This is a genomic window from Amycolatopsis sp. NPDC005232 (genome assembly GCF_040607795.1).
GTDB lineage: Bacteria > Actinomycetota > Actinomycetes > Mycobacteriales > Pseudonocardiaceae > Amycolatopsis.
Window position 1 is genome coordinate 112,846 of the sequence record NZ_JBEXHL010000022.1, and the last position, 41,408, is coordinate 154,253.

At 72.1% G+C, this 41,408-nt stretch carries 38 protein-coding genes and 1 riboswitch (1 of these 39 running past the window's edge); of the genes, 15 read left to right on the forward strand and 23 right to left on the reverse strand.

Annotated elements, in window-relative coordinates; all coding sequences use genetic code 11:
* Positions 1-170, forward strand: the 3' portion of a protein-coding gene (locus ABZU76_RS34140) for a dihydrofolate reductase family protein (RefSeq protein ID WP_354876914.1). The gene continues 937 nt to the left of window position 1, outside the view; the window shows 170 of its 1,107 coding nt (coding positions 938-1,107); its start codon lies beyond the left edge, outside the window; it ends in the stop codon at positions 168-170.
* Positions 171-253: 83 nt separating this feature from the next.
* Here the strand turns inward: ABZU76_RS34140 and ABZU76_RS34145 are convergent, their stop codons facing one another.
* The 7 genes from ABZU76_RS34145 to ABZU76_RS34175 form a co-directional block, all read right to left on the reverse strand.
* A complete protein-coding gene (locus ABZU76_RS34145; RefSeq protein ID WP_354876916.1) occupies positions 254-1,462 on the reverse strand; it encodes a chitinase in 1,209 nt (402 codons plus the stop codon).
* 318 nt (positions 1,463-1,780) lie between these two features.
* Positions 1,781-2,572, reverse strand: coding sequence for an alpha/beta fold hydrolase (locus ABZU76_RS34150; RefSeq protein WP_354876919.1), 792 nt, complete (start codon positions 2,570-2,572; stop codon positions 1,781-1,783).
* 269 nt (positions 2,573-2,841) lie between these two features.
* Entirely contained in the window at positions 2,842-6,450 is a 3,609-nt protein-coding gene (gene cobN / locus ABZU76_RS34155; protein ID WP_354877021.1) for a cobaltochelatase subunit CobN, read from the reverse strand.
* A gap of 52 nt (positions 6,451-6,502) precedes the next feature.
* A riboswitch (cobalamin riboswitch) is annotated at positions 6,503-6,572 on the reverse strand.
* Positions 6,573-6,637: 65 nt separating this feature from the next.
* A complete protein-coding gene (locus tag ABZU76_RS34160; RefSeq protein WP_354876922.1) occupies positions 6,638-7,255 on the reverse strand; it encodes a hypothetical protein in 618 nt (205 codons plus the stop codon).
* 10 nt (positions 7,256-7,265) lie between these two features.
* Positions 7,266-7,499 (reverse strand): helix-turn-helix transcriptional regulator, encoded by a 234-nt coding sequence (locus tag ABZU76_RS34165; RefSeq protein WP_220243178.1) that lies wholly within the window; start codon positions 7,497-7,499, stop codon positions 7,266-7,268.
* Positions 7,500-7,505: 6 nt separating this feature from the next.
* The gene (locus ABZU76_RS34170; protein ID WP_354876925.1) at positions 7,506-8,372 is read right to left on the reverse strand and encodes an ABC transporter permease; all 867 of its coding nucleotides are present in this window, start codon (positions 8,370-8,372) and stop codon (positions 7,506-7,508) included.
* Positions 8,369-9,217 (reverse strand): ABC transporter ATP-binding protein, encoded by an 849-nt coding sequence (locus tag ABZU76_RS34175; RefSeq protein WP_354877024.1) that lies wholly within the window; start codon positions 9,215-9,217, stop codon positions 8,369-8,371. Before ABZU76_RS34175 ends, ABZU76_RS34170 begins: the two co-directional genes overlap by 4 nt.
* 143 nt (positions 9,218-9,360) lie before the next feature.
* Here ABZU76_RS34175 and ABZU76_RS34180 point away from each other — a divergent pair, with 143 nt between their 5' ends.
* Genes ABZU76_RS34180 through ABZU76_RS34190 form a run of 3 tightly spaced genes read left to right on the forward strand, consistent with a single transcriptional unit; the run spans position 9,361 to position 12,625 of the window.
* Complete coding sequence (locus ABZU76_RS34180) at positions 9,361-10,488, forward strand: precorrin-3B synthase (protein ID WP_354876928.1); 1,128 nt, start codon at positions 9,361-9,363, stop codon at positions 10,486-10,488.
* Positions 10,485-11,108 (forward strand): precorrin-8X methylmutase, encoded by a 624-nt coding sequence (locus tag ABZU76_RS34185; protein ID WP_354876931.1) that lies wholly within the window; start codon positions 10,485-10,487, stop codon positions 11,106-11,108. Before ABZU76_RS34180 ends, ABZU76_RS34185 begins: the two co-directional genes overlap by 4 nt.
* Entirely contained in the window at positions 11,105-12,625 is a 1,521-nt protein-coding gene (locus ABZU76_RS34190; RefSeq protein WP_354876934.1) for a precorrin-2 C(20)-methyltransferase, read from the forward strand. Before ABZU76_RS34185 ends, ABZU76_RS34190 begins: the two co-directional genes overlap by 4 nt.
* Here ABZU76_RS34190 and ABZU76_RS34195 read toward each other — a convergent pair.
* Together ABZU76_RS34195 and ABZU76_RS34200 are read right to left on the reverse strand one after the other, a co-directional pair.
* Entirely contained in the window at positions 12,616-13,041 is a 426-nt protein-coding gene (locus ABZU76_RS34195; RefSeq protein ID WP_354876937.1) for a heme-binding protein, read from the reverse strand. The genes ABZU76_RS34190 and ABZU76_RS34195 overlap by 10 nt on opposite strands.
* Positions 13,042-13,082: 41 nt before the next feature.
* On the reverse strand, positions 13,083-13,835 hold the full coding sequence (locus tag ABZU76_RS34200; RefSeq protein ID WP_354876940.1) for a helix-turn-helix transcriptional regulator: 753 nt from the start codon (positions 13,833-13,835) through the stop codon (positions 13,083-13,085).
* A 54-nt stretch (positions 13,836-13,889) separates the two neighbouring features.
* Between ABZU76_RS34200 and ABZU76_RS34205 the strand changes: the two genes are divergently transcribed.
* Positions 13,890-15,062, forward strand: a complete 1,173-nt coding sequence (locus tag ABZU76_RS34205) for an MFS transporter (RefSeq protein WP_354876942.1) — start codon at positions 13,890-13,892, stop codon at positions 15,060-15,062.
* A 3-nt stretch (positions 15,063-15,065) separates the two neighbouring features.
* On the opposite strand, the gene ABZU76_RS34210 is transcribed toward ABZU76_RS34205, so the two are convergent.
* The 6 genes from ABZU76_RS34210 to cbiE are packed head-to-tail and all read right to left on the reverse strand — an operon-like array spanning position 15,066 to position 22,456.
* The gene (locus tag ABZU76_RS34210; RefSeq protein WP_354876944.1) at positions 15,066-18,143 is read right to left on the reverse strand and encodes an arabinosyltransferase domain-containing protein; all 3,078 of its coding nucleotides are present in this window, start codon (positions 18,141-18,143) and stop codon (positions 15,066-15,068) included.
* A 30-nt stretch (positions 18,144-18,173) separates the two neighbouring features.
* Positions 18,174-18,818, reverse strand: coding sequence for a 5,6-dimethylbenzimidazole synthase (gene bluB / locus ABZU76_RS34215; protein WP_354876947.1), 645 nt, complete (start codon positions 18,816-18,818; stop codon positions 18,174-18,176).
* Entirely contained in the window at positions 18,815-19,543 is a 729-nt protein-coding gene (locus ABZU76_RS34220) for a cobalt-precorrin-6A reductase (RefSeq protein ID WP_354876950.1), read from the reverse strand. Before ABZU76_RS34220 ends, bluB begins: the two co-directional genes overlap by 4 nt.
* Positions 19,540-20,550 carry a Gfo/Idh/MocA family oxidoreductase gene (locus ABZU76_RS34225; protein ID WP_354876953.1) on the reverse strand — a complete coding sequence of 337 codons (1,011 nt, stop codon included), beginning with the start codon at positions 20,548-20,550 and terminating at the stop codon, positions 19,540-19,542. Before ABZU76_RS34225 ends, ABZU76_RS34220 begins: the two co-directional genes overlap by 4 nt.
* Complete coding sequence (locus ABZU76_RS34230; RefSeq protein ID WP_354876956.1) at positions 20,547-21,308, reverse strand: SAM-dependent methyltransferase; 762 nt, start codon at positions 21,306-21,308, stop codon at positions 20,547-20,549. The genes ABZU76_RS34225 and ABZU76_RS34230 overlap by 4 nt, the downstream gene beginning before the upstream one ends.
* Positions 21,305-22,456 carry a precorrin-6y C5,15-methyltransferase (decarboxylating) subunit CbiE gene (gene cbiE / locus ABZU76_RS34235; RefSeq protein ID WP_354876959.1) on the reverse strand — a complete coding sequence of 384 codons (1,152 nt, stop codon included), beginning with the start codon at positions 22,454-22,456 and terminating at the stop codon, positions 21,305-21,307. The genes ABZU76_RS34230 and cbiE overlap by 4 nt, the downstream gene beginning before the upstream one ends.
* 68 nt (positions 22,457-22,524) lie before the next feature.
* On the opposite strand from cbiE, the gene ABZU76_RS34240 reads away from it, so the two are divergent.
* Genes ABZU76_RS34240 through ABZU76_RS34265 form a run of 6 tightly spaced genes read left to right on the forward strand, consistent with a single transcriptional unit; the run spans position 22,525 to position 29,783 of the window.
* Positions 22,525-24,510, forward strand: coding sequence for a putative cobaltochelatase (locus tag ABZU76_RS34240; protein ID WP_354876961.1), 1,986 nt, complete (start codon positions 22,525-22,527; stop codon positions 24,508-24,510).
* Complete coding sequence (gene cobO, locus ABZU76_RS34245) at positions 24,510-25,124, forward strand: cob(I)yrinic acid a,c-diamide adenosyltransferase (protein ID WP_354876963.1); 615 nt, start codon at positions 24,510-24,512, stop codon at positions 25,122-25,124. Before ABZU76_RS34240 ends, cobO begins: the two co-directional genes overlap by 1 nt.
* Positions 25,125-25,129: 5 nt before the next feature.
* Positions 25,130-26,470: a cobyrinate a,c-diamide synthase gene (locus ABZU76_RS34250; protein WP_354876965.1), complete on the forward strand. Its 1,341-nt coding sequence runs from the start codon at positions 25,130-25,132 to the stop codon at positions 26,468-26,470.
* Positions 26,463-27,488, forward strand: coding sequence for an Rv2231c family pyridoxal phosphate-dependent protein CobC (gene cobC / locus ABZU76_RS34255; RefSeq protein WP_354876968.1), 1,026 nt, complete (start codon positions 26,463-26,465; stop codon positions 27,486-27,488). The genes ABZU76_RS34250 and cobC overlap by 8 nt, the downstream gene beginning before the upstream one ends.
* 54 nt (positions 27,489-27,542) lie before the next feature.
* Complete coding sequence (locus ABZU76_RS34260; RefSeq protein WP_354876970.1) at positions 27,543-28,832, forward strand: epoxide hydrolase family protein; 1,290 nt, start codon at positions 27,543-27,545, stop codon at positions 28,830-28,832.
* Complete coding sequence (locus ABZU76_RS34265) at positions 28,833-29,783, forward strand: redoxin family protein (protein WP_354876973.1); 951 nt, start codon at positions 28,833-28,835, stop codon at positions 29,781-29,783.
* 29 nt (positions 29,784-29,812) lie between these two features.
* Here the strand turns inward: ABZU76_RS34265 and ABZU76_RS34270 are convergent, their stop codons facing one another.
* The 3 genes from ABZU76_RS34270 to ABZU76_RS34280 form a co-directional block, all read right to left on the reverse strand.
* Positions 29,813-30,568, reverse strand: a complete 756-nt coding sequence (locus ABZU76_RS34270) for an adenosylcobinamide-GDP ribazoletransferase (RefSeq protein WP_354876976.1) — start codon at positions 30,566-30,568, stop codon at positions 29,813-29,815.
* A gap of 142 nt (positions 30,569-30,710) precedes the next feature.
* The gene (gene cobT, locus ABZU76_RS34275) at positions 30,711-31,730 is read right to left on the reverse strand and encodes a nicotinate-nucleotide--dimethylbenzimidazole phosphoribosyltransferase (RefSeq protein ID WP_255638320.1); all 1,020 of its coding nucleotides are present in this window, start codon (positions 31,728-31,730) and stop codon (positions 30,711-30,713) included.
* 10 nt (positions 31,731-31,740) lie between these two features.
* Positions 31,741-32,346 (reverse strand): bifunctional adenosylcobinamide kinase/adenosylcobinamide-phosphate guanylyltransferase, encoded by a 606-nt coding sequence (locus ABZU76_RS34280; RefSeq protein WP_354876980.1) that lies wholly within the window; start codon positions 32,344-32,346, stop codon positions 31,741-31,743.
* A 36-nt stretch (positions 32,347-32,382) separates the two neighbouring features.
* On the opposite strand from ABZU76_RS34280, the gene ABZU76_RS34285 reads away from it, so the two are divergent.
* Together ABZU76_RS34285 and ABZU76_RS34290 are read left to right on the forward strand one after the other, a co-directional pair.
* Positions 32,383-33,321: a cobalamin biosynthesis protein gene (locus ABZU76_RS34285; protein ID WP_354876983.1), complete on the forward strand. Its 939-nt coding sequence runs from the start codon at positions 32,383-32,385 to the stop codon at positions 33,319-33,321.
* Positions 33,318-34,799, forward strand: coding sequence for a cobyric acid synthase (locus tag ABZU76_RS34290; RefSeq protein ID WP_354876986.1), 1,482 nt, complete (start codon positions 33,318-33,320; stop codon positions 34,797-34,799). The genes ABZU76_RS34285 and ABZU76_RS34290 overlap by 4 nt, the downstream gene beginning before the upstream one ends.
* 4 nt (positions 34,800-34,803) lie before the next feature.
* Here ABZU76_RS34290 and ABZU76_RS34295 read toward each other — a convergent pair whose 3' ends face one another.
* The 3 genes from ABZU76_RS34295 to ABZU76_RS34305 all read right to left on the reverse strand — a co-directional run bounded on the left by ABZU76_RS34295 (position 34,804) and on the right by ABZU76_RS34305 (position 37,338).
* On the reverse strand, positions 34,804-35,493 hold the full coding sequence (locus ABZU76_RS34295) for a septum formation family protein (RefSeq protein WP_354876989.1): 690 nt from the start codon (positions 35,491-35,493) through the stop codon (positions 34,804-34,806).
* Positions 35,494-35,577: 84 nt separating this feature from the next.
* A complete protein-coding gene (locus tag ABZU76_RS34300; RefSeq protein WP_354876992.1) occupies positions 35,578-36,219 on the reverse strand; it encodes a response regulator transcription factor in 642 nt (213 codons plus the stop codon).
* An 18-nt stretch (positions 36,220-36,237) separates the two neighbouring features.
* Entirely contained in the window at positions 36,238-37,338 is a 1,101-nt protein-coding gene (locus ABZU76_RS34305; RefSeq protein ID WP_354876995.1) for a histidine kinase, read from the reverse strand.
* A 77-nt stretch (positions 37,339-37,415) separates the two neighbouring features.
* Between ABZU76_RS34305 and ABZU76_RS34310 the strand changes: the two genes are divergently transcribed.
* Positions 37,416-38,882: a M1 family metallopeptidase gene (locus tag ABZU76_RS34310; RefSeq protein ID WP_354876998.1), complete on the forward strand. Its 1,467-nt coding sequence runs from the start codon at positions 37,416-37,418 to the stop codon at positions 38,880-38,882.
* Between the two features lie 115 nt (positions 38,883-38,997).
* Here the strand turns inward: ABZU76_RS34310 and ABZU76_RS34315 are convergent, their stop codons facing one another.
* Together ABZU76_RS34315 and ABZU76_RS34320 are read right to left on the reverse strand one after the other, a co-directional pair.
* Entirely contained in the window at positions 38,998-39,786 is a 789-nt protein-coding gene (locus ABZU76_RS34315) for a CbtA family protein (RefSeq protein ID WP_354877001.1), read from the reverse strand.
* A 15-nt stretch (positions 39,787-39,801) separates the two neighbouring features.
* A complete protein-coding gene (locus ABZU76_RS34320) occupies positions 39,802-40,017 on the reverse strand; it encodes a CbtB-domain containing protein (RefSeq protein WP_354877004.1) in 216 nt (71 codons plus the stop codon).
* A 215-nt stretch (positions 40,018-40,232) separates the two neighbouring features.
* Between ABZU76_RS34320 and ABZU76_RS34325 the strand changes: the two genes are divergently transcribed.
* A complete protein-coding gene (locus ABZU76_RS34325) occupies positions 40,233-41,141 on the forward strand; it encodes an ROK family protein (RefSeq protein WP_354877007.1) in 909 nt (302 codons plus the stop codon).
* Positions 41,142-41,408: the final 267 nt, after the last annotated feature.

The window sequence follows — 41,408 nt, forward strand, 5'->3', positions numbered from 1 at the left end:
TCGAAACGCCTATCCCGCGCGTCATCATCGCCTGGCGCGAGCCGTCCCTGTTCGTCGAGGCCGAGGGCGTCGAACTGCTCGCCGCGGCGGGCCGGAAGGTCGTCGAGGTGCCCGCACTGGCCTCCGAGGTCCGCCGAGCCAACACTCACCTGCCCGGCATCCGCCCCTGAGCCTGCCGCCGAACGTGGAACACCGGGTGGTCCACAGTGGATTCACCGTGGACCACCCGGCAGCCGGGGGACCGGGAAAGCGATCAGCAGGGGCCGTTGTCCGACCAGACGCCGTCGGGGCCGCCCGCACCGGGTTCTTCGCCCTGGGTCCACCACTTGGCGGTCCACTTGTGGGCGTTGTGGGAGACGGAGTTGCCGCCGACGTAGACCGACGCCTTCTGCCACTCGGGTGCGGTGCAGGTGCCTGGCGGGTTGGTGGGCGGGGTCGTCGGCGGGCCGGTCTGGGGCGGCGTCGCGCCGGCGAAGCGGGTGGTGAACTTGGTGAAGTCCCAGTCGTTCTGGGTGACGTTGGAGCACACGGCGTTGTCGGTCGTGGTGGTGCAGGGGCGGTCGCGGTTGACGGCCCAGTACGTGAAGCGGCCGAGATGGTGGCTGGTCGCGTAGTCGTAGACGGTCTGGAAGTCGGCGAGGGTGAAGATCTCCGCGTTGTCGGAGCGGCCGTTCATGCCGGAGAAGCCCTCGTGCGAGTACGCGGTGGCGCTGTCCCAGCCGAGGTGGCTTTCCAGCAGGCCGTGGAAGTTCTCGAGCGCGGACACTTGCGCCGAGGAGCCGTTGAAGCCGCCGTCGAAGGGCATGATCGAGAAGTTGTTGGGTGTGAAGCCGATTGACTTGGCCTGGTCGAGCAGCTGCGTGCCGAACCAACCCGTGCCGGCCGAGGTGCCGGGCATCGTGACGGACACGAACAGGCCTGGGTTGTCGGCCTGCAGCTTCTTCGCGGCGCCGAGCTCGTTGGCGATCGCCGCGGTGTTCTCGTACTCGGGTTCTTCCAGGTCGAAGTCGATGGCCTTGAGGCCGTACTTCGTCACCACCTGCTGGTAGGCGGCGGCGGTCGCGTCGACGGTGCCGCACGTCTGGCCCAGCTTCGTGCCGCCGTAGCCGCCGACGGACACCGAGACGTCGCCGCCGTTGCCCCGGATGCGGTTCACGACCCCGGCGACCGCGGTGTCCGACGAGACCGCCGACTTGCCGTCCCACGTCGGGCTGCAGCCGCCGCCGTCGGGGGCGAGGATGAAGGCCAGCTGGAACGCCTTCTGGCCGGTCGCGTTCATCACCGTGACCGGGTCGGGCGGGTTGTTGCTCACGGGCATGAGGTACGGCGCCGAGGCGTACCAGTTGTTGCTCAAGGCCGCCGCGGCCGTGGGCTGGGCGTCGGCCGTGGCGGCCAGGGTCGCGGCTGTCCCGAGCACGGCGGCGGCGGCGAGCCCGACGGCGGCCAGTCTGCTTCGTTGCATCTGTCCTCCAGCTGACGAGCGGGGTGCGCTACAGCATTGGACTAGACCAATGCGAAGTCAACCCACCACCCGACGATCGGCGGGCCGCTACGGGCGAAATGCCGGTATCGGCCCCCGGTGTTCACCCTGGCGGCCCAACGCGCCCGCCCCCGACCGGACGCGGACCAGCCGCCCCGCTGGTCCACTGCGGACAGCGCGCCCTTCTGCGGGTGACTTGACTACGCGGGTGCGACGGAGGGGTTCCCGGCGAGCAAGGCGGACTTCGAAAGGTACGGCGCGGGGTTCGGTTGTGAGGCCCCGACGGAGGCGGTCCGCGGCCTAGGTCCGGACGCCGCCGGGACCAGGCGATCGGCCGGCGAGGAATGACGCGAGTGCTGTGGCGAACTCCGGGGTGCCGAGCGCGGTGATGTGATTGCCCGGCACAACGGTGAACTCGGCGTGGGGCAAGGCCGCGGCGAGGTCCTGCGCCGAGGTGCGGCGCGGGTCGTCGGCGCCGGCGGTGACCAGGGTCGGGGTGGGGATGTGCGGAAGGTCCGCGGCGGGGGTCGGGACGTGGGTGTCCAGAACGTGGAGGAGGGCCTGGGGGTCGTTGCCGAGGGCGGTGATCCAGCGGGCGGCTTGGGCATCCGGAGTGTCGGGCTCGAGAGTCTCGCCGTTCGCCAGAGCGTTGAGGATGTGGCGGCTCTGCTCGCCGGCCTCGGCGCGCGTGATGACGGACAGGCCTTGGGCCGCCACGATGGCCCGGCCCGGCCGGGCGCCGCGGGCGAGAAGGCGCACGACGATGCGGGCGCCGAGGGAGTATCCGCCGAGGTCGTAGTCGGTGAGGGAAAGCGCGTCGAGCAGGGCGAAGATGTCGTCGGCGAGGACGTCGGGCGGGTAGGCCGCCGGAGTGCGTGGGTGGGCGCTCCGGCCGTGGCCGCGGAGGTCGGGCAGCAGGACGCGGTGGCCGCGCGCGGCCAGTGAAGCCGCCGGGCCTTGGTTGAGCCACTGGGAACCCGTCGCCGTGAAGCCGTGCAGGAGCACCAGCGGACGGCCCTCACCCAGCGAGCGGCAGGCGAGGACAGCGCCGTCGCGGCCGGGGTAGTGGAAGACCTCTGCGGTATCAGTCATATGGCTTCGCCTCCGGGAAGTGCACAGGAGCGCAGCGGCCGCGGAGCATGGGTTCGTTCCTGCGACCGCGCCGCGGAGAAGGGAGAGTGCGGGAGGTGTCCGGAATCGGTCATGCGGGCACAATCTGGCGGGGGGTGCGCAGAACAGCGGAGTCGCCGAGGAGATTGTGCGGAGTGCAGGACACCCTGGAGAATCTAGCGCTCCTCAGTGGACCAGAGGTGGTCCGAGCCAACCGAGCGGTAGGCGCCGTCAGCGCCGGGGGTAGGTGGTCACTCGCCTTCGAGGTCGCCTTCCAAGGTCAGGTAGACGTCGCGCAGTTGGGCCATCAGGTCGGGGTCCGGGTCGGACCAGAGGCCGCGGTCGGCGGCTTCGGTGAGGCGCTCGATGATGCCGCGCAGGGCCCACGGGTTGGCCTGGCGCAGGAAGTCCTGGTTTTCGGCGTCCAGCACGTACGACTCGGACAGCTTCTCGTACATCCAGTCGCCCACGACGCCGGCGGTGGCGTCGAAGCCGAAGAGGTAATCGACCGTGGCGGCGAGTTCGAAGGCGCCCTTGTATCCGTGGCGGCGCATGGCCGAGAGCCAGCGCGGGTTGACCACGCGGGCGCGGAACACGCGCGCCGTTTCTTCGCCCAGGGTGCGGGTGCGGACGGCGTCCGGGGTGGTGCTGTCGCCGATGTACGACGCGGGTGCGGAGCCCGTCAGCGCGCGAACGGTGGCGATCATGCCGCCGTGGTACTGGAAGTAGTCGTCGGAGTCGGCGATGTCGTGTTCGCGCGTGTCGGTGTTCTTGGCGGCCACGACGATGCGCCGGTAGGACTGCTCCATGTCCTCGCGCGCGGGGCGGCCGTCGAGGTCGCGGCCGTAGGCGAAGCCGCCCCACACCGCATACACCTCGGCCAGGTCCTTGTCGTCGCGCCAGTTGCCGGAGTCCATCAGGGGCAGCAGGCCGGCACCGTAGGCGCCGGGTTTCGAGCCGAAGATGCGGGTGGTGGCGCGGCGGGCATCACCGTGCGTGGCCAAGTCCGCCGAGACGTGGGCGCGGACGAAGTTCTCCGAAGCAGGCTCGTCCAAGGCCGCCACCAGGCGGACGGCGTCGTCCAGCAAAGTGATCACGTGGGGGAAAGCGTCGCGGAAGAAGCCGCTGATGCGCACCGTGACGTCGATACGCGGGCGGCCCAGCTCGGCCAGCGGAATAGCCTCCAGGCCGGTGACGCGCCGCGAAGCCTCGTCCCACACCGGCTGCACGCCCAGCAGCGCCAGCACTTCCGCGGCGTCGTCGCCGGAGGTGCGCATCGCCGAGGTGCCCCAGACCGAGAGCCCCACCGACGTCGGCCACGAGCCGGTGTCCTCGCGGTAGCGGCGCAGCAGCGAGTCGGCCAGCGCCTGGCCGGTCTCCCACGCCAGGCGGCTCGGGATGGCCTTCGGGTCGACGGTGTAGAAGTTCCGCCCGGTCGGCAGCACGTTCACCAAGCCGCGCAACGGCGAACCGCTCGGCCCGGCCGGGATGTAACCGCCGTCGAGAGCGTGCAGCACCGCGGAGATCTCGCCCGAGGTACCCGCCAGGCGGGGGACGATCTCGGAAGCCGCGAACGTCAGCACCCGCGAGACTTCCGCGTCCGCAGTGGCCAGAACTTCGGAGACCACGGCGGGCACGGCCGACGCATCCCACGAATGCGTTTCCATCGCCACCACCAGCGACCGCGCCGTGGTCTCGATCGCGTCCACTTCGGACAGTGGGGCGTCGGAGTTCTCCTTCAGCCCCAACGCCGAACGTAGCCCCGGCACCGCCCCCTGCTTGCCGCCCCACATCTGCTGGGCCCGCAGCATCGCCAGCACGAGGTTCACCCGCGCCTCGCCGACGGGGGCCTCACCGAGGATGTGCAGGCCGTCGCGGATCTGCGCGTCCTTCACCTCGCAGAGCCAGCCGTCGATGTGCAGCAGGAAGTCGTCGAACTCCACGTCGTGCGGGCGCTCGGCGACGCCCAGGTCGTGGTCGAGCTTCGCCGCCTGGATGAGCGTCCAGATCTGGGCGCGGATGGCCGGCAGCTTGGCCGGGTCCATCGCGGCGATGTTCGCGTGCTCGTCCATCAGCTGCTCGAGCCGCGCGAGGTCGCCGTAGGACTCGGCGCGCGCCATCGGCGGGATCAGGTGGTCGACGATCGTGGCGTGTGCCCGCCGTTTCGCCTGTGCGCCCTCGCCCGGGTCGTTGATGAGGAACGGGTAGATCAGCGGCAGGTTGCCCAAAACGGCGTCGGGCGCGCAGGACGCCGACAGGCCCGCCGTCTTGCCCGGCAGCCACTCCAGCGAACCGTGTTTGCCCAGGTGCACCACGGCGTGCGCGCCGAACTCCTCCTCCAGCCAGCGGTACGCGGCGAGGTAGTGGTGGCTCGGCGGCAGGTCCGGGTTGTGGTAGATCGCCACGGGGTTCTCGCCGAACCCGCGCGGCGGCTGGATCATGATCACGACGTTGCCCGACTGGAGCGACGCCAGCACGATGTCGCCCTCGGGATTTGCCGATGTGTCGACATACAGCGAGCCCGGCGCGGGACCCCAGTGCTCCTCCATCGCCTCGCGCAGCTCCGCGGGCAACTCGGCGAACCATGCGCGGTACCGCGCCGCGGGGACACGGATCGGGTTGCCCGAGAGCTGTTCCTCCGTCAGCCACTCCGGGTCCTGCCCGCCGGCGGCGATCAGCGCGTGGATCAACGCGTCGCCGTCCGGCTGGTCGGTGCCCGTCGGCTCGACACCGGGGAACGCGTCGGCGCCCAGGTCGTAACCCTCCGAACGCATGAGCCGCAGCAGCTTGATCGCCGACGCCGGCGTGTCCAGCCCCACCGCGTTGCCCACCCGCGAGTGCTTCGTCGGGTACGCCGAGAGCATCAGCGCGATGCGCCGGGACGCGGGAGGCGTGTGGCGCAGCCGCGCGTGCGCCAGCGCGATCCCGGCCACCCGCGAAGCGCGCTCGGCGTCGGCGACATAGCGCGGCAGGCCGTCTTCGTCGAGCTCCTTGAAGGAGAACGGCACCGTGATCAGCCGACCGTCGAACTCCGGCACGGCCATCTGGTTGCCGGCGTCCAGCGGCGACAGGCCCTCGTCGCTCGCCGACCACGTCGCGCGGTCGCTGGTGAGGCACAGCGCCTGCAGGATCGGGATGTCGAGCCCCGCCATCTCGGCGACGTCCCACGCCTCGTCGTCGCCCCCCGCGCCGGCTTCCGAGGGTCGCGTGCCGCCCGCCGCCAACACCGTGACCAGCAGCGCGTCGGCACGGCCCAGTTCGGCCATCATCTCCGGCTCGCGGTTGCGCAGCGACGCGCAGTGGATCGGCAGCGCGCGCCCGCCCACGGCCTCGATCGCGTCGGCCAGCGCGTGGACGAACCCGGTGTTCCCGGACAGGTGGTGTGCGCGGTAGTAGAGGATCCCGACGACCGGGCCGTCCGCCGGATCCGAAGAAGCGCGCTCCAGCACCCCCCACGACGGCAGCTGCGCGGGCGCCTCGAAGCCGTCGCCGGTCAGCAGCAGCGTGTCGGACAGGAACCGGTGCAGCTGCGTGAGGTTCTCCGGCCCGCCCTGCGCGAGGTACGCGTGCGCCTCGGCCGCGATGCCCGCCGGCACGGTGGAGAGCTTCATCAGCTCCGCGTCCGGCGTCTGCTCACCGCCCAGCACCACCACGTGCGAGCCCGACGCGCGCAGCGTGTCCAGGCCCTCCTGCCACGACCGCGGCGTGCCCAGGATCCGGACCACGACGATCGGCGCGCCGTCCAGCAGCCCCGGCAGGTCCGCGACATCGATCCGGGCGGGGTTCGCGAGCCGGAACTCACCCTGTGAAGCCCGGGCGCTGAGCAGATCGGTGTCCGAAGTGGACAGCAACAGGATCACGGCGTTCCTCACTCGGGGTGTCCGCGCCCCGGGTCGTCGGTCGCGCCGGCGGGAGTTCCTGGCTCCCCGGATCACTCCGGGTCACAGTGGCGGGACCGTCCCGGACTCTCACCGGGTTCCTCCACCTGCCGACGCGTGGTTCGCCACTCACTCTCACGGGCGTGCGAGCCCGCGTCAAGGTGACGTCTCAGACCACGCGCACGGCCACGATCGGCCGCTCGGCCACGGGGTGGGACCGCTGGGCCGTGACGCTCCACGCGTAACCCGCGAACCTGCCTGTATCCGGCGAGGCGTGTAAGACCAGGTGCCCGTAGCCGGCGCCCTGACCTGTGGGGGAGCGGCTGTCGGGGAAGTCCGGCGATGTGCCGTGCGGGTCGGCGGTGCAATCGGCCACGGGCACGACGTATGACTTGGCCTCGTCCACGACGGGCGTGCCCCGCACCAGCGCGATGTGCCCGGTGTTCGTCGGCCGGCGGTGCCCGTAGTCGATCACCACGAGATCACCGGGGCGCAGGTCGGCGACGGTGTCCACGCGTGCGAAGTGTGGCACCTGCCGCTGTTCGAAGACCCACCGGTACGTGCGCGACGGAGGGCTCACCGAGCGGAAGTGGGTGGTGAAGAACTCGTCGTCGGCCCAGTCGTAGACGTGCTTGAGCAGCTGGGTCTGGAACGAGGCGCACTGCGTGTGGTTGCGCTGCGGCCGCGTCCAGCTCACGACGTCGGGCTCGCCGGAGGCCTTGTAGCGGTTGGCCTCCGGCGAGAGGTGGTCGATGAAGTCCTCGGCGGCGTGCAGATGGGCGGTCACCCCATCCGTTCTACGCCGACCGGTCGCCGATCCGCGGGAACGGCTCGGTGGAGAAGAGCACCTCCACGGCCACCTCGAAGAACTCCGCGATGCGCAGGGCCAGGTAGAGGCTCGGGCTGTACTCGCCGCGTTCCAGGTACCCGATCGTCTGGTAGTGCACGCCGAGCGCGTCGGCCAGCTGCCGGCGCGAGATCCCGCGCTCGGCGCGCAGCACCGCGATGCGGTTGTAGACGTTCTCGCTCACCGCGGATCACACACGCTGCAGTGCCCTCTCCCGTCGTTCGGCCACCGACGACCCGGATTCCCGCCGCGCCATGCGCCGCAGCAGCACCGGGGCCAGCGCCAATCCGATCACGGCCCACACGACCAGCACGCCGAGGGTCCACCAGGGCCGCCACGACTGCCCGATCTCCACCACCACGGCCGAGTCCGGCAGCAGCGCCGAGCGCATGCCGAGGCCGAGCCAGTACATCGGGAACACCTGGGCGATGCCCTGCACCCAGACCGGCAGGGCCGTGATCGGGTAGAAGATGCCGGAGATCGCCGCGAGGCCCGTCACCGGCAGCATGACCAGCGCCATCGAGCGCGGGTCGCGGATCAGCGAGCCGATCGCGGCACCGACCGGCAGGGTCGCCACCAGCCCGAGCGCGAGGACCCAGAGCAGGTCCAGCCACGACCACACGCCGCCGTCGGCCAGCCCGGGGAACAGGATCAGGCACGGCACCAGCGTCACCGCCATCGCGGAAACCTGCATCAGCGACAGCGACACGATCTTGCCGATCAGGTAGCCGAGCATGCCGTTGGGTGTGGCCTTGGCGCGCAGCAGTGTGCCGTCCTCGCGGTCGACGACCAGCTGGCCCGCCGCACCCGAGAGACCGTTGAACACCAGCCCGGCGCCGAGGACGCTCGGCACCGTCGCCGCGCCGAGCGAGAACGACGTGCCGGGCAGATGGATGCCCCGTAGGAAGAACAGTGTGACCAGGATGAGGACCAGCCAGATCACCTGGCCGAGCACGTCGTCGCGGTTGGTCCACTGCTGACGGAACTCGACCAGCCCGCGCCGCAGCCCGTTGCGTGCGGCGGCTCTGTTGCCGGCCGCCTTGAGCGCCATCGTCATCGCACACCCGCTTCCACGAGACCGGTCTCCGCCCGGTGAACCAGGGTCATGTAGGTGTCCTCGAGGGACGCGCGTCGTACTTCCAGATCGGCGATCGCCTCGCCGTACTGCTTGAACAGCTCGAACACGTACTTCGTGGCTTCGGTGGTCGAGTGCACGAAGCGCTGCCCGGAGACGGACCAGCGCACCTCGGCTTCGCCGGAGATTCGGCGGCTGAGCTCGTCGGCCGAGCCGTCGGCGACGATCCGGCCGCCGTTGAGGATGAGGATCCGGTCGGCCAGCTTCTCGGCCTCGTCGAGGTCGTGGGTGGTGAGCAGGATCGTGGTGTCGTCGTTGTCGGACAGGCGGTGCACGAGGTCGTGGAACTCGCGCCGGGCCTCCGGGTCGAAGCCCGCGGTGGGCTCGTCGAGGAACAGCAGTTCGGGCCGGCCGACGATGCCGATCGCGACGTCGAGCCGGCGTCGTTGTCCGCCGGAGAGCTGCTTGAGCTTCTTGTCCGCGTGGGGCGTGAGGCCGACGGCCTCGATCAGTTCCGTCGTGTCCCACGGGCGGTGGTAGGGCTCGTAGTACCCACCGAGGTGGGCGAGCAGCTCGCGCACGCGCCATTTCCCGTGGTCACGCCAGGACTGGAGCACGACCCCCAGGCGTGCCCGCCAGTCCTCACCGCCGCGTGCGGGATCGGTGCCGAGCACCTCGACGTCGCCCGCCGAGCGCATCCGGAAACCCTCGAGGATCTCGATCGTGGTTGTCTTGCCGGCGCCGTTGGGCCCGAGCAGGCAGAGCACTTCGCCCCGGTAGGCCTTGAAGTCGACGCCGTGGAGCACGTCGTTGGTGCCATATCTCATGCGCAGGTCCTCGACCCGCAGCACGACTTCCTCTGGATTCCTCAACCGAACCCACCCCCATCGTTTGTATGCGACGAAATGTAGCACACCTACTACATACGATCGCAAGTCTGCTTAATTCGCAGCCAGCTACAGTGAGCGGCATGTCCAGCCCTGCCCGCGTACGCGCCGACGCCTGCCCCGGGGTCTTCGCCACGCACGACGCGGCGGACGGACCGCTCGCCCGCGTGCGCCTGCCCGGCGGGGTCGCCTCCGCGGAGCGGTTGCGGGTCCTGGCTTCCTGCGCCGAAGATCATGGTGACGGCGACGTGCACCTCACCTCGCGGGGCAACGTCCAGCTGCGTGGGGTGACGCGGCCCGGTCTCGCGTCGAGGCTCATGGCTGCCGGGCTGTTGCCTTCGCCGACGCACGAGCGGGTGCGCAACGTGCTGGCCTCGCCGTTGAGCGGGGTGCACGGCGGGACCGCTGACGTCCGCGGGCTGGCGGGGGAGCTGGACGTGGCCTTGTGCGCCGAGCCGGAGCTGGCCGAGCTGCCGGGGCGGTTCCTGTTCGCGTTCGACGACGGCCGGGGTGACGTCGCGGGCGAAGGCGCCGATGTGTGCTGGCGCGCCGTGACGTCTGACGCGGGCACGGTGCTGCTCGCGGGCGTGGACACCGGCTGGTCCGTGCCGCGTGACGAAGCTGTGGCCGCGTTGCTGGCTGTCGCGCGTGAGTTCGCCGCACAGCGGGGGACGGCTTGGCGGATCGCGGAGCTCCCTGATCCCACTGTGTTGCTGCCCCGGGGATCGCGGGCGCAGCCGGTGGATCGCCCGGTGAGCGTGGACCCGACCGTCGGGCCGCTCGGCGACCACGGCGTCGGTGTCGCGCCCCGGTTCGGGCAGCTCACGGCCGCGCAGCTGCGGATTCTCGCGGACCTCGCCGACCTCGCCGTCGTCACACCGTGGCGGTCGATCGTGCTGCCGGACGCCGCACCGGACGCCGTCGCGCGCCTGCACGCGGCCGGTCTGAGCACCGACCCCGCCGCGCTGGAGATCACCGCCTGCATCGGCCGCCCCGGCTGCGCGAAGTCGCTGGCCGACGTGCGCGCCGACGCCGCGCGCTTGGTCCCGGCCGGGGTCCGTGCCCACGTGGCGGGCTGTGCACGGCGCTGCGGGCGGCCGTCGGGCCCCCACCTCGACGTGGTCGCCGAAGCCGGCGGCTACCGTGTCGGCGGACACCTGCTGGCGGCGTCCCGCCTGGCGGACTCCTTGGTGAGGAAGGAAAACCCGTGATCGACTACCTGGCCGACGGTGCCGAGATCTACCGGCACTCGTTCGCCACGATCCGCGAGGAGGCGGACCTGGCGATTCTGCCGGACGACGTCGCCGGCGTCGCGGTGCGGATGATCCACTCCTGCGGCATGGTCGACCTGGTCGACGACCTGCGCTACTCCCTCGACGTCGTCGAGGCCGGCCGGGCGGCGCTCGAGGCGGGCGCGCCGGTGCTGTGCGACGCGAAGATGATCGCCAGCGGCATCACCCGCAAGCGGCTGCCCGCGGCCAACGACATCGTCTGCACGCTCGACGACCCGAGCGTGCCGGGGCTGGCCGAGCGGATGGGCACGACGCGGTCGGCCGCGGCGCTGGAGCTGTGGCGCGACCGGCTGCCGGGTTCGGTGGTGGCGATCGGCAACGCGCCGACGGCGTTGTTCCGCTTGCTGGAGCTGCTCGAGGAAGGCGTCGGGGCGCCGGCCGCGATCATCGGCGTGCCGGTGGGTTTCGTCGGCGCGGCCGAGTCCAAAGTGGAACTGGCGAAGCGGGCTCCGGCGCCGTACCTGGTGGTGCAGGGGCGCCGGGGTGGCAGCGCGATGGCCGTGGCGGCCGTCAACGCGCTTGCGAGCGTGGTCGAATGACCGGCCGGCTCTACGGCGTCGGGCTCGGCCCCGGCGACCCGGAACTGATGACGGTGAAGGCCGCGCGGCTGATCGGCGAGGCCGACGTGATCGCCTATCACAGCGCGCGCCACGGCCGCAGCATCGCGCGTTCGGTGGCCGAGCCGTACCTGCGTGAGGGCCAGCTGGAGGAGCCGCTGGTCTACCCGGTCACCACGGAGACCACGGACCATCCCGGCGGCTACGAGGGCGCGATCGCCGATTTCTACGAGCTGAGCGCGAAAAAGCTGGCCGAGCACCTCGACGCCGGACGCGACGTGGTCGTGCTGTGCGAGGGCGATCCGTTCTTCTACGGCTCCTACATGTACATGCACGAGCGCCTCGCCGGTCGCTTCGAAGCCGAGGTCGTGCCGGGCGTGACGTCAGTGAGCGCGGCGTCGTCGGTACTCAGCCGTCCGCTGGTGCAGCGCGACGAGGTGCTCACGGTCCTGCCGGGCACGTTGCCGGCGCCCGAGCTGGCGCGCCGGCTGGCCGACACGCAGGCCGCGGCCGTGCTGAAGCTGGGGCGCACCTTCGGCGCCGTCCGCGAGGCGTTCGCGGAGGCGGGCAAGCTGGACGACGCGTGGTACGTCGAGCGCGCCACGTGGGGTGAGCAGCGGATCGAGCCGCTCGCCGACGTCGATCCGTCGACGGTGCCGTACTTCTCGCTGGCGTTGCTGCCGAGCCCGGCGTATGCGTCCCGGGTGGACGGTGAGCCGGCGGTGGTTCCTCCGGCGGCGAAGCCGGTTTCCGGCGCCGGCGAGGTCGTGGTCGTCGGCCTCGGCCCAGCGGGTCCGGAGTGGCTGACGCCCGAAGCGTCGGCCGAGCTGGCCGCGGCGGAGCACATCGTGGGCTACGGCCCGTACGTCGCCCGCGTGCCCCAGCGAGCCGGCCAGGAGCGGCACGCGTCGGGCAATCGCGTCGAGGCCGACCGTGCGGTGGAAGCGCTGGAGCTGGCGGCTTCCGGGGCGAGGGTTGCCGTGGTTTCGTCAGGCGACCCGGGCGTGTTCGCCATGGCATCCGCCGTGCTGGAACAGGTCGCCGCCGGTCGCGGTGCCGGCGTGCGCGTGCGCATCGTCCCCGGGGTGACGGCCGCGCAGGCCGCCGCTTCCCGCGTCGGCGCGCCGCTGGGGCACGACTACTGCGTGCTGTCCCTATCGGATCGCCTCAAGCCGTGGGACGTCATCGAACGCCGCCTCGACGCCGCGGGCGCGGCCGACCTGGTGCTGGCGCTGTACAACCCGGCATCGCGTACCCGCACGACCCAGCTGGCCACCACGCGGGAAGTCCTGCTGCGCCATCGCGAACCGGCCACCCCGGTCGTCGTGGCGCGCGACGTGGGCGGGCCGGAGGAGCGGATCACGGTGACCACGCTGGGCGAGCTGGACCCGTCCACTGTGGACATGCGGTGCCTGCTCATCGTCGGCTCGTCGAAAACGGTGGCGCAGCAGGGCCCGGACGGCGCGACCGTCGTCTGGACCCCGCGCAGCTACGCTTGAGCCTGCCACCGCTCGACAGCGATGCGCACGGCTTCCTCGTCCTCGACACCGCGGGCACCCGACGCACCCGCGGCGCCGAGGATGAGGTCGCCGTCGGTCACGAGCACGCCTCCCGGGCCCGCCACGAAGTCGCCGTCGTAGAGGTGCTGGATGGTGTCGACGATGGGCCCTGGCAGTGCGATCTCGCTGGTGGCCTTGAGCATGCGCAGCGCGGTGCGGGCCTTCGCGACGGCGACGCGGCTGGTGGCGGGCATGCCGCCGTCGGCGCGGCGCAGCACGATCACCTCACCGGTGAGGTCGACGACCGCGACAGCCAGCGGCGGGAGCCCCTGCTCGGCGCCGACGGCCAGCGCCGTCGTCACGAGATGATCGGCATCGGCCAACGTCAGCCCGGGCAGGCGGGGAGTGTCAGACATGAGGCAAACCTAGCCGTACGCGACTTCGAGCGTCCACCGCGTCAAAGGCCGTCGCGCAGGTAGTACCCCGGGGTGTGCCCGAGCGACCGCCGGAACACGTCGATGAACGCGCTCGCCGTCGCGAAGCCGCACTCGCGCGCGACGGTCGTCACGGGCGTGCCCTCGGCGAGCAGCCGCAGCGCGTGGTAGAGCCGCAGCTGGGTGCGCCACTGCGGGAACGTCATGCCCGTGTCCTGCCGGAACAGCCGCGTCAACGTGCGCCCGCTCGCCCCGGCCTCGCGGCCCAGCGCGTCGAGCCCGCGCGAGTCCGACGGGTCGGCCTCCAGCAGCCGGCAGACCGCGGCCAGTCGTGGATCCCGGGCTTCCGGCACGCGTACCGGCCGCTCTTCGGCGGCGGCGAGCTGATCCAGCAGCACCGCGCGCATCCGCCGCCCGGCCGGGCTGTCGCGATCGTCGCCGAGCACGGTGTAAGCGACGAGGAGTTCCCGCAGCAACGGGGAGACCGCCAGCGCGGTCGGCTCGACCAGGCCCAGCGGGTTGAACGCGCGGGCGAGGCCGACCAGGTGGATCCGTGTGACGCCGTACGCGCGGTGGGCGTGCACGGTGCCTGCCGGGACCCACAGCGCGCGGTGGGCCGGCGTGATCCACCGCGAGGTTTCCGTGTGTACCGCCAGCACGCCGCGGCTCGCGTAGACGACCTGGTTCTCGTCGTGCCAGTGCGCCGCGACCGGCTCGGCGGTCTCCAGCTCGCGGCTGGAGGTGGGCGCCGCGGGCAGATGGCGAGAAATCGACATAGGTCGGCAGAATAGCGGAATCGGGAACCACGGGTCCGGCGCAACGATCTCCGCATGACTTCAGCGAACTCCCGGTGGCCGATGGTGATGCTCGTCGTCGGCCACGCGGTCGACGACCTCTACCAGGGCGCCGTGCCGGCCCTCGTCCCGTTCCTCGTGGCCGAGCGCTCCTACGGTTACCTCGCCGCGGCCGGCATCACGCTGGCCGCCACGCTGCTGTCGTCGGTCGTGCAGCCCCTGTTCGGCGTGCTGACCGACCGGCGGGCGCTGCCCTGGCTCGTCCCGGCCGGCATGACGGTCGCCGGTGCCGGCATCGGGTTGTCCGGTCTCGGGAACTCGTACGCGCTCACGTGGCTGGCCATCGCGTTGTCCGGGCTCGGCGTCGCCGCCTACCACCCCGAATCGGCGCGGCTGGCCCGCCGGGTCGCGGGACGCGGGCACGTCGGCATGAGCTGGTTCTCCCTGGGCGGCAACGTCGGTTTCGCGCTCGGCCCGATCCTCGTCACGCCCGTGCTGCACCTCGGCGGGCTAGGCGCGACGCCGCTGCTGGCGATCCCGGCGCTCGCCGCGGGCGTGCTCACTGTCGCCGTGCTGCGGAAGCTGCAGGCTCCCGGCGCCGCCGCGAGCCACGCCGCTGCGGCCGGGCGCGACGACTGGCGCCAGTTCGCCCGGCTGACGATCGTGGTCGTCTCTCGCTCGATGGTGACGTTCGGGCTGAGCACGTTCCTCGCGATCTGGGTCGCGCAACGGGTCGGCGGTGGTCCGACGGCGGGTGAGGCCGCGCTGGTCGTGCTGTTCGGTGCCGGCGCCGCGAGCACCCTGCTCGGTGGAGTACTGGCCGAGCGCTGGGGCCGGATCCGCACCCTGCGCGTGGCGTACCTCGTCGCGATTCCCGCCGTCGCCGGCGTCGCGCTCGTGCCCGGACCCGCGGTGTACGGGCTGGTGGCGCTGACCGCCGTGGCCACCTACGTCCCGTTCTCCCTGCACGTCACTCTCGGCCAGGACTACCTGCCCCACCGCCACGGCACGGCCAGCGGCGTCACGCTCGGCCTGGCGGTGAGCGTCGGCGGGCTGGCCGCGCCCGCGGTCGGCGGGCTCGCGAACGCGGCGGGCCTGCAGTGGGGGCTGCTGTCGCTGACCGTGCTGCCGGTGCTCGCCGCGGTCGCGGCCCGCGGGCTGACCGAACCGCACCACGAGGACCGTCCACAGGAGACGGTCAAGGCGTGAGGGTCAGCGCGTCGGGTCTTTCCCGTTCGGCTGTGCCGGCCCCGGACCCGGAGACCACCAGCCCCACACCGTCTTCCGGCCGTGCTGCACCGTGGGCGCGATGCCTTCGCTGAACGGTTCCACCTGCAGCAGCTGGCCCCACGACTGGCTCGGCTGGCCGATCAGGTAGCTGGGCACCTCGGGTTCCTTCGCCACCTCCTCGAGCCAGCCGATCGGCCCGCCGTTGGTGGCCGACGCCCATTCCGCCTCGTCGGCCAGTGCGCCGGCCGTGATGCGGTAGTCGGGGACCTGCGAGATGCCGTCGCGGGAGGTCACGGGGTTCGCGCACGGGTAGACGAACGACGCGGGCCAGTCGATGTACACGGACTTGCCCACGAGCTTGTCCGTCAGCGTGGTGAAGGTCGGCACGCGCGGTGCGGAGGCGGCGATCCAGCCGTCTTCCGTGAGGTCGTTGTCGACGATGTCCACGCGCACTGACGTGGTCTGCGGCGGCAGGTCACGCAGATTGATGCGGGTGTCGTTCCAGCCGCCGGTGCCGGCGCCCGGCGGGAGGGCGAACTGGCTGCGCAGCACCTTGACGCCGTCGGCCGTCACCACGCCGTAGTCCAGGCTCACCGACGCGGGACGCCGCGGCTGGCCCGCCGTCGCGATCACGATCTGGCCGTCGGCGGGTTTGTCGGCCAGCGCGTACCACTCGCTGCGCAGCCGGCCCGCGCGGTTCTGCTCGAAGTAGCTGCTCCACATCGGCACGGTGTCGGGCGTGAAGCCGTGCGGGGGCTCGGAAAGCGGGTCGTCCTCTTCGGTGGGACGCGTGTGGAAGCCGGTCTGGACCTGGCCGTTGCCCTGGTCCGGGTTCGGCAGCGGCGACTCTTCCTGTTTCGCCGGCACGGTCCGTTGTTCGGGCTGCGGGTGCAGGACACTCTTGGCGGCGTCGGTCTCCACCATCACGTGGTCGGACAGGTTGCAGCTCTTGCCGAACAGGTGCCCGAAGTCGGCGGCGCCCAGGCTGTAGCTGCCGCGCTGGATGTAGATCGCCGCTGCCATCGTGTAGAACTCGCCGGCCGCGACCAAGCCGCACACGACCACGAGCGACAGCGAGCCCAGCCGCAGCGAACGGCCGCGTTTTTCCTGCGGCGCGGGCGCGCCCGGGCGGTGGGCGCGGATGTTCTCCACGAACGCGTAGATCCCCGCGATCGCCGCGGCCACCAGCAGGATCGTCGACAGCGAGATCCCGGCGATCGACGGCGCGAGCCCGGTCCACGGCACGCCCAGGCGCGAGACGAACCAGTACGTGTTGGGTCCCGTCGCGGCGAGCGCGCCGACCACGAGCAGGCCTGCCAGGAACGTCGCGCGGTTGCGGTTCGAGCGCAGCACGGTGGAACTCGTCGCCAACGCGGTCAACGCGGCCATCGACGCCCCGACAGCCGCGAACGCGCCGAAGTGGTGCGTCCACTTCGTCGGCGTGAGGGCCAGCAGCAGGAAGAACAACGCGGTGGTGCCGATCAGCCGCCGGCTCGGCCCGAGTGCCGCGCCCGGGATCCGGCCGCGCCGCAGCAGCACGACCAGGCACGTCACCGTGCACAGGACCACCAGCAGCACCGGGAACCGGCGTGGCGCGGACCCGTCGGGCAGGTTCTCGAACAGCAGCTGGTAGCGCGCGAGCTCCTGGAACCACGACAGGTTCGGCCCCACCTGCGTGCGAATGCGCGTGGCTTCCTGCACGGTCGCGAACGTCTGGTCCGCGAACACCACCACGAGCACCAGCAGCCCCGACGCGGCGATCGGCGCGAGGATCGGGAGCCAGCCACCGGCCGCGCGCTGGCGCACGAGTTTGAACAACGGCCGCGCGGCGACCAGGAACGGCGCCACCGCGATCAGCCCCGTCGGCGTCGCGGCGAGCGTGAACGCGGCCGCGGTGAGGCCGAGGCACAGCGGCAGCAGGCGGCGTGTCACCAACGCGCGTTCCACGGCGCAGATCGCGAGCAGCGAACCCAGCGCGGCCACGGGTTCCGGCCGCACGCCGTTGTTGTAGGGCATCCACCAGACGAGGAACACGGCCGCCGCGGCCCAGCCGGCCGCGCGGCTGCCGCGCACCTGCGTGCCCAGCCGAGGCATGACTTCGCGGCTGATGAGCAGCCAGCTGATCACGCCGACCAGGTACGAGGGCAGCCGGATCCACGGCGGCACCGTGCTGACGTGCGTCATCAGCTCGTAGAGGTGGTAGAACCAGCCGAACGGCGCCTCCGCGACGCCGAACCAGCGGTGGTAGTTGGTCAGGAAGCCCGTGGACTCCGTGACTCTGGCCATCGTGAGGATGTAGCCGTCGTCCGAGGTCACCGGTCCGATGAACACCCACGCGCCGAGCGCGAGGATCACCGTCGCGTCGCGGCCGGTCAGGCGCCACCAGCCCACGGGAGCCCACCGCGGCGCGCGACGGGCGAACCCGGAGTCCATGCGCCACACCGCGATCAGGCAGGCGATGAACGCGAGCGCGCCGAGGATGCCGATGCCGAGCTTCAGCGCCGTCGGCGAAGTCTGGTAGCGGGTGTCCGGCACGACCGTCACGTGCAGGCCCGAGATCGGGTCCTTCGCGGAGCTGATCGAGGAGTAGATGCCGACCACGCGCGGGCGGACGTCGCCGGTCGTGTGGAACACCGTCGTGCCCGCGACGGCGAGCGTCATCTGCGTGGCGTCCGACTTCAGCGTCACCGTGCAGCCGGCCGGCGGCAGTGGCTGCTGCGCGATCTGCTGGCCCTGGCTGGACGCGAGCAGCACGCCGTTGTCCACGCGCAGCTGCAATCCGACGCCGTTGCCGGCGCGCGGGTCGGTGCGCCCGTCCGGCACCGTCGCGAACAGCAGCGCCGGACCGTTCGTGCGCGCGTCGAGCGACTTGACCGTGGCGCACGGGATCTCGGCCTCGAGGTCCTGGGCCCAGTACCCGGTCAAGGGCGCGTTGACGGACCGGGTGTCGGAGCCGGTGGGCCAGCCGACCAACGCGGTGTCCTGCACGACGGGCAGGAACGGATAAGCCAGGGCGCACAGCGCCGAAAGCAACCCCAGCGCTACGGCAATCGGACGCATCCGGGAAAGCTATCCGGTCGGCTGAAGGGCCTACGCACACCCCTCGTCACGGGGCGTGAATCGCTCGTGGTGCACGGCGTTGGCCAACGGCGCGCGGGTGCGCCAGCCGTGGCGTTCGAGGTCCGGGACCTCGGCCAGCGCGGTCACGGGGCCGACGCAGAGCCAGGCCACGGGCCGGATGCCGGCCGGGATGCCGAGCAATGACGCGAGGAATGGCTCGCGGTAGAAGCTCACCCAGCCGACGCCGAGGCCCTCGGCGGTCGCGGCCAGCCACAGGTTCTGGATGGCGAGGCAGACCGAGTACAGCCCGGCGTCGGCGATGGCGTGCCGGCCCAGCACGGCGGGCGCGCCGCGTTCGGCGTCGTAGGTGACGACGATGCCGAGGGTCGATTCGCGGATGCCCTCGATCTTGATGCGGGAGAACGTGTCGGCGCGTTCGCCTGCCAGCTCGGCCGCGAACACATCACGTTCGTCGTGCACGTGCTGGGCGAACGACGCGCGCGTGGCGGAATCGCGCACGAGCACGAAGTCCCACGGCTGGCTCAGGCCCACGCTCGGCGCGGCGTGCGCGGCTTCGAGCACGCGAGTGAGCAGGGCGTCGTCGATCGGCTCGCCGGTGAACTCGCCTCGGACGTCGCGGCGGCGGCGAAGAACTTCGTAGAACTCGTCGATCATCGGTGCAGCACCCATTCCACGGCTTCGGCGACCCCCGCGACCTCGGCGGTGGCCGGGCGCGCCGGGCGGCGCGCGACGACCACCGGCAGGCCCAGCTCGCGGGCGGCGGTGAGCTTCGCGGCGGTCATCGGGCCGCCGCTGTCCTTGGTGACGAGGACGTCGATGCGGTGCTCGGTCAGCAGCGCGCGTTCTCCGTCCACTTCGTACGGTCCGCGGTTCAGCAGGACTTGGTGCTGCCTCGGCAACGGCGGCTCGGGCGGGTCGACGCAGCGGATGAGGAACCACAACGCGTCGAGCTCGGCGAACGCGGCGAGCCCCTGCCGTCCGCTGGTCAGGAAGACGCGGGAGCCGAGGCCGGGCAGCAGTTCGGCGGCGGTGCCGAGGTCATCGGCCCAGTGCCAGCGATCGCCTTCGGCGGGCTGCCAGCCGGGCCGGGCGAGCCGCAACAGCGGCACGCCGATGGCCGACGTGGCGGCGAAAGCGTTGGTACCAATGCGTTCCGCGAATGGATGGGTCGCGTCGACGACCGCCGCCACGTCGTGCTCACGCAGCCACGCGGCCAGCCCTTCGACACCACCGAAACCCCCGACCCGCACCTCGCCGACGGGCAGCCGCGGCCGGGCGACCCGCCCGGCGAGCGACGACACCACGGCGACCCCGCGCGAGTGCAGTTCGGCCGCGAGCGCCCGCGCCTCGGCCGTGCCGCCGAGGACCAGCACGGTCATCCGCCGTAGCCGACGGCCGCGCGCCAGCGGTCGAGCGTGCGCATGTTCGCGAGCGTCTCGGCCCAGGTCAGCTCGGGTGCCTGCCGGTTGTCCACATGGGCGGCGACGTGGTCGGCCTCGCGCGCGAACACACTCTGCGTCGCCTCGATCTCGATCACCTCGGGCTCGCCGCCCGCCGGCGTCAGCACGATCTGCGACGACGTCGCGCGGCGCATCTGCGGCAGCCAGGCGGGTTTCGGCACGTGGATCTGCCCGGTGGTGCCGTAGATCCGGATGTGGTCGTCCTGCGTGAGCCGGTAGCCGCAGGACAGCTGCGCGATGATGTCTCCCGGCAGCCGCAGCAGGGCCATCGCGAACTCGTCGACGCCGCGGTCGGTCAGCCGCGCCATCCCCGTGACGGTGGTGGGTTCCACGACGTCGATGCCGATCGCCGCCTGCGAAACGAGCCGCGCGAGCGACGTGCAGTAGCAGCCCACGTCGAGGATCCCGCCGCCGCCGAGCGCCGGGTCGGCCAGGCGAGGGGCGTCGTTGGCGCCGGTGTCGAAGCTGAACGAGACGTCGACGGCCCGGACCTCACCGATCGCGCCGCACGAGATCAGCTCGACGAGCCGGCGCGTCTGCGGGTGCAGGCGGTACATGAACGCCTCCATGAGGAAGACGTCGTGGCGGCGCGCCGCGTCGATCACCTTCTCGGCCTCGGCGGCGGTGACCGTGAGCGGTTTCTCGCACAGCACGTGCTTCCCGGCTTCGGCGGCGCGGACCGCCCACTCCGCGTGCATCGGGTGCGGCGTGGCGATGTAAACGGCGTCGACGTCCGGGTCGGCGAGCAGGTCGACGTAGGAGCCGTAGGCCTTCGGGATGTCGAAGCGGGTGGCGAACTCGCGTGCCCGGTCGGCCGAGCGCGCGGCGACCGCTTCCAGCGTGCCGTGCTTGCTGAGCTCGACGCCGGTCGCGAAGTCGGCGGCGATTCTTCCGGCGGCCAGCAGGCCCCAGCGTAGTTCTGTCACAGTGACTCCGGTTGGCTCGCACGGTCTCGGGTGCTCGAATACAGGAAACTGTCGGGGAATCCTCCGGCGGCGAGCACGTGGCCGACGAAGATGGTGGCCGCGCGCGTCATTCCGGCTTCGCGCGCCTGTGCGGCGATGTCGGTGAGCGTGCCGCGCACGACGGTCTCGCCCGGCTGGCTCGCCAGCGCCACGACGGCCGCGGGGCAGCCGGCGCCGTAGAACGGCACGAGCTCCTCGGTGACGCGCTCGATGTGGTTGATGGCCAGGTGCAACGCGAGTGTGGTGCCGCTGCGGGCGAAGTTCGCCAGCGTCTCGCCTTCGGGCAACGCCGTCGACCGCGCTTGCGCGCGCGTGATCACGAGGCTCTGCCCGATGCCGGGCACGGTCAGCTCACGGCCCAGCACGGCGGCCGACGCGGCGAACGCGGGCACGCCGGGGACGATGGCGTAGGGCACTCCGGCGGCGTCGAGGCGGCGCACGGTTTCCGCCACCGCGCTGTAGAGCGACGGGTCGCCGGACACCAGCCGCGCGACGTCGTGGCCCGCGCGGTGGGCCGTGATCAGGCGTTCGACGATCTCGTCGAGGCTCAGGTTCGCCGTGTCGACGCGCTCGGTCTCGGGCGCGCAGTACGCGAGCAGGTCGGTCGGCGTCATGCTGCCCGGGTACAGGCACACACCGCAGCACGCGAGCAGGTCGCGGCCACGGACGGTGATGAGGTCGGCCGCGCCGGGGCCGGCGCCGATGAAGTGAACGGTCATCTCGAACTCCAGGACGTCACGGTGCGCGACGGGGTCCACCCCGTGAACCCGCCGAGCGGCTGCGCGTGGTCGACGGTGATCCTCGTCAGCTCACCACCCCGGTTCGCGTAGGCGTTCGCCAGGATCTGTTCTGCTTCCAGCGTGACACCGTGAGCGACCACGCGGGCACCCATGGCCAGGCACGCGTCGAGCAGGCCGGGCACGGTGAGGCCGCCGCCGATGAAGACGGCGTCGGGCCGGGGCAGGGTCGCCAGTGCGTCGGGGGCCGGGCCGGTGACCACCCGCAGCTCGGGGACGCCGAGCGTGGCGGCGTTGCGAGTGATGCGCTCGGCGCGCGCGGGGTCGCGTTCGACGGCGATCGCGCGGTTGAGCGGGTGCGCGCGGGACCATTCGATGCCGATGCTGCCCGCGCCCGCGCCGACGTCCCAGAGCAGCTCGCCGGGGACGGGCGCGAGGTGGGCGAGGGCGGACGCGCGGACGTCGCGTTTGGTGAGCTGGCCGTCATGCTCGAACGCGCTGTCGGGCAGGCCGGTGAGCGGGAGCGCGGGGCCGGCGCAGACCAGGGCGAACACGGTGAGCGAGCCGGGTTCGTGCGTCCAGCCGTCTTCGATGTGCTCGTCTTCGGCGCCGAGGTTTTCGAGGCTGGTCAGGGTGGATTCGCCGTAGCCGCGGGTCCGGAGCAGTTCCCGCAGGTCGGCCGCGTTCGCGCCCAGCACGAGCACTTTCCGGCGCGGCGCGAGCACTCGGGCCACGCGGTCCACGGCGCGCCCGACCACGGTGACCACCTCGGTCTCCTCGAACGACCAGCCGAGCCGCGCGCGAGCCAGCGTCACCGACGAGAGCGCGGGCAGGACGTCGATCTCGTGGCCGCGGTCGCGCAGGGTCGTGCCGATGCCTGAGAGCAGGGGATCACCGCTGGCCAGCACGCAGATCCGGCGCCCGGCGAGCGCGGCCAGGACGTCGTCGAGCGCGGGGAGCAACGGGCTCGGCCACGGCTGCGTGCGGACGCTTTCCGGCAGCATCGCGAGCTGCCGTGGCGCACCCAGCACGACGTCGGCTTCGAGCACGGTGTTTCGCGCTTTTTCGCCCAGCCCCGCCCAGCCGTCGGCCCCGATCCCGACCACCGTCAGGCGTGATTTTTCGCGCACGTTCACCCACGCTAGACGACGCGTTTCCTGTGCGATGATCGGCCGGACGCCGACCACGAGGAGAGCTCTTGAAGCCGTACCCGTTCACCGCCGTCGTCGGGATGCCGGACCTGCGCCTGGCGCTGATCCTGTCCTCGATCTCACCCGCCGTGGGCGGCGTGCTGGTGCGGGGAGAGAAGGGCACGGCGAAGTCGACGATGGTGCGTGCGCTCGCCGGTCTGCTGCCCCAGCTCGACGTGGTGGACGTCTGCCGGTTCTCGTGCGATCCCGCCGCGCCCGACCCCGTCTGCCCGGACGGTCCGCACCCCGCGGGCGCGCCCGCGCACCGGCGGCCGGCGCGGCTGGTGGAGCTGCCCGTCGGCGCGGCGGAAGACCGGGTCGTCGGGTCGCTGAACCTGGAGAAGGCGCTGTCGGAGGGCGTCACGGACTACCAGCCGGGTCTGCTGGCCGCGGCGAACCGGGGCCTGCTCTACGTGGACGAGGTCAACCTGCTGCACGACCACCTCGTCGACACCCTGCTCGACGCCGCCGCGATGGGCCGCGCGACCGTGGAGCGCGAGGGAGTGTCCGTGTCGCACGCGGCTCGGTTCGTGCTGATCGGCACGATGAACCCCGAGGAAGGCGAGCTGCGGCCGCAGCTGCTGGACCGGTTCGGGCTGACCGTGGAGGTCGCGTCCAGCCGGGAGCCCGAGCAGCGCGTGGAGGTGGTCCGCCGGCGCCTCGCGTACGAGGCGGATCCCGACGGGTTCGCGGCCGCGTACGCCGCCGAAGATTCGGCGCTGGCCGCGGACATCGAGGCGGCACAACGGCTTCTGCCCGCGGTGAAGCTGCCCGACGACGCGCTGCGGCAGATCGCCGAGGTGTGCGCGTCGTTCGAGGTGGACGGGATGCGGGCCGACATCGTCACGGCGCGCACGGCCGTCGCGCACGCCGCGTGGGCCGGGCGCAACGAGGTGACCACCGAGGACGTGCGCGTGGCCGCGCGGCTCGCATTGCCGCACCGGCGCCGCCGCAACCCGTTCGACGCGCCGGGGATTTCCGAGGAGCAGCTGGAACAGGCGTTGCAGGACGCGCAGCCGCCCGAGGATCCCGGTCCTGGCCCGGAGGACGACGGGCCTGGCTCGGGTTCCGGGTCCCCGAGCGCGGAAGGTGAGCAGCCGCCGGGGGACCAGCCGGCGCAGCCCCAGCAGCAACCGCAGCAGCAACCCGGCGAGGGGACGGGTTCCGGACCGCAGAACACGGTCGGTTCCGGCGAGACGTTCCGGGCGCGCGTGTTCCGCGTGAAGGGAACCGGCGAAGGCGAGCGCGGCCGCCGGTCTCGGGCCATCACGGACACCGGGCGCACGATCGGGGTCCAGCCACCGAGCGTCCGCGATGGCCGGCCGCACCTCGTCGCCACCATGCGTGCCGCCGCGCCGCATCAGCGGTCCCGTGGCCGCAGCGGGCCCGGACTGCTGGTGCGTACGCAGGATCTGCGGTTCGCGTTGCGCGAAGGGCGCGAAGGCAACCTCGTGCTGTTCTGCGTGGACGCGTCGGGCTCCATGGGCGCGCGCACGCGGATGCGAGAAGTGAAGACGGCGGTGCTGTCGCTGCTGTTGGACGCCTACCAACGGCGTGACAAGGTCGGGCTCGTCACCGTCCGTGGTGACTCGGCCGAGCTCGCGCTGCCGCCGACGATCAGTGTCGAGGCCGCAGCCGCCCGACTGGAAGGACTGCCGACGGGCGGCCGCACGCCGCTCGCGGAAGGTCTGCTGGAAGCCGCGCGCGTGCTGCGCGTGGAGGCGATCCGCGATCCGCGCCGGCGTCCGCTGCTGGTGCTCGTCACGGACGGGCGGGCCACGAGCGGAGCCGACGCCGTCGCACGCTCGCAGGCCGCGGCGGGGTTGCTGGCCGGCGTCACCACCATCGTGATGGACTGCGAGAGCGGCCGGATGCGCCTCGGGCTGGCGGCGGAGCTGGCCGGGCACCTCGGCGCCGAGCACGTGCCGCTCGCCGAGGTCGCGGCCGAGACGCTGGCCTCGGCCGTCCGCGAACGCACCGGGAGGGCTGCCTGATGCCGCAAGGGAAACCGGCCGTCGTCCCGCAGGACGGGCTCACCACGCGCCAGCGGCGCAACCGCCCGCTGCTCGCCGTGCACACCGGCGAGATGAAGGGCAAGTCGACCGCCGCGTTCGGCATGGCGCTGCGCGCGTGGAACCAGGGCTGGTCGATCGGGGTGTTCCAGTTCGTGAAGTCGGCGAAGTGGCGCGTCGGTGAGGAAGCCGCGTTCCGCGCGCTCGGGAAGCTGCACGACGACACGGGCGAGGGCGGGCCCGTCGAGTGGCACAAGATGGGCGAGGGCTGGAGCTGGACGCGCAAGTCCGGGACCGACGAAGACCACGCCGCCAACGCGCGTGAGGGCTGGGCCGAGATCAAGCGCCGCCTCGCCGCCGAAACGCACGACTTCTACGTGCTCGACGAGTTCTCCTACCTGCTCAAGTGGGGCTGGCTCGAGGTCGACGACGTGGTGTCCACTTTGGTCTCCCGGCCCGGGCACCAGCACGTGGTGATCACCGGCCGGTACGCGCCGCCGGAGCTCGTCGAGGCCGCGGACCTGGTGACCGAGATGGCGAAGGTCAAGCACCCCATGGACGCGGGCCAGAAGGGGCAGCGGGGGATCGAGTGGTAGCGCGGGTGGTCATCGCCGCGCCCGGCTCGGGGCACGGCAAGACCACCATCGCCGCGGGGCTGATGGCGGCGTTGCGCGCGGCCGGGCACCGCGTGTCGGGCCACAAGGTCGGGCCCGACTTCATCGACCCGAGCTACCACGCGCTGGCCACGGGTCGTCCCGCGCGCAACCTCGACCCGTTCCTGCAGGGTGAGGACCGGCTGGTTCCCTTGCTGCGCCACGGTTCCGCCGACGCGGACATCGCTGTGATCGAAGGCGTGATGGGACTGTTCGACGGCGCGCTCGGCACGGAGGGTTACGCGTCGACCGCACACGTCGCCCGGGTCCTCGACGCGCCGGTGGTGCTGGTGGTCGACGCTTCGGCCGCTTCGCGCAGCGTCGCGGCGACCGTGCTCGGATTCGCGAACTACGACACGCGCGTGCGCCTCGCCGGGGTGATCCTGAACAAGCTGGGCTCGCAGCGCCACGAGGACGAGATCGCGTCCGCGTTGGAGGCCACGGGTGTTCCGCTGCTGGGTGCGTTGCGGCGCAACGAGAACGTGCACGCGCCGAGCCGCCACCTCGGCCTGGTGCCCGCGGCCGAGCGCACTGCCGACTCGCAGCGGGTGCTGCCGGAGCTGGCGTCGTGGGTGGCCGGCGGGGTGGATCTCGAAGCCGTGGTCCGGGTCGCGCGGGCGGCGCCGCCGTTGACCGGTCCCGTGTGGACACCGCCCGGTGACTTCGAGGGGCCGCGGACGGTGGTGGCCGCGGCGGCCGGGCCGGCGTTCACGTTCCGGTACACGGAGAACGTCGAGCTGCTGGCCTCGCTCGGCGTGGACGTCGTCGACGTGGATCCGCTGCGGGACGAGCAGCTGCCCGAGGGCTGCGCCGGGTTGTACTTCGGTGGCGGGTTCCCGGAGGTGCACGCGGCGGAGCTGTCGGCGAACAAGCCGTTGCTCACGGCGGTGGCGGACGCGGTCGGGCAGGGCATGCCGGTGAGCGCGGAGTGCGCGGGGCTGCTCTACCTGTGCCGTGAGCTGGACGGACTGCCGATGGCCGGTGTCGTGGACGCGACCGCGGTGATGACCAAACGCGGGAAGCTGGGATACCGGACCGCGGTTTCGCTGGCGGACAACGTGCTCGCAGTCGCCGGCCAGCGCGTGACCGGCCACGAGTTCCACCGGACGGAGCTGACGCCCGGGGCCGGTCCGTCGCCGGCGTGGGGCTGGGAGCGGACGGTGGACGGGTTCGCTTCGAGTTCGCTGCACGCGTCGTACCTGCATGTGCACTGGGCCGGGTATCCGGAGCTGGCGGAACGGTTCGCTACTCACGTGCACGCCTTTGCCCAGGTGGCTTCGCGTGGCTGACACCTCGGACTACGACCTGCACCACCACGGCGATCGCGAGGTCGGGCCGGGTCTGGTGGACCTCGCGGTGAACGTCCGGCTGCCGCGCCCGCCCGAGTGGTTGCGGCGGCAGCTGGTGTCCGCTGTGGACAGTCTGGCCGCGTACCCCGATCCTTCGGCGGCACAGGCAGCAGTTGCCGCGCGGCACGGCCGTCCGGTGGACGAAGTGCTGGTGACGGCCGGCGCGGCGGAGGCGTTCACCCTGCTGGCTTCGGCTTTGAAGCCGCGGCACGCGGTCGTCGTGCACCCGCAGTTCACGGAACCCGAGGCCGCCCTGCGCGCCGCGGGTCACGACGTCTCGCGTGTGGTCCTGTCGTCGTCGGACGGTTTCGTGCTGGACCCCGGCCTCGTCCCGGCGTCGGCCGACCTGGTGTTCGTCGGCAACCCGACGAACCCGACCTCGGTACTGCACCCCGCTCACGTACTTCGTGCCTTGGCGCAGCCCGGCCGCCTGCTCGTGGTGGACGAAGCCTTCCTCGACGCCATCCCCGGCGAAGCGGAGAGCCTGGCGGGTTCGTCGCTCGACGGTGTGGTCGTGCTGCGCAGCCTGACCAAGACGTGGGGGCTGGCGGGCTTGCGCGCGGGTTACGTCCTCGGCCCGCCCCAAGTCCTCGCGCGGCTGCGGGCCGTCCAACCACCGTGGTCCGTGTCGACGCCGGCCGCCGTCGCCACGGTCGCCTGCTGCCGTCCGACCGCGCTGGAAGAAGCGGAAAAGCTGGCCGCGGCCGCCGAATCCGACCGTGACTACCTCGTCTCCCGCCTGAGCGGACTGGGCATTCCGGTCCTGGGTGACCCGCGGGGTCCGTTCGTGCTGATCGAGGCTCCCGACGAAAGCCTGCGTTCCCGCCTGCGCTCCGCGGGGTACGCGGTCCGCCGCGGCGACACGTTCCCCGGCTTGGGCCCCCGGCACCTGCGCCTGGCGGTCCGTTCCCGCGAGGTGACCGACGGGTTCGTCGCCGCGCTGGCCCGCTCCCTCTAGCCGGCGAGCACGACGAAACCGTGCGTATCACTCGTTTCGGGTGAGGAACCGCCGGTGGTCCGGTGGCACAGTACCGAGTTTCGCGTCTGGTCCGGCAACGCGACATCGACCACCGCACCCATCCCACCGAGGAGACGCATGCCTGTCACGACTGAAGGAGCAGCGCACGATCAAGCGATCCGGCCGTTCACGGTCGAGACGCCCGATGCGGATCTTGATGATCTGCGTGCGCGCATTCTGGCCACTCGCTGGCCGGAAAAGGAACCCGTCTCGGACATCTCGCAGGGCGTGCCGCTCGAGACGATGCAGGCGCTCGCCCGCTATTGGGCGACGGAGTACGACTGGCGCAGATGCGAGGAGAGACTGAAGGCGCTACCGCACTTCATCACCGAGATCGACGGCCTCGACATCCACTTCATCCACGTTCGCTCGAAACACGAAGACGCGTTGCCGCTCCTCGTCGCGCACGGATGGCCCGGCTCGGTCATCGAGCAGCTGAAGATCATCGATCCGCTCACCAACCCCACTGCCCACGGCGCGAGCGAAGCGGACGCATTCCACCTGGTGATCCCGTCGATGCCCGGCTACGGGTTCTCGGGCAAGCCGGCCGTCACCGGTTGGGGCCCCGAGCACATCGCGCGCGCCTGGGCGCAGCTGATGAAGCGCCTGGGCTACGAGCGCTACGTCGCCTCGGGCGGCGACTGGGGCGGGCAGATCGTCGATCTGATGGGTGCACAGGCACCAGGAGGCCTGATCGGCATCCACACCAACTTCCCCGGCGCCGTTCGACCCGACGTCGCCCAGGCTGTGCAGTCCGGCGGCCCGGCACCGCCCGATCTGTCCGACGAGGGAACCCGCCTCTACGAAAAGTTGAAGGACTTCTTCGCGACCGATGTGGCCTACGCCCTCGAGATGGGGACCCACCCGCAGACGCTCTACGGGATCGCCGATTCACCCGTCGGCCTCGCCGCCTGGATGCTCGACCACGACTCGGCCAGTCTGGCGCTGATCGCCCGCGTCTTCGACGGGCAGGCCGAGGGCCTGACCCGAGACGACGTGCTCGACAACATCACCCACTACTGGTTGACGAACACGGGGGTTTCCTCAGGACGTCTCTACCGGGAGAACAAGCTCGGCTTCTTCGACCCGAAGGGCGTCTCGGTTCCGGTGGCGGTGAGCGTTTTCCCGGACGAGCTCTATCAGGTGCCGCGGAGCTGGGCGGAGGAGGCCTATCCCCGCCTCGTCCACTACAACCGCCTCGACAAGGGCGGGCACTTCGCCGCCTGGGAGCAGCCGAAGCTGTTCGCCTCCGAAGTCCGCGCCGGATTGCGTTCGGTTCGCTAGATGTCGGTATCCGCACGCGTGCAGATGCCCGCGCTCGGCGGGGCCGAGTGGCTCAATTCCGGGTCACTCGGCCCCGCCGAGCTGGAGGGCCACGTCGTCGTCGTCAACTTCTGGACGCTGACCTGCATCAACTGGCTGCGCCAGGACCCCTACGTCCGCGCTTGGTCGCGGGCCTATCGGGACGACGGGTTGGTCGTCGTCGGAGTCCACACGCCGGAGTTCTCGTTCGAGCACAAGATCGACCGCGTGCGGCAGGCGACGATGGAACGAGGAATCGACTACCCGGTCACGGTCGACAACGACTACGCCATCTGGAGCGCCTTCGACAACCACTACTGGCCGGCGCTCTACTTCGTGGACGCCGACGGCGTCATCCGCGACCACCACTTCGGTGAAGGACGCTACGAGCAGTCGGAGCGCGTCATCCAGCGGCTGCTCGGTGTCGAGCGCGAGCTCGTCTCCGTCGCCGGGCGCGGCGTGGAGGCCGAGGCCGACTGGGAGCACCTGCGGACGTCCGAGACGTATCTCGGCTACGGGCGTGGTGAGCACTTCGCGTCGCCGGGCCGCGTCGGGTTCGACGAACGCCGCACCTACGGGCTCCCACCGCGCCTGCACCTCGGCAACTGGGCCCTCACCGGCGATTGGACGATCGGGCCCGAAAACGTCGTGCTCGACCGAGCCGGCGGGAGCATCTCCTACCGGTTCCACGCGCGGGACGCGCATGTCGTGCTGTCTCGCGGTGCGGGAGAGCCGGTTCTCTTCCGCGTGTTCCTCGACGGCGCGGCTCCGGGCCCGGCACACGGTGTGGACGTCGACGAGGACGGGAACGGCCTGCTCAGGGACGCTCGCCTCTACCAGCTCGTGCGCCAGCACGACGAGGTCCGCGAGCGGACGCTGGAGATCACCTTCCTCGAACCTGGCGCCCAGGCGTACGTGTTCACGTTCGGCTAGCCCCGTCGCCGTCCGGAACCGGGTGCGGCTCAGACGGCGAGCGTGAGCAGCGTCGCCGCCACCGCCACTTCGACTCCGGCGCCGAGGACGTCACCGGTGATTCCGCCGAGGCGCCGGACGCACCGGGTCAGCAAGGCGGCCGCGACGAGGTACCCGGCGCCGACCGCGGCCGCCCCTTGCCACCATGGCAAGCCGGGCGCCAGCGCGGCCAGCGCGGCGGCCACCAGACCGACGGCCACCGCGACCACCCGCGGTACGGACCCCGCCACCGTCGCACCGAGCCCCTCCGGCCGGGCGGACGGCACGCCGCGCGCGCACGACATCGACAGCGTGCACCGGCCCGCCAGCACGGCGACCACGGCGGCCACGACGCCGTGGTCCGCCGACACGGCGCCGGTCAAAGCACCGACCTGCACCAGGAGCACGAAGACGAGCGTCGCCACCCCGGTCGGGCCCGAGTCGCCGCGGCGCATGACGTCGAGGGCTTTGGTGCGGTCGTACGACGCGCCGAGCCCGTCCGCGGTATCGGCCAGCCCGTCGAGGTGCAGACCGCGGCTGCCCAGCGCCACCACGCCCAGCGCGAGGGCGGCGACGGCGAGCGCGGGCAGTCCCACGGCCACGCCGCCGGCCACGACCAGGCCCGCGGCCGCCGCGAGGGGGACCGCCGCGACCGGGCCCAGCACCATCGCCGCCCCGGCCACCCCTCGATCGATGACGCGCGGGGCCGGCACGGGCACGGTGGTCAGTGTGCCGACGGCCAGCCGTAGCGCGTCGCCGAGCTTCACCGGCGCCCCACTCGCAGCCCTCCGGAATCGAGGCACCTGACAGCGGCCGCCGGCCGCCTCGCCGCGCCTCGCCGCGTCGCGGCAGGCCACCCGAATCCGTCGAGCCGTGCTCCGGTGGCCCTCACATCCTCGCGGGCAGCCTTCACGCGAGGTCCGCCAGCAACCCCATGTCCGCGATGATCGCCCGCGCCGCACGCAGCGTCGGAACGGCCTGGACGGCGCCGCTGCCCTCGCCGAGGCGCAGGCCCAGGTCGAGGATCGGCGTGAGCCCGAGCGCCTTCAACGCGAACGCCTGCGAAGGCTCCGTCGAGCGGTGCCCCGCGAGCCACCACTGCTCGGCACCCGGCGCGATGTCCCGGGCGACCAGGGCGGCCGCGCCGGAGAAGATGCCGTCGAGCAGCACGGGGATGCCCCGCACCGCGGCCTCCACGAGGAACCCCGCGGTGGCCGCGACGCAGGCGCTGCCCAACGCCGTCAGCCGCTCGAACGGATCGGCCACCCGTCCCGCGGCGCGCTGCACCGCGGCCTCGACCACGGCCGTCTTCGCGTCCAAAGCCGCCCCGGACACGCCGGTGCCTGTGCCGACGACCTCGGCCGCGGGCAGGCCCAGCGTGGCCGCGACCAGTGCCGCGCACATCGTGGTGTTGCCGATGCCCATGTCGCCCGGGATGAGCAGGTCCGCGTCCGCCTCCTCCGCCGCGATGGCGCGCCCCGCCTCGAACGCGGCGAGGGCCTCACCCGGGGCGAGCGCGTCCTCGACGTCGATGGCGCCCGAGCCGCGGCGGATCTTGTGCGCGGTCACGGAAGCCGGAACATCCGAAGCGTCCCAATCGACGGCGATGTCCGCCACGCGCACGCGAGCGCCGACCTGCGCGGCGAGCACCGTGACGCCACTGCGCCCGGCGAGGAACACCCGCACCATCGCCGCCGTGACCTCACGCGGGTAGGCCGACTGCGCCGACACCCCGTGATCGCCCGCGAAGACGACCACGCGCACGTCGTCCAGCGGGCGCGGCGGCACCACGCCGTGGGCGGCGCTGAGCCACGCGGCCAGTTCCTCGAGCCGGCCCAGCGCGCCGAGTGGCTTCACCAGGCCGTCGAGGCGCTCCTGCGCGGCGGCGCGGACGGCGGCGTCGGGCACGGGAATGTCGAAACGCGGCACGGCGGACTCCTTACGGCAGTTCGAGCACCCGCCCGGCGACGACCAGCAGACTCCGGTCGGACTCGGCGGACACCCGGTTGTTGAGTGCGCCCAGCACATCACGGAACAGCCGTCCGGACGACGTAGCGGGCACCACACCGCTGCCGACCTCGTTGCTCACGGCCACCACGGGCACGCGGGCCTGGGTCCACGCGGCCAGGAAGTCCTCGAGCCGGTCGTCGAGACGGCGCTCCCAGCCCGGCTTGCCCGACCACGCGCCGACCTCGTCGAGCACGCGCGAGAGCCACGTGCCGAGGCAGTCGATGAGCAGCGGGCTCGTCGCCGAGCGCAGCACGGTCGCGAGGTCGGTGGTCTCCACCGTGGTCCAGTGGCGCGGGCGCCGGGCCTTGTGCGCGGCGACGCGGGCGGCCCACTCGGGGTCGTCGTCGCTCGGGGGGAGGCCGGGGGCCACGTACACGAGGTGCGTGTGGTGCGCGACGATCCGCTCCGCGTGCCTCGACTTCCCCGAGCGGACGCCGCCGAGGACCAGCACCTTGCCGTCGTCGCGTCCGTACCGGCGGAGGGTCCGCGCCAGGGTCTCGAGATACCCGGCGAGCCGGTGCGTCAGCTTGGTCATACCCGGCATTGTCGTGCACGCGCTACCGTTCGCCACGTGCCACTCCGACAAGCCGTCACAGCGGCCGGCCTGATCACCGGATATGCGGCCGACTCACTCTTCGGTGACCCCCGCCGCGGGCACCCGGTCGCGGTGTTCGGCAGCTGGGCCGGCGCGCTGGAGCGCCGCTGGTGGGCCGACTCGAAGCCGCGCGGAGCGGCGTACGCGGCGGTGTGCGCGGGAGCCGCGACGGGCCTGGGCGTGGCCGCTCAGCTGAGTACGCGCCGACGTCCCTTCGCGCGCTTCGCCCTCACCGCCACCGCGACGTGGGTCGTGCTCGGCGGCCGCGGGCTCGCGGCGGAGGGCCGCGAGATGGCGCGGCTGCTCGACGCCGGCGACGTCCCCGCCGCCCGCGCCCGCCTGTCGCATCTGTGCGCGCGCGACGCATCGGAGCTCGACGCTGCGGAGCTCACGCGCGCGGCTACCGAGTCGATCGCCGAGAACACGTCCGACGCCGTGGTCGCGCCGCTGCTGTGGGGCGCCGTCGCGGGCATTCCCGGCCTGCTCGGCTACCGCGCGCTCAACACGCTCGACGCGATGGTCGGCTACCGCTCGCCGCGGCACCGCAACTTCGGCTGGGCGGCGGCGCGCCTCGACGACGTCGTCAACCTCGTCCCGTCGCGGGCCGGCGCCGTGCTCACCGCGGTGTCCGCGCCGCTCGCGGGTGGGCAGACCCGGGCGTCGTGGCGGGCATGGCGGCGCTACGGCTCGCATCACCCGAGCCCCAACGCCGGCCAGGTCGAGGCCGCGTTCGCCGGCGCACTCGGCCTGCGTCTCGGCGGCACCAACAGCTACGGCGGCGAGGTGGAGGACCGCGGCACGCTCGGTGACGGCCGCGCGCCGCAGCCCGTCGATCTGCGCCGCGCGGTGCGGTTGTCACGCGTGGTCGGCGCGGCCGCGGCGCTGGCGGCCGCAGCGGTGGCGGTGGCGCGATGAGCGGGCTGCTGGTCGCCGGCACGACGTCCGACGCCGGGAAGAGCTTGGTCACGGCCGGGATCTGCCGCTGGCTGGCACGCCGCGGTGTGCGGGTGGCGCCGTTCAAGTCGCAGAACATGTCGAACAACTCGATGGTCTGCGCCGACGGTGCCGAGATCGGCCGCGCGCAGTGGCTGCAGGCCCGCGCCGCGCGCGTCGAGCCCGAAGCGGCGATGAACCCCGTGCTGCTCAAGCCGGGCAGCGACCGGCGCAGTCACGTGATCGCGCTCGGGAAACCGTTCGGCACGCTGGATGCCGGCGAGTACGCGACCGGCCGCGCGGGGCTGGCGGAGATCGCGTTCGGCGCTTTCGAGGACCTGAGCTCCCGCTTCGACGTAGTCGTGTGCGAGGGGGCGGGCAGTCCTGCGGAGATCAACCTGCGCGGCGGCGACTACGTGAACCTGGGTTTGGCGCGGCGGTTCTCACTGCCGGTGGTCGTGGTCGGCGACATCGACCGCGGCGGCGTGCTGGCGGCGATGTTCGGCACCCTCGCGCTGCTGTCACCGGAAGACCAGGCACTGGTCGCGGGCTGGGTGGTCAACAAGTTCCGCGGTGACGTCGGCCTGCTGCGCCCGGGGCTGAAGAGCCTCGAAGACGTGACCGGCCGGCCCGTGCTCGGAGTGCTGCCGTGGCTGGACCGCGTGTGGCTCGACTCCGAAGACGCGCTGGCCGCCGCGGGCTGGCGGCACGAGGCTCCGCGCGGCGGCGGGCTGCGCGTGGCCGTGGTGCGCTTCCCGCGCGCCTCGAACGCCACCGACGTCGACGCGCTGGCCGCCGAACCCGGGTTGACGGTGAGCCTCACGGCCGACCCGGACACCGTGGCCGCCGCGGATCTCGTGGTGCTGCCCGGTTCCCGCGCCACTGTGGACGATCTGCGCTGGCTGCGTGAGCGCGGCCTCGCCGACGCGGTGACCGCCCGCGCCGCCGCCGGCCGTCCCGTGCTCGGCATCTGCGGCGGCTATCAGATGCTCGCCACCACCATCCACGACGACGTCGAATCGCGCGCCGGCACGGTCGACGGCCTCGGCCTCCTGCCCACCGACGTGACGTTCGCGGGGGAGAAGGTGCTCGGCCGTCCAGTCGGCGAGTGGCGCGGCCACCGCGTCCACGCCTATGAAATCCACCACGGCACGGCATCGGGCACCGCCGAAGAGTCCTTTTTGGACGGATTTCGCGTCGGGTCCGTGTGGGGCACGACCTGGCACGGCGCCTTCGAAAACGACGGCTTCCGCCGCGCCTGGCTCATGGAGGTGGCGGCGCAGTCCGGCGTCGACTGGACCCCGGCCCCGGACGCGCCGGGTTTCGCGGCCTTGCGTGAGGACATGCTGGAGCGCCTGGCCGACGCCGTTGAGTCCGAAGTGGACACCCGACAGCTGTTGCGGCTGCTGGAAAACGGTGCGCCGGACGGGTTACCATTCGTTCCGCCCGGTGCGCCGTGATCCGCTAGTGCGCCACCGGGGCGGTCAGCGCGCCGTTCTCGGACTCGAAGGTGCAGACCGCCGAGTGCCGGTGGTGCTGCCACGTCCCTTCATCCGGGTAGTACACGGCCATGACCAGGTCCGAAGGCGGCGTGGTGGTCGCGAAGAAGTTCCTCTGCTCGGCCTCGCAGTACTGACGGGCCTGTGCCGACAGCGTCGCGTCGCCGGGGTAGGCGTCCGTGTCGTCGCCCGGCAGCATGACCAGCCCGTAGATCTCGGAGTGGTGCGGCTTGTCGCACGGGACCTTTTCGATGTTGCTGGTCTGTTCGTCGTAGGTGGTGAAGCACTGGCCCTTCTGCGCCGCGAAGACGCTCTTGCCCGCGACGGCCGCGGCGGCGTTGTCGGCGGCGGGCGCGAAGCCACCGGTCGCGACGCCGATCGCGATGGCCGCGGCGATGAGGAGCACCCACGCGCCGCTGATGGACAGCCCCGCGATCGCCAGCCCGCGGCCACGCTGGCCCTTGCGCCGGATCTGGACCAACGCGAGGATCCCGAAGATCACGCTCAGCCACAGGGTGGCCGGCAGGAACGCCAGGACCAGCGAGGTGATGGCGAAGCCGTTGGTGTTGCCGGTCGCCCGTGGCGGCGGTGGCGGCAGTGGCGCGTCCTGGTAACTCGGCCCCGTCGGCTTGGGCGGCAGGACAGATTCGGACATGAGGGGTCCCCTGAACTTTCTCTGTGGAATCCCCCGACCCGACGAAGATCCTAACCGGCGCGAGACCGCCTGCGCGACAACAATTCAGACAAGACCAGCATCGTGGATGAGGATGGCCACCTGGGTGCGGTTCGAGGCCTCCACTTTGGACATGATGCGGCCCAGATGGACCTTCACGGTGGCCTCGCTGACGCCGAGGTGGGTGGCGATCACCGCATTGCTCCAGCCCTCCGCCACGGCCACCGCGACCTCCCGCTCGCGCGACGTCAGCGACGTCAGCCGCGCCTTCGCGCTCTCCGTGGCCCCGCCTGAGGCGAACTCGCCGAGCAGGCGCCGCGTGACGGCCGGCGACAGCATCGCCTCGCCGCGGCGCACCACGTGCACGGCGCTCACCAGGTCGCGCGGCGGCGTGTCCTTGAGCAGGAACCCGGTGGCGCCGCGGCGCAACGCGGTGTGCACGTACTCGTCGAGGTCGAACGTGGTCAACACGACCACCGCCGGAGCCTCGGGCAGCGCCGTGACCACGCGGGTCACCTCGAGGCCGTCGACGCCGGGCATCTGGATGTCGGTGAGCACGACGTCGGGCTGATGCCGCGCGACGAGTTCGGCGACGCCCGTGCCGTCGCCCGCCTCCGCGACCACGCGGATCTCCGGGTCCGACTCGAGGATCATCCGGATGCCGCTGCGCACGAGCACCTCGTCGTCCAGCAGCACGACCTTGATCACCGCAGCGTCCTCCTCATCTCACGCACCGCCGGCGAGCGGGAACACCGCGCGCACCACGTAGTCACCCGAGCCGTCGGGGCCGACGCGCAGCGCGCCGCCGGCCAACGTCACGCGCTCGCGCATGCCGATCACGCCGTAGCCCGCGCCGGGCAGGCCCGCCGACGCGCCGAGGGCGTTGGCCACCTCGACGACGAGCTTGCCGCTGTCGAGGGACAGCCGGACGCGGATCGGCGCGCCCGGTGCGTGTTTCGCCGCGTTGGTCAGGGCTTCCTGCACGATCCGGTACGCCGCCCGGCCCACCATTTCCGGCACCTGCGGCAGCGGATCGGGCACCTCGGCGTCGACGTTCGCGCCGGCCGCGGCGAGGTCGCCGGCCAGCTGCGCGACGCCGTCGAGCGTCGGGCTCGGCAGCGCCTTCGGTTCGTTCTCCTCCTCGCGCAGCACGCGCAGGATGTCGCGCAGCTCGGTGAGCGCGGCGGCGCTCGACTCGCGGATCACCTCGGCCAGCCGGGCGGTCTCGTCGTTGGGCGCGCGCACGGACAACGCGCCCGCCTGCAGCGCGACGATGCTCACGCGGTGGGCCACCACGTCGTGCATCTCGCGCGCGATCCGCCGGCGCTCGGCCGTCACGGCGCGTTCGGCGAGCAGGTCGCGAGTGCGTTCGGCCTGGTCCGCGCGGTCGTGCAGGGCGTCGACCAGCACGGCGCGCTGGTGCATCCACAGGCCCGCGAGCAGGGGCAGGATCAGCATCAGGGCCGCGACGAAGCCGACGATCTCCCAGGCCTGCAGGTCGTCGGGCCGGTAGGTGACGAACGTGATCACCAAATCCGCGGCTACCGCGACCGCCGTCGGCCACTTCGGTCCGCGCTGGGCCGCGACGGTGTAGAGCGAGAAGATCGTGGCGAGCTGCGCCGTCGGCTCGAACCACGCCAGCACCGCCATCGCGAGCATCGTGACCAGCGGGAACCGGCGACGCAGCAGCAACAGCACCAGCACGGCCACGATCGTGAGCTGCCACAGCGCGGGCCGGTTCACGCCGTTGAGCGCCTCCAGCGTGAGCACGCCAGCGACCGCGATCGCCAGGCAGGCGTCGAGCAGCAGCAGTCGCACGGCGATCACCGTACGACTTTCCGGTTAGCCCGTTCGAGCTGCCTGGCTGATGTGCGCACGGCGGCGGCCTCGGCAAGGTGGGGCGCATGGTGAAAACGATCGTGAAAACCGCAGCGGTGGCAGGGCTCGCCGCGGTGCTGGCCGCCGGCACCGCGACCGCCGCCACGGCTGATCCCGCGTCTCCCGGCGCGCTGAGCGCGGGCGAGCGGCTGTTCCCCGGGCTCGGCAACGGCGGCTACGACGCCCGCGACTACGACGTCTCCCTCGACTACCGGCCGGGCGTGACCACGATGGACGCGGCGGTGACGATGCGCGCCGTCGCCACGCAGTCGCTGTCGTCCTTCGGGCTCGACTCGGCCGTGGGCGAGATCCGGACGGTCGAGGTCGACGGCACGGCCGCGAAGTTCGTGGTGCAGGGCGAAAAGCTGGTGGTCACGCCCGCGCGGGCGCTGCGCAAGGGCGTGCCGTTCACCGTGCGGATCGGCTACATCGCGGACCGCGCGAAGAGCCCGGCCTCGCCCACGGTGAAGTTCCCGCTGCCGCCCGACCTCGCCGAGGCCGTGGGCGTCTGGCAGAACACCCCGGACGGCTTCGCGGTGATGGGGCAGACCGACCGTGAGCACGCGGTGTTCCCGTCCGACGACGTGCCGGGCGACCCGGCCACCTACACCCTGCGGATCACGACGCCGGCCGACGTCCAGGGCGTCGGCAGCGGCACGCTCGTCGGGAAGCACCGTGCGGGCGACCGGGTGACCTCGGTGTTCCGCGTCGACCGGCCCACGGCCACCGACGTCGTGCAGCTCGCGGCCGGCCACTTCACCGAGGTCGACCAGGTGGGCCCGCACGGCCTGCCGGTGCGCAGCTACGTGACGACGGCGGCGAAACCGGCCGCGCTCGACACCGCGCGCAAGACCCCGGAGATCATCGCGTGGCTGGAGCAGCGCCTGGGCCGCCCGTACCCGTACGCGAGCGCCGGCACCCTCGGCGTCAACCGCCTCTACGGTGGCGGCGTCGCGCTGGAGACCGCGGCGATGCCGACCTACAGCGCCCTGGCCCTCGAAAACCCCGGCGAGGTCTCGACCATGGCGCACGAGCTCACGCACGAGTACTTCGGCGACGCTGTGCCGGTGCGCCACTGGGACGACATGTGGCTCAGCGAAGGCCACGCCACCTTCTACCAGGACCTCTACGACTCCGAGCACGGCGGGAAGCCGTTCGACGAGACGGCGAAGTCCGGCTACGCGCAGAACAACGAGATCCTGAAGCAGAACGGCCCGGTCGCCCGGCAGACCTACGCGGCGGGTGTCATGTTCGGCACCGACCTCGGCGGCAAGCTCACGCTGTACGCGCTGCGCTGCCTCGTCGGCCCGGCGACCTTCGACCGCATCGAACGCACCTTCTTCGACGAGTTCCAAGGCCGTCCGGCCGCGACGCAGGACTACGTCGCCGTGGCCGAACGCGTCTCCGGCCGCGACCTGGGCGCGTTCTTCCACGACTGGCTGTACGGCTCCACCACCCCGGCGATGCCGGACCACCCTGACTGGAAGGCATGAGATGACCGGCGACCGCGAGATCGCGCCGGCTCCTCGGCGATCTCGCCGCCTCGGCGGAGCCGAGGCAAAAGACACTGGAAGGCGTGAGATGACCGGCGACCTGGATTGGTGAGGCTCAGACGGCTGCCGCGACGGCCTTCTGGGAGGACTTCAGTACCTTCTCCGCGAAGAAGCCGAAGAACAGGCCGAGCGTGAGCCACAGCGTCACCTGCGTGCCGATGGACGCGGTACGGAAGCTCCACAGCGTGGACGCCGGGAACGTCGGCGGCACCTCGTCGATCACCGGCATGAGCCACGCGACCACGGCCATCACCACGACGTAACCGGCGCAGGCCAGCAGGCCGCCGCGCCACGCGCCGAGGCGGTCGGCGAGCTTGCGGCCGAACACCGTGGCGAGGATGCCCGCGAGCAGCGAGACGGCGACGAAGCCGAAGTACAGCTCGGTACGTTCCCCAATGGTGCCCGGCTGGCCCACCGCCGGCGGGTTGGCCGGGTACTTGAGGAACGGCACGAAGAACACCACGCCGAACGCGCCCGCGGTGAGCAACGCCGTGGTCAGGCGGGGGCGCAGTGACCCGATGCGGCCGTAGACGAACGCGAAGGCCAGCGAGAACAGCCCGCCGATCGCGACGCCGTAGACGAGCACGCCGGTCAGCAGGCCGACGGTGCTCTGGATGTCGCGCGGCACCAGCTCTTCTTCGGGCTCGTCGGCCGGCTGCGCAGCCTCGCCGGTGCCTTGGCCGGCGGCCGGGTCGTGGGTGTGGGAATGCGCGGCGGAGCCGGCCTCCTCGATGCCGATGGCGCTGTTGACCGACGGCTCGCCGAACAGGTAGGCGAAGACGAACGCGAGCACGCCGGCGATCAGGCCCGCGAGCATGCCGCGGACCAGCAAGGACCTCATCATGGTGGTTCGCCCGCCTCAGTGGCAGGGGAACGCGAGCAGGTGCCTGCCGTCGTGCACGAACTCGTGCACGTACATGTTGGCGAACACCGCGGTGGCGCCCTGTTCGGCGCTCACGAAGTAGAGGGCGATGAGGGCGAGCAGGCCCACCAGCACTGCCCACGGAACGATCTGGCGGACGGGGATCCGGACGGGGATCGGTGTGGCGACGGCGGGTGCTGCGGGGGTGGACACTGTGCCTCCTCGGGCTTTTCGCGGCCTCATCGGGAGCGGTACGACGGGTCCGGGTCTGGCTTCCCCTCGAGGTTTGTCGAGGGGTCACAGTGGCGCGACCGCGCGGATTCTCACCGCGTTCCGGAACTCGTCGTCTGGCTGACCGAGCGTAGGTTGCTGTGCTACCGCCCGTCAATGTCACATCGATGTGAGGTGCCCGATGTGAGAATCACGGTATGGCTGAATTGGTGGCGGCATTGGATGTGGGCGGCACGACCGTGAAGGCGGCCCTGCTCGACGGGGAACTCAACGTGCTCGCGACGACCCGGGTGCCCACGGCGAAGAGCGCGGACGGCACGGCGCTGGCCGAGCAGGTGGCCGACGTCGTCTCCTCGCTAGCGGAGCAGGCCGGTACGGGTTCGCCGGGTGCGGTCGGCGTCGTGGTGCCGGGCATCGTCGACGAACAGGCGCGCGTCGCCCGGTTCTCGGCCAACCTCGACTGGCGCGACGTGCCGTTCGGCGACCTGCTGGAGAACCGGCTGGGGCTGCCGGTGGCGTTCGGCCACGACGTGAGCGCCGGCGGGCTGGCGGAGTTCCGCGTGGGCGCGGGAAAAGGCTGCACCGACGCGGCGTTCATCGCCGTGGGCACCGGGATCGCGGCCGCGATGCTGCTCGACGGGCGCCTCTACCGGGCCCACGGGCTGGCCGGCGAGGTCGGCCACATCGACGTGGGGCACCGCATCGTCTGCGGCTGCGGCGCCACAGGCTGTCTCGAGGCGATCTCGTCGGCGTCGGCCATCGCGCGCCGCTACACCGAACGGACCGGCCGCCCGGCCGACGGCGCGCAGCCCGTGGTCGACGCCGCGCGCCACGGCGACGAAGCCGCGGTCGCCGTCGTCTCCGACGCGCTCGACGGCCTCGGCCACGGCTTGCGGACGCTGCTGACGTTGCTGGCCCCGGAGGTGATCGTGCTGGGCGGCGGGCTGTTCACCGCGGCCGACTACGTGCTCGACCCGGTGCGCGACTACTTGGCTTCGGCGCTGACTTTCCAGCGGATGCCGGAGCTTCGGCCGGCCTCGCTGGGCGACGAAGCCGGGCGGCTCGGTGCGGGGTTGCTGGCGCTGGATCTGTTGCGTGGCAGGTGATTTCGCGGGCGGGCTTCCCGGCGAGGGGCTCGGCGTGGTTCAGGCGGGCGCACACGTTTGCGCGGCTTGTCCACAGGCTGACCGAGTTGTGGACAGCTCGGCCCGTTTTCGGCTTGGCCACGGGTTTTGTCGGGGGTGGCCGATAGACTGGAGTCGGGACGCCCCCCTTGGGAGGGCAGGGTTCCGGCAAAGTCGTTGGTGTTTTAGGGGTGGATGCCGAGCAGGGTGAGTGGTCGGGTGGTGTCTCGGGTCATGTGGCGTAGTCCG

What these genes read in the sequence shown, in the direction of transcription:
- ABZU76_RS34195 (WP_354876937.1), bottom strand. Translation starts at nt 13,041, where the DNA reads ATGTCTGACACTCCCCGCCTGCCCGGGCTGACGTTGGCCGATGCCGAT.
- ABZU76_RS34265 (WP_354876973.1), top strand. Translation starts at nt 28,833, where the DNA reads ATGTCGGTATCCGCACGCGTGCAGATGCCCGCGCTCGGCGGGGCCGAG.
- ABZU76_RS34175 (WP_354877024.1), bottom strand. Translation starts at nt 9,217, where the DNA reads ATGAGATATGGCACCAACGACGTGCTCCACGGCGTCGACTTCAAGGCC.
- ABZU76_RS34190 (WP_354876934.1), top strand. Translation starts at nt 11,105, where the DNA reads ATGACCGGCCGGCTCTACGGCGTCGGGCTCGGCCCCGGCGACCCGGAA.
- ABZU76_RS34290 (WP_354876986.1), top strand. Translation starts at nt 33,318, where the DNA reads ATGAGCGGGCTGCTGGTCGCCGGCACGACGTCCGACGCCGGGAAGAGC.
- ABZU76_RS34220 (WP_354876950.1), bottom strand. Translation starts at nt 19,543, where the DNA reads ATGACCGTGCTGGTCCTCGGCGGCACGGCCGAGGCGCGGGCGCTCGCG.
- ABZU76_RS34180 (WP_354876928.1), top strand. Translation starts at nt 9,361, where the DNA reads ATGTCCAGCCCTGCCCGCGTACGCGCCGACGCCTGCCCCGGGGTCTTC.
- ABZU76_RS34205 (WP_354876942.1), top strand. Translation starts at nt 13,890, where the DNA reads ATGACTTCAGCGAACTCCCGGTGGCCGATGGTGATGCTCGTCGTCGGC.
- ABZU76_RS34295 (WP_354876989.1), bottom strand. Translation starts at nt 35,493, where the DNA reads ATGTCCGAATCTGTCCTGCCGCCCAAGCCGACGGGGCCGAGTTACCAG.
- ABZU76_RS34200 (WP_354876940.1), bottom strand. Translation starts at nt 13,835, where the DNA reads ATGTCGATTTCTCGCCATCTGCCCGCGGCGCCCACCTCCAGCCGCGAG.
- ABZU76_RS34170 (WP_354876925.1), bottom strand. Translation starts at nt 8,372, where the DNA reads ATGACGATGGCGCTCAAGGCGGCCGGCAACAGAGCCGCCGCACGCAAC.
- ABZU76_RS34280 (WP_354876980.1), bottom strand. Translation starts at nt 32,346, where the DNA reads ATGACCAAGCTGACGCACCGGCTCGCCGGGTATCTCGAGACCCTGGCG.
- ABZU76_RS34145 (WP_354876916.1), bottom strand. Translation starts at nt 1,462, where the DNA reads ATGCAACGAAGCAGACTGGCCGCCGTCGGGCTCGCCGCCGCCGCCGTG.
- ABZU76_RS34210 (WP_354876944.1), bottom strand. Translation starts at nt 18,143, where the DNA reads ATGCGTCCGATTGCCGTAGCGCTGGGGTTGCTTTCGGCGCTGTGCGCC.
- ABZU76_RS34230 (WP_354876956.1), bottom strand. Translation starts at nt 21,308, where the DNA reads ATGACCGTTCACTTCATCGGCGCCGGCCCCGGCGCGGCCGACCTCATC.
- ABZU76_RS34310 (WP_354876998.1), top strand. Translation starts at nt 37,416, where the DNA reads ATGGTGAAAACGATCGTGAAAACCGCAGCGGTGGCAGGGCTCGCCGCG.
- ABZU76_RS34315 (WP_354877001.1), bottom strand. Translation starts at nt 39,786, where the DNA reads ATGATGAGGTCCTTGCTGGTCCGCGGCATGCTCGCGGGCCTGATCGCC.
- cobO (WP_354876963.1), top strand. Translation starts at nt 24,510, where the DNA reads ATGCCGCAAGGGAAACCGGCCGTCGTCCCGCAGGACGGGCTCACCACG.
- bluB (WP_354876947.1), bottom strand. Translation starts at nt 18,818, where the DNA reads ATGATCGACGAGTTCTACGAAGTTCTTCGCCGCCGCCGCGACGTCCGA.
- ABZU76_RS34150 (WP_354876919.1), bottom strand. Translation starts at nt 2,572, where the DNA reads ATGACTGATACCGCAGAGGTCTTCCACTACCCCGGCCGCGACGGCGCT.
- ABZU76_RS34325 (WP_354877007.1), top strand. Translation starts at nt 40,233, where the DNA reads ATGGCTGAATTGGTGGCGGCATTGGATGTGGGCGGCACGACCGTGAAG.